We start from the raw sequence: 57671 nt of genomic DNA, 5'->3' as shown, positions 1-57671 counted from the left end.
TACCATGCATAGGAAGTTGTTTTTCAATCAGCTCTTTATAAATTTTCATTTGTCTGCTTACTAATTCTTTCGTAATTAAAGCTATTTGATTTAACTGCTCTTTTGGTGTTAATCCTGCTTTATTTTCAGGTTTATTGAATCCAGCTCTAACCTGATCCTGTAAACCTGCTACACGTACCATAAAAAATTCATCTAAATTGGAACTAAAAATAGCTAAAAATTTCAATCGTTCCAACAGGGGATTCGTTTCATCTTCAGCTTCCTCTAGTACTCGCTCATTAAATGCGAGCCAGCTTATTTCTCTATTATTATAATAGGCATAGTTGTTAAAAGGATGTTTTTGTACCGCTCCGTCATTCATTCCTGAATTTCCTCCATGTCTACAAACTTCAACTTAACTTCCATATCAACTATTTTTTCAAGATGTCTTTTTAATTTTTCCGCTTGGTATTGTTCTAACATGTATTTTTCAGAAACTAAAAATATAAATTCGATAGTATTTGCAGCAGTTTTTGTAAGGAATACATCTTTTATAGGAGATCTTCCTAGTACATTTATTCCTTTTATAAAGCGAATTAATGCTCCAACATCTCGAAGCTTTTTACTTTCCATAGTACTAATAATATGTTGATAGGGTTCAATATATTGTTTAAATGTACCCTTATTTTTATATGAGGCAATTAAGGCGATTTTTAAACGATCTTCATTAGATATACCATCTATTGTTAAGTTGGTTATAATATGAAAAGTTTGCTGACTATACGCATCTTGCTCAATTTCCTTACCAATATGAAATAGTTGGAATGCATGGAGATGTAACTTCTTATTGTCAAGTGGTGCTATATAACCCCACTGCATGAATTTATCATATATAGAAGAAAATATTCCAAACAAATGAAGTGATTCATTTTCATTCATATTAAACTTTCCTAACACATGACGGATAGCGTTCTTAGTCACATCATTTACTTTAAAATCATCAGGAGATTGATCAATAAGATGAGCTAAAATAATTCCTTCCCGTAAACCCTTTTTGCTATAAATAAAAGCTGAACTTTTTACTACCTCCATAAATATCCGAAAGGTTTCTAGTGCAGGCACAATAATATCCGCTCGATCTGAGGAAAGACCGTCTAATTTCTTGAAACGTTCGAAGGGAAATTGAGCAAATTCATAGCTAATCTCCTGTAAATCCGATGCACTTAACTCATATTGATGTATCCCATGTAGTGCAAAGTTCTTGCGTTGCTGATCCACCTGCGCTAAATTTCGTGCACTACCGCCGATAGCAACCACAGGTGCTTGTAAGTTATGTAACCAAGGTAATCCTTGAAATTGTTCCCACACATAAGCAATAAGATTTTCCTTTTCTTCCAATGTAATTGAACTACCCTGTATAAATTTCTTTTTTAAAGAGACAGCTCCGAAAGGAAAACTGTGTGAAAATTTTATCTTTTTGTTTTCAAAATATGTAACTTCCGTACTTCCTCCACCCATATCTATCGTTACACCTGTAGTTATATTAGTTGAATGAATAACAGCTAAATAACCATAATAAGCTTCCTGTTCTCCAGATAATAAAGAAATTTGAATCCCCGTCTGTTTCTCGGCCTCAAGTAAGACCATTTCACAATTGTTTGCTTCTCTAATAGCAGCCGTAGCAGCTGCAAACACGTTCGTCACAGAAATATCGTTTAATATGTCCTTAAATTTTAATAAATTTTCGATTAAAATATGTATACCTTCAGAACTTAAGTTTCCTTCTTCATCAATATGCATACTTAATCGTGCTACAGTTTTAATATTAAGTTGCTCTATTAAACCCTTGTCTCTAGTATAGCTAAATACCACTAAGCGGATGGAATTGGACCCAATGTCTATTATTGCTTTCTGCTCATTTTTAGTTTCCATATTTTCTACTCCTCCAAATATAGTTTATTCCTAATTTCACCCGTCGAATGTTAAAAGTATGTAAATTTTGATTGGAAGGTGACAATGTTCATGTAATTATTTTTAACTTTCTTTGTAAAATTTAGGTTATTTTTCTGAATTATTCTACTAAGCCTGTTTTGTTTGATGTACAATAATTTATAACAATGATTGGAGGGATGAATATATTGAAAAAATTCACAAAAGAAGAGAATAGTTGGTCTCTTTATGATTGGGGCTCTTCCGCCTATTCAATCATCATTACTACAGCTGTTTTCCCTATCTTTTATAAAGAATCTGCGACAGCAAGCGGGGTAAATGCAGCAGATTCCACAGCTTACCTTGGATATACGATTGCAATTTTCACTTTTATATTAGCCATGATAGGCCCAATTTTAGGTACAATCGCAGACTATCGTGGGATGAAAAAAAAGTTTTTTACTTTTTTCTTTGTATTAGGTGTTACGTTTACTACAATGCTAGCATTCGTACCTTTTGATAATTGGCTATTATTATTAATCTTTTATACACTTGCAGCACTTGGTGCAACAGGAGCGAATGTCTTCTACGATGGCTTTATCGTAGATGTAACTAATAATGAACGTATGCATAAAGTATCTTCACGTGGATATAGTTTTGGCTATATAGGGTCCACTATTCCCTTTTTACTTAGTATCATTATTATTTTGCTAGCCGGAAAGGAAATTATTCCTATTTCAACAACGAATGCTAGCCGACTAGCATTCGTTATAACAGCAGCTTGGTGGGTAATATTCTCTATTCCGATGTTCAAAAACGTGAAACAAATTCACTTTGTCGAAAAAGAAGGAAATATCATCTTAGAAAGTTTCAAACGATTAGGAAATACCTTTAAAGAAATACGTCAATACCGGGCTCTTTTTTTGTTTTTACTTGCTTACTTTTTTTATATTGATGGCGTAGGTACTATCATCTCCATGTCTACAGCATATGGTTCTGATTTAGGTTTGGAATCTACCAGTTTGCTTATAGTTTTATTTGCCACACAAGTTGTTGCTGCACCATTTGCTATACTATATGGAAAATTAGCTACTAAATTTTCTGAAAAGAAAATGCTTTATGTTGGAATAATAGTTTATATAATTATATGTACATATGCATTTTTCTTAGATACTATTGTAGATTTCTGGATTTTAGCAATGCTCGTAGCAACTTCTCAAGGCGGTATTCAAGCGCTAAGTAGGTCCTACTTTGGTAAATTAGTTCCAAAAGAGAATTCAAACGAGTTTTTTGGATTTTATAATATTTTCGGAAAGTTCGCCTCTATCATTGGACCATTATTAGTAGGAATCACTGCCCAGTTAACCGGAAACTCAGCATATGGGGTATTTAGTCTAGTAATCTTGTTCATCATCGGATTTATCATTTTAACAAAAGTTCCAGAACCGAAAGAAGCAGTTCCTATCGATCAAATTGTAAAAGCATGATTTTTTTAAGACATACTAGAATTTAGTATGTCTTTTATATTGAAACTATTTAACATTTAGCTCATTTGTTATAAGACGTCTCTTAGTCCATATCAAAGTAAATATCAAAAATAATTCAAATGCATTCGTCACTGCTCCACTTTCTACATCTATAGGTATTGCACTTCCAAAAGTCATAACTACGGCACCTACAAAGAAAACTGGCCATTTGGTTTTTTTCCACAAGATTGCACTTGCTACAATGAGAATGATAGTAACTAATAACACCATTACAGGGGGACCAGTTGATTCTTTAACATTTGAATAGCTTATTACCCCGTATTCTTTCACTACTTCAATGTCTAATCCAACAACCTCTTTAGAAAATTCTAATATCATTAAACCAATCGTATATATAATACCTGAAATAAATAACCACTTTTTCTTTGCCCATTTGATACCACTTTCCTGCAATGTCCCTAAAGAATACATAACAAGTAATGGTGTGATTAAAGCATGTAAGCAAAAACGAGAAAAGTTTAAGCTTTCCAATAACTCCCCTTCTCCAATCCACTTACCTGTAGCAAGTATTGCGTTATCATAGATCAATGGTAGGATCACTAAATAGATGACACTTGTCCATTTTGCTAAATCCTGCTTTCTTATGCCATATAACCCCCAAATTAATAGCGCAGTATATAAAACTACATAAAGAAAATATAATAATGTATCCATTAAAATCAACCTCCTATTCCTTTCATTCCCAAATTTTGAATGTTTTAATCTTAAGGATTAGCTTGATAATAAATAGAAAATCAAATGAAACGTACTTAATTTCGAACTATTTATTTCAATTTCATAATGAAGTGATTATCAGTAAATTACGTGCCCCATTTAAATAATTCAACTTTAAATAAACAATATTATGGCCGACCAACTATGGTACCGTTGAGCACATTGTTAGTCTAACTCCAACGACCACGGCACATCACAGACTGGCGCACTCTATACCAGGAGCACTCATGAGTGATTAATCCTACTCTGATTATGGCACCAGTCCAATCTCATTTTTATTATGTAATTTTATAGATCTTGAAAGCTTTTTAATTTTAACTCTGTTCCTCAAGATCTTCATAATTTACGACAAAAAAGCTAACACCATGTGCTAGCTTCCTCAATCGTATAATGTAAGTTACTTTGTCTTTAGGATAAATTAATTCATTGAACTTTCATCCATGAAAAAAAGCTCCCAAAGATGCCCGTCAATATCCTCAAAACTCCACCCATACATAAAACCATGGTCTTGTGGTTCCATTGAAGGTTTTCCACCTGCTTCTAAAGCCTTGTTTACAATCTCAACGACTTTTTCTTTACTATCAACAGATAATGCCAATATTGCTTCGTTACTTGTTGTAGAATCGGAGATTTCTTTTTTCGTAAAAGTCTTAAAATGTTCTTCAACTAACAACATAGCAAATATATTATCATTAATAATCATGCTTGCTGCAAGCTCATTGGTAAACTGAGCATTGAATTCAAACCCCAATTTAGAGAAAAACGCCTTAGACTTATTTAAATCTTTTACTGCTAAATTTACGAATATCTTATCAGCCTGAAACCCCATGATACTCACCTCTACTATAGTATTGTCATTCACTTTATAATTCTCTATTCCACAAATGAATTCCTTCCAAGAATAAAAATATTTTATAGAATCCGTAATGCGACATAAGTGGCTAGCTTTTCTTCTTCAATTAATCTGCTGTGCTTGTTAAAGTGAATATTTCAATACCACCTCACGGAAAATCAACACTTTCTTTTTAACATAGCCAAAATAAAAAAGAACCTGCTAATAAAAACAATTTGTTTATTAGCAGGTTCTATATAATTTATTGTTTCCCAAAAGATGCAGGCATTAGAACAGCGATCACTTCACCACGAGCGCAGAGAACTTCTCCTGCAAATACTTCTGTAGTAACTTTGAATTTTTTAGGATGAATTTCTTCTACCTGGCCAATTGCTTTTAGAACAATTTTCTGCGGAGTTGGTTTTAGGAAATCTACATGCAAGGAACCAGTAACAAAGCGAGGTGGTGTTTCTCCACTACCTGGTTCAAATCCATTCTTTCGATGTAGAGCAAGCGATGCAGAACCTGTACCATGACAGTCGACTAATGCCCCAATTAGCCCGCCATATACGAAACCAGGTATCGCTATATGCTCTTCCTTCGGTTCATAAATAGTTACTGTTTGCTCTCCATCCCATACTGTACGAAAGTGATGCCCTTCTTTGTTCATTCTCCCACAACCATAGCACCAAGCAAAATCCTCCGGGTACTCATCTTGAATCGCGCGAATTATTTCTACCATTTTAATTCCCCCTTTAGAAAACCATACAAAAAAGCTATCTGTACGTCAATACAGATAGCACTATATCTTTTAATATAGGTCCACTCTACGGTCTTTAAAAACCGGAATCCTTTTTCTTACTTCTTCCACATCATCCATGTTTACATCTACTAAACCTATTGTTTCTTCATCAGCTCCAACCCAAAGAACCTCGCCCCATGGTGCGATTACCATCGAATTTCCGTTAAATGAATTGTTAGGATCTTCTCCGACCCGGTTTACTGCAACGATGAAACATTGATTTTCAATCGCCCGAGCTTGTAATAATATTTTCCAATGATCAACTCTAGTAGCCGGCCATTGAGCAGGTACAAAAATAATTTTCGCTCCTGCCAATGAATGGGCACGGAACCACTCTGGAAAACGCAAATCATAACAGATAACGCCACCCATTTCGACATCATTCAGCGTGAAGATATTTTTGCTTGTTCCTGCCTCTAAGTATAGATGCTCATCCATTAATTTAAACAAATGCGCTTTATCATATTCAGCAATCAGCTCTCCAATATTATTTACTACGTACATCGTATTAAAGAAATGATTGTTTTTTTTTGTTGAAACGGAGCCTCCAATAATATGAATATGTAACTCACTAGCTAACCGAGTTAGGAGATTTTTAGTTTCTTCTCCGTTTATATCAGCTGTTACTTCAAGGTTTGTTAAGTCATAACCAGTATTCCACATTTCAGGCAGTACGACGATTTCTGCATTTAACATCGCTGCTTTCCGAATCTTTTCTTCTACTTTTCTAAAATTTTCTTTTGGGTTACCAAAAGCTATATTTAATTGGACACATGCAATTCTCATTTTTGACACCCCTATAGACATAATAATAAAAAGGTTATAAGATTTGACTAACAAATGCAACTTATTAGAAAACGAGGTTACGAACATGGAATTTTCAAACCGTTTAAAAAATCTACCTTCACAGTTTTTTGCTACACTAGTAAAAAAAGTTGGAGACGCAGTTTTAGAAGGTAGAGATGTGATTAATCTTGGACAAGGTAATCCTGATCAGCCTACTCCTGAGCATATTGTACAAGCACTGCAGGAAGCGGCAGCCAATCCATTAAACCACAAGTATAGTCCATTTCGTGGAACTGGAGAATTTAAAAAAGCGGCAGCCAATTTCTATAAACGAGAATATAATGTTGACATTGACCCTGAAACTGAAGTAGCGATATTATTTGGCACTAAAATTGGCTTAGTAGAGCTCCCGTTGGCACTGATGAATGAAAATGATTTAATGCTACTTCCTGACCCAGGCTATCCTGATTATTTATCTGGGGTAGGACTTGCTAATGTAGCGTTTGACACGATGCCATTACTCAAGGAAAATAATTTCCTTCCTGATTACAGTTCCTTAACAGAGGAGCAAAAACAAAAAGCTAAACTTATGTACTTAAATTATCCAAATAACCCCACTGGCGCTATCGCTAATTTAGACTTTTTCCAAGAAACTGTTTCGTTGGCAAAAGAAAAGGACATTGCCATTGTCCATGATTTTGCATATGGTGGAATAGGTTTTGATGGAGAGAAGCCAATTAGTTTCTTACAAGCTGATGGTGCAAAAGACGTAGGTATTGAAATGTACACATTGTCCAAAACGTATAATATGGCTGGCTGGAGAGTTGGTTTTGCTGTTGGGAACGCTAAAATTATTGAAGCTATAAATATAATTCAAGACCACTTATTTGTTAGTCTCTTCCCTGCCGTACAGGATGCTGCAACGGTTGCACTCAATAATAGTCAAGAATGTGTAAAGGAATTAGTGGATTTATATGAGAGCAGACGAAATGCTCTTATTGAATCTTGTAACAGTATTGGTTGGCAGGTGAATGCACCAAAAGGTTCCTTTTTCGCATGGTTACCTGTTCCCGATAATTTTACAAGTGAAGCTTTTGCTGATTTACTTTTGAACGAAGCCGATGTAGCAGTTGCTGCTGGTAATGGGTTTGGTGGATACGGCGAAGGGTATGTTCGCGTGGGTTTATTAGTGGATGAAGTTCGATTAAGAGAAGCAATTACACGCATTGGAAAGCTTAATTTATTTTAAAAAAGTGCAGCCCATTAATATAGGGCTGCAATTTTCATTTATGTAGATGATTAGGTTTTTCTTTATTCGTTTCTACAGGATAAAACTGATTAGCTCCTGTTTCTTCGTCAAACTGTCTCTTAAACTCCATATCAACAGTTTCTGCCAACACTAGGTCTACTGTAATAACAGGATTTTCACCTTTAATAAAATGACCACCAAAAATATTGCCATTTTGGTCACATATTGTACCGTGGAAATGCGTTTCAAATTGATCATCTCTTTGGCATACAACTCCTGTACCCTGCAAGAACTCAATTGGCCCCTCTTTCACAACAAGATTATTGTATCCTACACCTATAGGGGAATCTTCATTTGGTACTAAATACACAAATCCACATCTTTGAAAACTACCAAAACAACTAAGAATTGTAGCGGATTGAATTCCATTTACTTTACACAATTCCTCTATCCCTTCCAGCAGATCAGTTCCATAAACTAAACGTGCGCTCACTATCTTCCCTAGCTGCCCTACAGCATAATTTGCTCTAATTTTTGACAACGCTTACACACTCCCTATGTATAATTATTTATTGTTATTAAACATAAACTAATTCGAATGATATATGCAACTATAAAAAAAGTCTGTTGACTTTAATAATTTGATGTAGTAAATTATATTTTATGAACTGTTGGAAAACTTAATAGCTGATATCTCTTATCAAGAGTAGCTGAGGGACTGGCCCTATGAAGCTCGGCAACCATCCATATATTTTTTGTATATGGAAAGGTGCTAAATCCTGCAAAACATTTTGTTTTGATAGATAAGAGAGGACAAACGTATGTATGCGCCTCTCTTTCTACTGGAAGAGAGGCTTTTATATTTATACAACGTTCTTAATAATTATTCGGAGGAATGACAAATGAAAAAGATTGGTTTTTTATTATCAACGGTATTATTAACTGGAACTCTTGCAGCTTGTGGGTCTGACGCTGCGTCAGAAGCTAAAGCAATCAATGAAGACAAAATAGTAGTAGGAGTAACTGCCGGACCACATGAACAAATTGTAGAAGTAGCTGCAGAAGTGGCAGCTAAAGATGGTTTAGAAGTAGAACTTAAAGTATTCTCTGATTATATTCTACCTAACACTGCATTATCAGAAGGTGATTTAGATGCGAATAGCTATCAACACGAACCTTTCCTAGACACGTTTAACGAGGATCACAGTACTGACTTAGTACCAGTAGGAAAAACAATTTTAAATCCAATGGGTGTATATTCAGAAAAATATAAGTCAATTGATGATCTACCAGACGGTGCAACTTTTGGTTTGCCAAATGATCCAACGAATGGCGCGCGTGCACTATACATTTTAGAAGAACATGGCTACATCAAAATTAAAGAAGACAAAAGAGAAACAGCTAGTATTTATGACATTGAAGAAAATCCAAAAAACCTGGAATTTATTGAACTAGAAGCTGCTCAAATACCAAAACAATTAAGTGAAGTAGATGCAGCTGCCATTAATACGAACTTTGCACTTGAAGCAGGAATTAGCCCAAAAGAGGACTCTATATTATTAGAATCTTCTAACTCACCTTATGTAAACTTTGTGGTTGTTCGTGCGGAAAATAAAGATGATCCAACGATTCAAAAATTTGTAAAAGCATATCAATCGGAAGAAGTACGAAAGTTTATCGAAGAAGAGTTTAAAGGTTCTGTATTAGCTAGCTGGGACGAATAATGGACTTGAAAACGTTACCGACTTCGGTAGCGTTTTCTTTAGAAAGGAAGATAGTAAATGATTGAGTTAGAAAATGTATCGAAAGAATTTAAAAGCAAGAGTGGAATAGTAAAGGCAGTAAACCAAGTAAATATTCAGGTAAATAAAGGAGAAATTCATGGAGTCATTGGATATAGCGGTGCTGGTAAAAGTACACTGATTCGATGCGTAAATTTACTCGAACAGCCAACGGAAGGCAAAGTTTTTATTAACGGTGTTGAACTTACTTCCCTTCCCCTCCCTAAATTGCGTGAAACCCGCAATAAAATTGGCATGATATTTCAAGGATTTAATCTATTAAAAACAGCAACTGTTTATGATAATATCGCCATTCCACTTAAGCTACTTGGATATAATAAAGCGCAAGTAAAAAAACGAGTGGATCAATATTTAGAAATAGTTGGATTAACTGACAAGCATACAAACTATCCAAACCAGTTATCTGGTGGCCAAAAGCAGCGTGTTGCAATTGCCCGTGCACTAGCGCAGGAACCCGAAGTATTGCTTAGTGATGAAGCAACAAGCGCACTGGACCCAGAAACTACTGATTCCATATTAGATTTGCTTCTAAAGATAAATCGAGAATTAGGTATTACTATACTTTTAATCACGCATGAAATGAATGTCATTCAAAAAATTTGTGATCATGTATATGTCATGGAAAATGGAGAAATTGTTGAACAAAATACAGCTATTAATCTATTTACTAACCCTACACACCCTACAACTAAAAAGTTTTTAAATACAATAAGTCAGCGTAATTTATCCACTTCTTTAATTTCTCAGTTAAATGTTACGGGTGCAGTCACTCGCTTAACATTTGTCGGAGAAAGCACTGGAAAACCTTTATTAGCTGAAGTAAGTCAAAAATTTAATGTCCAACCGAACATATTAACTGCCAATATTATCGAACTTAAAAATGGCATTGTCGGAAATATAGTGGTCCATTTAATTGGCGACAAGGACCAGGTTAGAAATGCTATACACTATTTAGATTCTCAAGGTGTAGCAACGGAAGAACTGGAGGGACAGTCTCATGAGTAGAATCGATCAATTTATAGAACAATGGCTACCGATTATTGGTGAGTCTGTTGTACAAACATTTCAAATGGTGGGTATCTCCCTATTTTTCTCTGTATTAATCGGGATTCCATTAGGTATTTTAATCGTCCTGACTAGACCTGGCCAGGCATTAGAAAACAAATTTATATATCAAATTACTAATTTAATCATAAATATTGTACGTTCTGTTCCCTTTATCATTTTACTATTTTTCATAATTCCTTTTACAAGATTAATAGTTGGAACAACTATTGGAGTTCAAGGCGTTATCGTGCCATTAGTAATTTATACAGCACCATATATTGCTAGACTAATGGAATCTGCTCTTTTGGAAGTGGAAAATGGTGTCATTGAGGCTTATACCGCTATGGGTATTAGTACACGCGCAATCATTTGGAATGTCTTACTTCGAGAAGCTCGACCTTCTATCGTTTTAGGATTAACCATTTCAACGGTCAGCTTAATCGGTGCTACAGCAATGGCAGGTATGGTTGGTGCAGGTGGTTTAGGTGACTTGGCATATCGTTTCGGACATTTACGTTATGAAGTTGATGTAATGTATGCAACAGTAGTAATTTTAATCATCCTAGTACAAAGTATTCAATCTATCGGAAATCGTATTGCAGCAAATATTAAAAAAGACTAGCAGGAGGCGAACTTATGACGAATCTTTTATATGTGGAACGAAGTGGATCAATCGCAACACTTGTATTTAACCGAGTGGATAAGAAAAACTCATTCTCCCTTGCTATGTTCAAAAAGCTCGGTGAAACATTAAATGATTTAGAGAATGATCAGCAAGTTAAATTGTTAATCCTTAAAGGTGCAGATGAAACTGCTTTCTCCTCTGGTGCAGATATAACAGAGTTTCTAGAAAATCGCTTTTCTGCCCAAAAAGCAAAGGATTATAATGATGCAACACTTGAATCAATTGAAAAATTATATCGTTTCCCCAAACCTACTATTGCCCTTATTAAGACATTAGCAATTGGGGGTGGATTAGAACTTGCTAATTCCTGTGACTTCCGATTCGCATCTTCTGGTAGTAAGCTTGGTATAACCGCTGCAAACATCGGCATTATTTATAACCTTGTAAGTACAAAACGATTAGTTAACCTTATCGGAATTACAAAAACAAAGGAATTATTGTATACTGCAAAACTAATCACAGCAGAAGAAGGAAAAGAAATTGGCTTAGTTGACTATATTTATCCGATGGAAGAGATAGAGGAAAAGTGTCATGAGTTCGCTCATCAAATTATCCATAAGTCTTCCGTTGCAAATAACGGTATTAAACAAGTAATTCAAGCAATTATTGATGGTGATAATGAAGAAACAAAACAAATTGAAGAACTTATCTTAGATTCTTTCAGCTCCGATGACTATAAAGAAGGCATCCAAGCATTCTTAGAAAAAAGAAAACCAAATTTTACATAAGAGGTGTTTCATATGTCCACGAATGATCTATTATTAAAAAATATTGGAGCAAACTCCCATTATCCTATTAACTTTGCAGAATTAGAAGAAGGAGCAAAACAAATATTAGAACCCGGTCCATTCGGATACATTCGTTCCTCTGCTGGTGGTGAAGAAACATATAAAAAAAATACAGAATCTTTTTTTAAGTATTCTATCATCCCACGTTTTTTAACGGATGTATCTACTTTAAATACAGAAGTGACGATTCTAGGCCATACATATCCCCACCCCCTTCTCATTGCTCCCGTCGGGGTGAATAAAATTGCACATGAAGATGGCGAATTAGCGGTATCTAAAGCTGCAGCAAAATTCGGATTTTCTTATATTCAAAGTACGGTATCCAGCTATTCTATTGAAGAAATTGCAGCCGAAACAAAAGGTAGTTCTAAATGGTTCCAATTATATTGGTCTTCTCAAAATAAAGAAGTTTCCTTTAGTATGGTAAAAAGAGCAGAAGCAGCGGGCTATGAAGCAATTGTAATAACAATAGATACTACGATGCTTGGCTGGCGAGAGGAAGATATTCGCAATCAATACTCTCCATTGAAACGCGGATTCGGACAAGGAAATTATGCATCAGATCCAGTATTCATGGCTTCACTTAGCGATCATTCTCAAGAGACTATCGTAAATAATATTCTAGAAAATATCTACCACCCTACTTTAAATTGGATGAATATTTCTGAGTTACGCGAGCATACAACTCTACCAATCCTAATAAAAGGAATACTTCACCCAGAGGACGCTAAACTTGCTGTTGAAAAAGGGATGGATGGAATAATCGTCTCGAATCATGGAGGACGCCAATTAGATGGTGTTATTGCTAGCATTGATGCCCTACCAGAAGTCATCCGAGTAGTAAACGGGAGAATTCCTGTTTTATTTGATAGTGGAATTAGAAGAGGATCAGATGCAGTAAAAGCTTTAGCACTTGGAGCCACTGCAGTCTGTATTGGTCGCCCCGTCATATGGGGATTAGCTACTGGGGGCCAAATCGGTGTGGAACGTGTATTAGAGAACTTCCTACAGGAGTTTAGAGTTTCGATTTCGTTAAGTGGTGCTCGTAATTTAGAGGAAGTTAAAAATCTTCAGCTATTAAAAGATTAACGGAAAATATAAGGTGGTAGATATACGATGGAACAAGCATTAAAAGGTATGAAGGTACTTGATTTATCGCAGGTTCTCGCTGGACCCTATTGCACAATGGTTTTAGCGGATATGGGTGCTGAAGTTATTAAAGTGGAAAAATTTCCAAGTGGTGACGACACTAGAAGTATGGGACCATATATAAACGAAGAAAGCTATATGTATATGATGGTAAATCGTAACAAACGCGGGATATGTATTAATTTAAAAACAAAACAAGGACTAGAAGTATTATATAGACTTATTAAAAATGCGGATGTTTTTATCGAAAATTATCGACCTGGTGTTACGAAGAAACTTGGAATTGATTATGATACGCTGAAAGCTATAAACCCGGCGTTGATATATTGTTCTATTTCCGGCTATGGCCAAACAGGGCCTTATAAAGACAAAGGTGGCTATGATATTATGGCCCAAGGACTTTCAGGGCTGATCGATATGACTGGAGAAAAAGCTGGAAAACCTGTCAAAGTAGGCATTGCAATACACGACATTGCAGCTGCACAAACCGCCATCCAATCTATTTTATCCGCCTATATTTATCGGTTAAAAAAAGGTGCTGGACAATATATCGACGTCTCCCTAGTAGATTCTGGTCTCGCATGGACTGTGTGGGAAGCAGCAGCATATTTTGGCAAAGGTGAAGTACCACAAAGAAATGGTACAGCACATCGTGTTTCTGCTCCATATCAAGGCTATAAAACACAAGATGGATTTATACTTATTGGAGCAGGTAATCAGAAACTGTGGGAAAAATTTTGTTTACACGTCGTTCATAAACCGGAATGGCTCACGGACGAACGATTTTTAACAAATAGTATTCGAGCAAAAAATGCTAGCCAACTAGAAATAGAAATAGAGGAAGTTTTAAGCGAACACCACTCCTCCTACTGGCTAGATTTACTAGATTCAAGTGGCGTCCCTTCTGGACCTATCTATTCGTATGACCAAACATTGAATGATGAACATATTCTATCAAGAGAAATGATAGTAGATTATGTACATCCGATAGCAGGTCCAATGAAAACACTAGGTTTTCCAGCTAAATTTTCCGAGACACCAGGACAATTCAGAACTGCAGCTCCCCTACTTGGTCAGCATAACAAAGAAATACTTTTGGAGCTTGGATACACAGAAGATGAAGTAAGAACACTATTGTCCGATAAAGTTATGAATGAGTAATTGTTGTTATGGGGCATTGTATTGCTTTAATGGGCTATGCGCTATAGTTTAAGAGCTATTTCCAAATTTTAATGGGCTATTAGGACGTTCTCAAAATCTATAGAGACTTTTATGGGCTATCTCCAGCATTTTATGGGTTATATCAAAAGCGCAAGCGCCTATGTCAGCCCCGACAAGGGCTGGAAGAATAGCAATAAAGGCGTTCTTTGCCTTTATTCGCTAGTCTGAAGCGACTCGAGCGGCTATGCGCTGGAGTCTGGACAGAGATTCACTTGTAGAAAGTTATCTACATGTCAAAAATTCCATAATTTCCTAAAGTATAAAAAAAGACCGATTGCAATGTGCAATCGGTCTAAATAATTGGCTGCAATAGTGTCCAAATTACTTTTCCCTCTTCTGGACTATCGGGCGTGATAGCCATAGAATGTGGATAGGCTAAAGCGGGAGCTTTCAAACGATAATAATTTGCCACGTAAGCATTATCTTCGCTTGCCAAATCATACGCGTCCTGTGTTTCTTTAGAAAAAAAGCTTTTCTTTTTCTCCATTGCCCAACGGAACCAGCTAAAAAACGCATTATCTGAATCCTGGTAGTGACTCATTAAACTTTCCGCTTCCTCTAATCTATTTAAAGCGATTAGTGTCGCAACTGAAGGATAGCGAACCCCTTGATTGTCCGATGGATTTAATTGTAAAATTTTATTGAATAGATTAAAAGCTTCTTTGAACATCTTCTGCTCAAAACACCATAATCCGTATTTAAACAGGGCTCTCAAATATGGTCTGTTCGGTAAATATCCCCATACGGACTCAAAATTCGGATCAAACTGTTTTTCTCCAATGCTAATCGCTTCTTCAAAAAATACAGACCGTTCCAGTTCATTATCTACTTTTAACAAGATTGCATCAATATTTTGAGGGTCGAGCTCATAAGCAATTGAACCTAGTCGTTCCCGTTCAATCAAATCCATAGAGATATACGCCTCATATGCATACTTTTGTGAAGCTTCTTTATCATTTACAGGGTTAAATTCTTTATCTTTATAAATATCTATATATCTACTCATCTCTTTCTCATTTTTAATAGAAATCTTGCTAAGATGCATACCCATTTTCCAGTTTGAAAATTCTACTAGATTTGCATCTGTTCCTACTTCAAAGGCAAATACAGTATTCTGAGTTAGTTCTTCTTTTGAAATTTCATGCTCATAAAACTCCTTGAATAATTCTTCATATTTGTTAGCCGTAGTAGTTGAAACTTCTAAAAACGATGAGATTTCTTTCTTTGTCCAGATATAAGAAATGATAGAATTTAGCATACCAAACTGCAAGGCCCCTGCCACTAACGCAGTAGGTTTTTTAATCCCCTTAGGAATACCTTTTCTTTGAATATATTCGATAAAGATGTACATTAGCTTATCACTCTTGATATCCATTTCTACTAGACTACTATGTAAAATAGAAATTAGCTCCAGCTCTTCTTCACTAAATAGCTCCTCGATGGAAGTTTCTTTATCTCCTAAAATTACATAGCATTCAATAATATACTTATTATAAAAATCAAGTACTGATTCACTCTTGCTGTTGGTATATAAAGCCTTTACACGTTCAACAAGTGCTTCATCTTTCGCAGGGAATACGATTAAAGAATTTAATAATTTATAGTATCGTTCTTGTTGCCTGGAATCTAATAGAAAATGCCCAAAAATAAAATCTCCCACTCCTCCTTCGAATGGATTTGGAATTTCTATCATTACCTTTTCTTCAGAAAATACATCCACAACTTCCGCACTATTATTACTTATTTGCAAGATAGTTCCAAGGATTATATTAGGATTCATCCAACCTTCTAAAACAGTTTGAACTCTTGGTCTTTTCGATTTGGCTGATTCTCTTTCTAAATGCATTTGCCAAATATCTACACGATGATTGAAGTAATAACAATCTCCCATAATAGCACTCACTTTATCATTATCGAATCGATCTGATAAATATTCTTCTCTGTCACCAATCCACTCATAAATTTCGTTTGTTTCCTTTTTAGTCGGGTGAGCATGAAAAAAGTTTAGTAGCACTTGTTCTAAATCTTTATTTAGTTCTTCATCTATTGAAATAATATTTTCTTTCTTTAAACAACAAGCTTTATATTTTTTCCCACTATTACAGGGACAAGGGTCATTTCTACGAGTCATTTGTTAAACTCCTTTTCATCGAACCATACTTTCATATCGTTCCAATTTCTATTAGAATAAAAGACATTCTTCGTCTCTACTATGAATTTCGTTGACTGTTAGAAGTGCATAAAATCGTTGGATTACAGCCTCATTTAAACCGTGCTCGTTTCGAATTTCCTTAATGTCTTTAGAGATAATCCGGAGTAAATCATGATCTCTTTCAAGTTTTATAACAACATCTCTTAAAGCCGGATTCTCCTCCACTTTTTCTTGGTAGAATCCTGATTCCTCAGCATCTGCATGGCTAATAACTCTTGTTTCCCAGTAATCTAATAGGTCGTCCGCAGCAAAATTTGCTGCTTCTAGCTCACGTGATCTCAATAATTCTAAAAAGTTATTCGTTTTTTGTATGGCACCTGACAATCCTCCTTCATGTATAGCATGGTGTGAATGCAACTGTTTCAATGCTGGTCCGGGTTTAGTCATTTTCATGCTCCTTTCTTATCCACCAATATAAGACATATTTATTTTTGTACGGTTTTTAGCAGTTTCTTCTGTTCTTTCATCTGAATACCGATCCGTTCTAAGCTCCCACACATTCTTGATAGCATCTGATAACTCATCATTTGTTGCTCCATTTCGTATGAGTTCTCGTAAGTCAAATCCATTTGTAGCGAATAAGCATGTGTAAAACTTTCCATCAGATGATAGTCGTGCTCTCGTACAAGACGAGCAGAAAGATTCCGATACTGATGTGATAAAGCCTACTTGAGATTCAGTTCCTACATATCGATAACGTTCAGCAACTTCACCAAAATAATCTTTATCTACGGGCTCTAAATCAAATTCTTGTTGTAGCATCGTTAAAATTTGTTTTTTTGTTATTACTTTTTCAAAACTCCAGGCGTTATCATTTCCAACATCCATAAATTCAATAAAGCGAAGAGTAATTCCTTGTTCTTTAAAATACTTAGCCATTGGAATAATCTCTTGATCGTTCTCATTTTTTTGGACGACCATATTTACTTTAACTTCAAAGCCAAGATTCTGTGCAAATTGTATATTTTCTAAAATGAAAGAAGATTTAATCCCTCTTCCATTGAGATTTCCAAATAAGTTTTCATCTAATGCATCAAGACTTATATTGAGTCTTGTTAATCCAGCATCTTTCAATTTTTGACCATATTGCTTCAATAATACTCCATTTGTAGTTAGACCTACGTCTTTAATATTGTCCAAAGTGAGCAGTTTTTTAACCAGTTCATCTATATTTCTTCGCATTAACGGCTCTCCGCCAGTTAATCGAATTTTTCTAACACCAAAACTTTCAAAGATCTTTGCTAATCTTTCCATTTCTTCAAACGTTAATAGTTCCTCTCGAGGTAAAAACACATAATCATCACCGAAAATTTCTTTAGGCATGCAGTATGAACAACGGAAATTACAGCGATCGGTTACTGAAATTCGCAGATCTTTCATTGGTCTATATAATCGATCTTGCAATATATTCACCGACATACATTTCACTTCCTTTTCATAGTGGTTTATTTATATTTTGGAACACAGAAGCTGGATTATCACTAATCTGATCTGCAAGAATCCACATTGTACTTACAGTTGACATAAACTGCATTACACTAAAATTTTTGTTCATTAAACTTTGATATATTTTTTCTTTCAAACTTCCACTCCATATGCTTACAAGCGGATGAAATATTTCTCCTTGTTTTACGGCTTTAATGTCTCCAGTAGAACGATAAAGCATTAACCGTTTTAACTCTTCACTTGTTATAAATGGCATATCACACGGAAGAACTACAAATTGATCAGCTTTTATGTTGTTCATACCCGTAAAGATACCAGCTAATGGTCCATCCCCAGAAAACCTATGATCATCAATAAGTAGGGAAAGATCCTTTGGAAATAAAGGCAATAACTCTTCTCTAGTAATAATAATCACTTCATCACATACTTTATCTAATGCAGCATAAGACAAGTTATAAAAAAACTGATTGTTCCATGTTGCGAACGCTTTGGGAGAACCAAATCTCCTAGACATTCCCCCAGCAAGTAAAATCCCAACTGTTTTCATCAGCCACCACTAACCGGAGGAATCAATGCAATTATGTCTTTTTCTTCAATAATATCTTCTGGTAAAGCATATTCCTCATTGATAGCAACCTGGATTATTCCATCTGATAGTCCTTCATATTTACGTTGAAGTTCCTCTAATAATTGTTTTACAGTTTTTCCCGAAAATATAAACTCTTCTTTATCTAATCCAGTCTTTTCCTTCAAACCTGCAAAATACAATACAGTAATCATTTTAGCTCTCCTTCCACTATTGGCTTCTGTTTTTGTTCTCCTATCCATTCCTGACCATTTTCCCAAATTTCTTTCTTCCATATTGGTACAATTTCTTTTATGCGTTCAATTGCATATTCATTTGCCTCATAGGCGACCTTACGATGAGGAGATGAGACGGCGATAACAACTGCAATATCCGATATTTCCAATTTTCCAATTCGATGGGCTATAGCAACTTTAGTGTTGGGCCATTGTTCTTCAATTTCTTTCCCAATTTGAGCAAGTTTTTTTTCCGCCATCGGTATATATGCCTCATATGCCAAATAAATAGTTCTTATTCCCTTAGTCCATTCCCGAACATGACCCGTAAATACTGTTACTGCTCCAGCAGATGCATGTAGCACCGCTTTTCTATAAGGTTCTGGGTCAATCACTGTTTCTACGATTTCAAATAATTTCAAGCTTATCTCCACCAATCCAATCTATTAACCATTCTTTTAATAGAACTGTATTTTCAATATGTATCATTGGATAATTTTCTATTTTCAGGTCACCGTGTACAATTACACAAACGATATTCGTCAGATACTGAAGTGTCTCCCAATCCTTTGAATCTCTCAAAATAACTACTTTCTCATAATGTTCCTGTTTGTATCCTTCTATGAAGATAACCTCGGGTTCACTGATTTTTGCTATTTGTACTAATTGCTGAAGCGTCCAATTATTCTTTGCTTGATGCATTTGAATCGTTTGATCATCTACAGCAATCGAGCATGTGGCTCCAGAAAGGAAAAACTTCATACTATCTGTTTCGCTATTAGGAAGATTTAGACCATTTGCATGTCCATGGTGCTTGATAACGGAAACTACTTTATCAGTTGAAATAAGTTCTTTAACCCAATTATCTATTAAAGTAGTCTTTCTACTATTTTTATACCCTACAACTTGTAAAATACTCACGACATCCATGAAGAAACACCATTTTCATTTCCCAATAATAGAACATCTACTATGTCACCTGCTACAAAATTTCTGGTGCCACCTGGGAGCACCATCAACGCATTACCTCTTGCAATCGACGACACTGCGTTAGATTTGTTAAAACCTGCGGGAGTAATAATTGCTTCATTCCCCTCAAACCTATACACACTTCGAACAAATCGAGTGAATGGATTAGGCTTTAAAAAGTCCTCTGTCAATTTTGCCTTTATATGAGGAGTATAGGGACAATTATTTAGCATCATATTTTCAATAGCTGGTTTTACAAACAATTCATAGCCCGTAAAACAAGCGGATGGATTACCAGACAGTCCAAACAGTAACTTACCATCTGCAAATGCTGCAGTTGTCACACTACCAGGACGCATAGCTACTTTGTTAAATAGTACCTCAGCCTGAAGTCTACGATAGATTTCTGGTAAATGATCGAAATCACCTACTGAAACTCCACCAGTAGTTATGACACAGTCAGTCTCCTCCCACACTTTTTTTACAAGTTGGAAACAGCTTTCTAAATCATCCGAAAGAGTTCCATAGTAACGAGATTCAATACCCCTTCTCTTTAACTGTGCTTCTATCATTGGTCCATTGCTATTACGAATTTTTCCTGGTGCTAATTCATCTTCTACCTTTAAAAGCTCTGTCCCAGTGCAAAGAATACCGACAATTGGTTTTTTTCTAACCTTCACCTTTGCATATCCAAAAGTTGCTAAAAGCGCTATAGTTCCAGGATGGATAAAAGTACCTAATGGAATCAACATTTCTCCCTTTTTCGAATCTTCACCCTGTAAAGAAATGTTTTCAAGCTGTTTAAATGGCTTGCGAATAGTAAAAGTGTTTTCACTTTCTACTGTTTGCTCTAACATGACAACTGCATCTGCACCTTCTGGAATAGGAGCGCCAGTCATAATTCGTACTGCCTCATACCTTCCAAGAGCATGTTTAGAAACTTGTCCAGCACCTATATGATCTATCACTCTAAAATGAATTCGATTATCTCCACTGGCACCAATCGAATCCTCTGAACGGATCGCAAAACCATCATATGGCGAATTATTAAATGAAGGCACATCATGCATTGCAATAATTGGTTCTGCCAAAATGTATCCATAACTTTCTTCAAGAGTAATTTCTATTATTGGCAATGCATTCGCTTTGTCCATTACACGTTTTATAGCATCTCTTACCGCAATTGGTTTTCTGATTTCTACCATTTTTAACAACTCCTTCTACTACACATGCTATAATTTGTTTATCCCACTTGAAAGGATGTAAATGATGTCAGAACTTACACACTTTAATGAACAAGGTCGAGCGAAGATGGTAGATATTTCGGAAAAAAACGAAACTACTAGAACTGCCGTTGCCGTTTCCTCTATCACTGTAAATGATACTATTAAAAGCCAAATCACCGATGGAACTAACAAAAAAGGAGATGTATTTGCCGTTGCACAAGTTGCAGGTATAATGGCTGCAAAAAATACTTCTACTATAATACCTATGTGTCATCCAATTCTCTTATCAGGAATAAATATTACATTCGAATGGTCTAGTAATGAAGAAAATGTAATTAATATCCAATCCGAAGTGAAAACTATCGGTTCAACAGGTGTCGAAATGGAAGCCCTTGTAGCGGCATCTGCTGCTGCCCTAACTATTTACGATATGTGTAAAGCGGGTGGCAAAGATATGGTTATCGGATCTACTATGCTAGTATCCAAAACTGGTGGCAAAAATGGCGATTATCAACGGGAAACTAGTGTCTAGTTTCTCGTTTTTATTTTGTCAATTCGAATACAATATGTTCAAGCTCCGGAAGAATTAGCTTATTTACCGCTAACTTAATAGCTCCGACAGATCCTGGAAGAACAAACACAGCTTTATCATTTACTACTCCAGCAACCGCACGACTAAGCATTGCTTTCGTTCCAACATCCTCCGTAAAACTTAGAAAACGAAAAAGTTCTCCAAAACCAGTAATCTCTTTAGTAAAGCTTGGTAATATCGCTTCAATAGTACAATCTCTTTTTGCAATACCTGTCCCACCAGTTGTAATTATGGCATCTATATTGTCATTACTTGTCCAAATTTTGAGTATAGCCTGAATTTCATTTATTTCATCCTTACATATTAACTTCTCCACCACATGTACAGATGCCTGCTCCAATAATTGTGAAATTAGTAATCCACCTTTATCCGTTTTTTCTGTTCTAGTGTCGCTTACTGTTAATATTGCAACGTTTAAAGTACGATTTAATCCAAATTGAGTTGACAATTGAATAGTCCCCCATCATTTATCCGAAAATTTCTGTATATAGTCTTCTTCCTAGGTTTACATCTTTTATACCGTGTATTAGCAATCTTCCATCTGCGAATAGTACCATTCTATGTTGTTCTCGTTGGAATTCTACAAAGTAAGGGGTTCTTTTCTTGAATGCTTTAATACTTTTTGTTAATTTTTCTGCGTCTTGTAACGTAACTTTCCTACCTGGACTTGGTAAAATTTGAACCGCATCTCTTCCACATAACACAGCATATTGTGATTGCTGATCTCTATCTAGAGATGGATATGTAGCATGTTCACCACATGTTTCACAAGTTTCTTTTTTAAGCTTTGAAATACCAATATCTAAAAACGTGTTATTCCAACAGTCAAAATGATGCACCTTTGAACGAATAGCTCCATCATTTCCAGTCAATAGTTTAAGAGCTTCTGTACATTGTGTAGCTGCAGTAATTTGAACTGCAGGAGAGATTATTCCAACGGTATCACAGGTTTCGTTGACAGTTGGCAAGACTGGTAGCAGACATCTGAAACACGCTGTTTGTTTCGGTATAAAGGGAAATATAACACCAGAGCTACCAACGCACGCTCCATAAATCCAAGGTATATTATGTTTGTATGCTGCATCATTGATCAGCTGTCTTGTTTCAAAGTTATCGGTGGCGTCCATAATTACATCTACTCTAGCAGCTAAATACTCTATTTGCGTATAATCTACGTTTTGTAAGTAAGTGTGCAAAACTATATTGGAGTTAATCGATTTTAATCTTTTCTCAGCCGCAACTACTTTTGGAAGCATTTCCACAGCATCTTCCTCTGTAAAAAGTTGTTGTCTTTGAATATTTGATAACTCTACATAATCACGATCAACTATATAAATTGTACCAACTCCTGCTCTCACCAATGTTTCAGCAATTGCAGAACCAAGTGCTCCACAACCAATAACCGCCACTTTTGCATCACTTAATTGTTTTTGACCAGATGCTCCTATATGTTTAAATAATAGTTGTCTTGAATATCGCGATTCCATTAAAACACTTCCTTTTAAGAAAAGCGCAAGCGCCAATGTAAGCCCCGACTATCGCTGGAAGGACTTTACGTAAAGGCGTTCTTTGCCTTTTCTAAAATCCTAAAGCGACTCGATGGGCTAGGCGCTGGAGCTAGACATATACTGAGTAAAAAGCATATTTAAATTTAAAATAGGGGAAGGCCCCCTATCTTTACGATTGGTTGCCCTCGTTGGTCCGGTGTTCAGTTATATCAGTAAAGGTTCCAACATATCTAACATCTTCACCTGTTTCATCTTTAACTGCACTAATATTTAACCATTCCAAAAATACTTCCCCATTTTTTTTGGTATTCCAAATCTCACCTTGCCACATTCCATCTTTTTGAATACACTTCCACATTTCATCATAAAATGCTTTTTCTTGACGATTAGATTTCAAGATTCTAGGAGTTTTCCCAATAGCTTCTTCCTCGCTAAATCCTGTCAAATGTGTAAACGATGGGTTAACTGTAACAATTGTACCAGCTGTGTTTGTTACCATAATTCCTTGACCAGTTGATTTGAAAACTTCCTGAGCTAATTTTAATCTATCTTGATAATACATAAATACTACTAAAACTAAACTTGCCAAAGATACAGAAGATAGTAGCATAAATCCTATTGAGTACTGTCCAGTTATTGAGAAAATCGTCGCTAATAATAGTGGTGGGAAAAATCCACCTAAACCACCCATCATCGAAACAATACCATTGGCAATACCAGCTTGTTTATTGAAATAAAATGGTACTAATTTAAATATTACACCATTTCCTATTCCTGCACTAATTCCTATAACAATACATCCAATTGTATATAGCATTATAGATGGAGAGAAAGCTAATAATATTGCAGCTATTGTATAAACAGAGAATACCCCCATCAATAGGAATAGCGGTTGAAATTTATCACCTAACCACCCACCAACTGGTCTTAAAACTGTGGCTACTGCGATAAATCCAGCAGTTCTTAAACCTGCATCGACTTTATCTAATTCAAAGTTACTCACTAGGAAATTCGGTAGATAAACAGTAAATGCCACAAACGAACCAAAAGTTATGAAATAGAATAAAGAGAAAAACCAAAGCTTATCATTTTTCCAAACACCTTTAATCTGTTCGATTATAGGTGTTTTTACTTTCACCTCATGTTTATCTCCAAGAAAAATATTAATAACTATAAATACTAATAGTAATATTAAATATAATTTAACTGTCAAAGACCAACCAATTTGAGTCGCAATCATTGGAGCTGCAAAAGTAGAAATAGCAGTACCTATATTTCCTGCTCCGTAAATACCATTTACAAAACCATGTTTTTCTTTCGGAAAGTATTTAGGTAATGATGTAACACCTACAGAGAAAACTGCTCCCCCAACCCCTAAAAATAGACCCCCGATTATTAAATCTATATAACTTGAAGCTTCACTTATATAAAACACGGGGAACATTAGTAGTACAAAGCTAATAAGAAATACAAGTCTTGCACCAATTACATTTGCATAATAACCAAGCGGTATACGTAATATAGATCCCAGTACTACAGGTATAGCAGTCAATATTGCTATTTTATCAGCTGGTATATCAATATCTTCCTTAATAAATGGAAGTAATGAAGAAATGATTACCCAAATCATAAAGCCTAAAACTAAGTTCATTGTCTGTAACGGCAATTGGACTTTCTTTATCATTCATATCACCTTTTCTAATTTGGTATTGAATGATTCACGTATTGATTCCCTACTATTATTTTAACTAAAATATGAAAAGTTTCTAATAGGGGACTCCCCTTAACGGCCAAGGGTATTCCCTAAAAAGATTATATTAATGTAGTTTCTTGATTTTACGGTAATTACTGAATGCTCATTCTTTGAAAATGACTCCTGTTTTAAAGTTTAAAGTATGTATTCATACGATTGTTTGTTTACTTAACACCATCATTTTAACAATAGTAACCAGGAAAAATGAGGTCGGTCCATTAAGTTCAAAACCTGTTTCTAGCGTTTTCAATATCATTGGCAGGAACTAAAAAGTAATTCGCATCCACACTCAGTAATTATTTTCTTATATTTTAAGAATAATTGAATCATATTTTATCTTTACTTGCTCTCATCTTTTAATTACTTACTCCCATCTGTGGATTACTTGCGGTCGTATAGAATTTACTTGCTCAAAGCCTATATTTACTTGCGGACTATTACCTTTTACTTGCGGAATGGATAATTTCACCAAATTACTTTCCCATTTCACAGACTGAATGTGTAGAATTGAATTACTTTTGTTTTGTTCTCTATTCACGTGGGAGAATGCAAAGGATAGTGTTTACTTGTATTTCATCGTGTTTACCATTAAGCACAAGGGATTGAACCCGTGTCCATGGAAATCGATGTGTATTTTAGTTCTCATCACTCTGTAGTGAAATTAATACAAATAGAAAAAATAACCCATAGAGTGAAATGAGTTATTTTAAACAATTAAAGTATTCAGTTGTTCTAACAATTTATCTTGGTCCACTGCTTTCATCACTCGATCAGTCATAGGAAACAATACAGATTCTTCTTTTACAAAATGAACCATTAACACTTCGAAGGCTTCACCTGCGTCCTTCGCTATTCGTTTCATATCATCTAGGCTTAAATGATCTATACCTGCTCTAGTATGATGTAAAAAATGACCTATATATGCATCTATTTCTTCATGCTCTGCTTCGATAGTTACTATTGGACCTTGTTCTGTTCCAATATAATGCCCTAATAACGGGAAAAAGAACTTTTCTTCTTTATCAGTATGATTTTTAAGAGGCTCTAAGAAATCGATTAACAGCTTACGTAGCACCGAGAACTCTGTACGAGCTTCAATTTCCTCATATGCATCGTTTTCAAAGTTTAAAACGATCGCATGCCATTCATTCATTAAGTGCATTAAATATTGATGTTCGTTTTCTAATATTCTCATAGCTGGAACGGGACTTTGGAAATTAGCATTAGCCATTATTAAAGACCTCACTTTTTAAAATTCTAATAATTTCTTTTTCAGTGCATACTCAACTAGCTCTGGACGACTTTTTAAATCTAATTTTTCCATTATTTTTGCTTTGTGTGCTTCTACCGTTTTTACAGATATAAATAGTTTTGCAGCAATATCTTTATTGCCATAGCCTTTTGCAACTAACGGTAGAATCTCTATTTCTCTTTTGGAAAGTACTCTAAATGGATCGTCGTCTACTATATTTTGATCTTTTTTTATGAATTCTTTTACGAGAGAAGTTGCCATTTTGGGATGTATATATGTTCCCCCTTTATAAACCATGCGTATAGCGCTCAAAAGTTCCTCATCTGGTGCATTCTTTAATATGTATCCCGAAGCACCATTTTTCAATACATGGAACATATACTCCTGATCGTCATACATTGTTAAAATAAGAATTTTTGTATCCGGAAAGTCTTCACTAATTTTCCCAGTCGCTATTAACCCACTCTCTCCAGGTGGCATACTCAAGTCTAGGAGAAGAATGTCGGGTTGATGCTTTGCGACCATCAAATGTGCTTCTATTCCGTCGGCAGCAGTTGCAACAACTTCCATATCCTCTTGATAGTTTAGTATCATTGAAAATCCACTTCGTACAACTGCATGGTCATCTGCAATAACAATTTTCATTCGTTTAGCGCTCCTTTAGTGGGATGTATAGTAGAACTTCAGTCCCTTTACCCATAGATGACATAATAGACAATTTACCACCTACTAGTTCAGCTCTTTCCTTCATACCAAACAATCCTAGGCCAGTACCCTTAAACACTCTCTGTGAAGTATCAAAGCCAATACCGTCATCAACAATCTTCAATATTAAATTATCATCTTTCTCATATAGTTCGACGTTAACCTCGTCCACATCAGCATATTTTAGTGCATTTAGAATTGATTCCTGGCATATTCGATAGACAACCGTTTCCATTTCATTAAGGAAACGTTTCCCTTTGATTTCAGATGTATAATGGACAACTAATCCATAGTTTTTTTCAATCCATTTAAAATGTGATCTTAGTGCTGCTTCAATGCCTAGATCATCTAATGACGAAGGTCGTAATTCTACAGACATATTCCTTATTTCATCTAGCAGTCTTGTTAAAGATGCTTCCATATGCTGAACTTTCTGGGAGACTTCCTCAGGACTTTTCAAATATTTCATAAGTCTTAAATCTACTAATGAACTCAATATTTCCTGTGCTACACTATCATGAAGTTCTCTTGAAATTCTTTTGCGTTCGTCTTCTTGTGCTTTAATTATTTGCTTAATCGTTGTATTTTTAAATAGTAATTCTCTTGTTTCAAGTAACTTTGTTAAATTTCTTAAGATAAGTACTTTTGTTCCATTTTCACTATCAATAGTGTGAAAACTTGCTACATAGGGAAGAACCCCTTTATCTTTCGTATCTAGATATACTTGAAATGAACTGAAATCTTGTTTTGGATCGGAGAAATAACAGTTTTCACAGGAAATTAACTCTGTTGTATTCGTATAGCCTTTACATGTTTGACAAATAGACCTTTCTTGACCTTCCAACATAGCATCTAATGCATCTGTATCTACTATTTCTCTCGCAATCGGATTCAAATGTAATAATTTATTATCTTTATTAAAAAAGAAAAAGGCTTCAGAACTGTTTTCGTACATTCCTATTAAGCTATCAACTAACTCTGAATGTGCATTATTTGTCAATTCTTAGCCATCTCCTTACCGTAATATTTTGGAAAATCAATATGGATATTATAAATTATTTTTTCAAATAATTCATACGTCATCTTATCCTCTTCCCTATATCCCAACAATAATACTCCTTGAACTTTATTTTTTTTATAAAGTGGCAGAGCACAAAAGCTTTTAATCTTTTCAGAAACAATTATTGGGTAATTAAACAAATCTCTATCAGGATACTCAGTCACGACATTTGGTACATGCATAGGCTTTCCAGATTTAAAAACTTGACCTGCAATACCTTTGCCGGATTGTAGAACAATTCTTTTCAAACGATTATTAATATTTCCAATAGCGTACTGCCATGTTAGCACATATTCAAGCTGTGCTGGTTGGATAAAGGCTAATGCCACTAAATCTACTTCATACTTGTCTTTAAAAGCGGTTATCACTTTTTGAAAATCAATATCATTTTTCATATAAATACCCCTTATGGATAAAAAAGAAGACCGAAGTCTCCTTTTTCTTTATTCTGATCGATTCTTTCTATATAAGATATAGCTTCTACCTACGTAGTTTAATGGTACACTCCATACGTGAACTAATCTAGTAAATGGCCATAATGCAAATATTAAAAACCCTGTTACTACATGGATTTTAAAAGACATAGGCACATTTAACATATAGGATGCATCTGGCTGTAAGATAAATAAGTTTCTAAACCAGACCGAAATGGAGGTTCTATAGTCAAAATCAGGTTGAACTGCATTTGTAACCAGCGTTGCATACATCCCCATAAAAACGATAAATAATAAAATCACATTTACTATTAAATCTGACGTACTACTCAATTTACGAACAGTTGACTTTGTGAATCTACGAGATGTCAAAATGATCATCCCTGCCAATGTCACAAATCCAAAGAATCCACCAATGTAAATTGCTCCAATATGGTATAAGTGATCATTTACACCAACTGCATGAAGCCATGATTTCGGTATTGCTAGCCCAGATACATGCCCCATTATTACCGGAATAATACCAATATGGAACAGTAAGCTTCCAATCATTAATTGTTTTTTCTCTATAAATTCACTCGATTTTGCCGTCCAGCTAAATTGATCTGTTCTATATCGAAAAATATGACCTACAATAAAAACTGCTATACAAATATACGGAAATATAACCCATAAAAACTGATCAATCATGTTCATGATTTACAGCCTCCCTTTCTATACAGGCTTTGAAGGTTTCTCGTAAGCCTCTGACAAGCCGGAGATATGGGCTATTAAACTTTTCCAATGCTTCAATTAAATTATATGTCCCATCTTCCAGTACAGCAAATAGAATATTAAAACTATCTTTTGCTCTAGAATCACCTATCCATTCTGCGGCGTATAAAAATTCACAGATAAGTGGTAGAAAATCGGAAAGCTCCTCTGCTGGCATATCTAAACCAAACATCTCATACATTACTTTTAACTTCGCAAGCATTTGACCTCTCTCTTTTGCATCCTCAAATTTAAAATAAGTCATATATAATGTTGCACTTTTTTGAAAGTCAAATGTCTGAACATATAGTTCCTGTATATCATCCAAACTATACGTATGAATTTCATCCCAGTACGCTTTCACTAATTCGTACGCAGGATCATTTGGTGAAAATGATTCTTCGATTAGGGTAGGGTGAAAGGTTAGTTTTTCTGGATAAGTTAATTGCTGCGCAAAAAAGCCGAAAGCCGGTTTATGTTTATATAGCTTTTCTAAATCAATCACGCCAAATCCCTCCGTAGAAGTTCTCTTCATAAATTTCCTTACCCGTTTTAGTTGCTGTTGGGTTAGGAGAAGCTGGTCCACATCCGTCGCAGCCCATATCATAACCCATTGATCCTTGTGCACGATAAGGATCCATATATCCTTCTCGATGAGAAGTAGGAACGACGAAACGATCTTCGTATTTAGCAATTGCCAATAATCTATACATTTGTTGTGTTTGATGTGCTGTTAATCCTACACGTTCTAAACGACTTTCATCAAATTCTTTACCAGAAGAAATTGCACGCATATAAGAGCGCATCATGGCCATTCGTTGAAGAGCACCTTTTACCGCTGGTGCATCACCTGCTGTTAACATATTTGCTAAATATTGAATTGGTGTACGCATCTCTTCAATTGCAGGGAAAATCATATCCGGATTTTTGATGGAATCTTTCCCTTCAAAATAGTTCATGATAGGGCTTAAAGGTGGAACATACCATACCATTGGTAATGTTCTATATTCCGGATGTAATGGGAATGCTAACTGGTATTCTATTGCTAGTTTATAAACCGGAGAGTTTTGTGCACCTTCAATCCACTCTTCTGCTATTCCATCTTTCCTTGCCTGTTCAATGACTTCAGGATCATTTGGATTTAAGAAAATTCCACACTGTGCTTTATACAAATCTTTCTCATCTGGGGTTGAGGCTACTTCTAGTACACGGTCTGCATCATATAATAGTACCCCTAAATAACGAATACGCCCTGTACAAGTTTCAGAACAAACCGTCGGAAGTCCTGATTCAATACGAGGATAACAGAACGTACATTTCTCTGCTTTGTTTGTTTTCCAGTTAAAGTATACTTTTTTATACGGACAACCAGTCATACAATAGCGCCAACCACGACATGCTTCCTGGTCAACTAGAACGATCCCATCTTCTTCGCGTTTATACATAGCTCCTGATGGACAAGATGCTACACAACTTGGATTTAAGCAGTGTTCACACAATCTTGGTAGATACATCATAAATGACTGTTCAAAATTGAACTTAATCTCTTCCTCAATTTTTTGGATGTTTGGATCAGTAGGTCCCGTAATATGAGCCCCTGCCAAATCATCCTCCCAGTTTGGTCCCCATTCTAAATCCATATATTCACCAGTAACTACTGATTTTGGACGAGCAACAGGGGAATGCTTCACCTCAGGTGAATTTGTTAACATTTCATAGTCATATGTCCAAGGTTCATAGTAATCTTTCATTTCTGGCATATCGGGATTGTAGAAAATTTTTCCTAATGCTATTTTAGAAAGCTTTGAACCGGATTTCAGTTCCAACTTTCCATTTCGCATTTGCCATCCACCTTTGTATACTTCTTGGTCTTCCCAGCGTTTAGGATAACCAATACCAGGTTTAGTTTCTACGTTGTTAAACCACATGTATTCGGCACCCTCACGATTTGTCCAAGTACTTTTGCAGGTAACACTACATGTATGACACCCTATACACTTATCAAGGTTCATCACCATTGCTATTTGCGCTTTAATCTTCAAGCCAATTTACCTCCTTCATCTTACGAACAGCTACGTATCCATCTCTTTGGTTTCCTATTGGACCATAATAGTTAAATCCATAGCTTAATTGTGCGTAACCACCGACCATTTGAGTTGGTTTAACATGAATTTTAGTAGGTGCGTTATGACTTCCCCCACGTTCTTCTGTTATTTCAGAACCAGGTACATTAATATGCTTATCCTGTGCATGGTACATGAACATAGTTCCTTTTGGCATACGATGACTAACAACTGCTCTAGCTGTAACTACACCATTTCGGTTATAAACTTCTAACCAAGCGTTATCCTCAATGTCATGCTCCGCTGCATCGTCATTATTAATCCAAACAACTGGTCCACCTCTAAATAATGTGAGCATATGCAAATTATCCTGATAAGTACTATGAATATTCCATTTTCCATGTGGTGTTAAATAACGTAAAACTAGTGCATCTTTCCCACCGACAATAGGTTTATCCTTAGTACCAAAGACCATTGGCGGCAATGTTGGTTTGTAAACTGGTAGCGATTCACCATATTGCAAGAATATTTCATGATCAATATAGAAATGTTGGCGACCCGTTAATGTTCTAAAAGGAACTAATCGTTCTATATTTGTTGTAAATGGTGAATATCGTCGACCTAATTTATTCGAACCACTAAACACAGGTGTTGGAATTACTTCTCTTGGTTGAACAGTTATATTTTGGAACGTAATTTTTTCAGCTGCACGATCTGCAGAAATATCCTTCAGCTGCACACCTGTATCTTTTTCTGCTGATTCAAATGCTTTTTGAGATACCTTACCATTTGTTGCTGATGATAAGTGAAGTACAGCGTTTACTGCCTGTCTTGCTGAGTGAATCATTGGAAGACCGTTTTTAATAGTGTCATCAAAATGAGTCCCGTTTATTTTTTTCATATCCTCGTATTCTTCTGCTACAGAGAAACTTACACCATGAGCTCCGATTTTTCCTTTTTCAGTTAAAGGCCCAAGCGAAACAAACTTATCATAAACCTTTGTATAATCTCTTTCCACGACTATAAAGTTAGGCATAGTTTTACCAATGACTGGTTCAACCTCACCTTTTTTCCAATCCTTCACTAATCCCATTGGTTGAGAAATTTCACTCTTCGAATCATGTGCTAGCGGAGATGTAACTACGTCTTTATAAACTCCTGGTAAATGTGATTCCGCCATTTTAGAAAATGTTTGAGCTAATGAGCGGTATACATCCCAGTCGGAACGTGATTCCCATAGTGGGTCTACTGCCGGATTGAACGGATGAACAAATGGATGCATATCAGTAGATGAAATATCTGTTTTCTCATACCAAGTTGCAGCAGGTAATACAATATCTGAGTACAATGGAGTAGTTGTCATTCTAAAATCAATAGAAACTAACAGATCCAACTTACCTTCTACATCGTCTCTCCACTTTATTTCTTCAGGTTTTTCATCTTCATTTGGAGTCGCTAATAATCCATCACTTGCACCTAGTAAATGCTTCATAAAATATTCTTGTCCTTTGGCAGAACTAGAAATTAAGTTTGATCTCCAAACAAATAAGGATTTTGGGAAGTTTTCAGGTGAGTCTGGATCTTCGATTGCACCTTTTACTTCGCCTGAAACGATTTGGTCATATGCCGTTTTTATTATTTCTTCATTTGTTGTTTTCCCTTTTGCCGCTGCTTCTTCAGCAAAAAGTAAACTATTTTTGTTAAACTGTGGATAAGATGGCAACCAACCAAGTCTTGCAGCTAATACATTATAATCTGCAGGATGTTGGTACTTAAGCTCTCCAGCTAGAGGAGATTTTAGTGAGTCATTACCCATTTCTTCATACTTCCATTGGTCCGTAGCAAAGTAGAAGAAGGAAGTAGCATTTTGAAGCCGCGGTTGTGCTTGCCAGTCTTTAGCAAATGCAATAGTGCTCCAGCCTTCAATAGGACGAACTTTCTCTTGACCAACATAATGGGCCCATCCTCCACCGTTAACTCCTTGAGACGCTGTCAGTATAACTAGGTTTAAAATAGAACGATAAATTGTATCACTATTGAACCAATGGTTAATACCCGCTCCCATAATAATCATTGATCTACCTTCTGTATCAATAGCATTTTGAGCAAATTCTCTAGCTACTTGTACAACTACCGATGCTTTTACGCCAGTGACTTTTTCTTGCCAAGCTGGTGTGTAAAATGATTCGGCATCATCATATCCTTTTGCGTTAAATTCACTTTCCCCACGATTGATACCATACTGACTTAGCATTAAATCATATACAGTAACTGCTAGACGAGTACTTCCATCAGCCAAAGTAACTTGTTTAGCTGGGATATGTCTATTAAATGTTCCATTTGCAACATTATCAAAGAACGGGAAAACTATTTCTGTTTGACTTGATTCATAATTTTCAACACTCATTGCCGGCTCAATTCTAGTTCCATCTTCATTTTCTAAAATAAGATTCCAGTTTTTATCTTGTTCCCAGCGTTGCCCCATTGTCCCATTAGGTACAATTATTTTAGATGTAATTTCATCAATAATTACAGGTTTCCACTCAGAATTCTCAGTTGTATCTCCAAAGTCACTTGCGCGTAAGAAACGTCCAGCTTTGTGAATACCTTCATGTTCATCCAATAAAATTAAAAATGGCATATCTGTATACTGTTTTGCATAGTTAATGAACATTTCTTCTTTACGTTGTACGTAAAACTCATCCAAAATAACATGTGTCATCGCTTGAGCAACAGCAGCATCTGTTCCAGGATGTGGAGCTAGCCAGTTATCTGCAAATTTCACGTTTTCTGCATGGTCAGGAGCAACCGAAACAACTTTTGTTCCTTTATAACGAACCTCAGTCATAAAGTGGGCATCTGGTGTACGAGTTAATGGGACATTTGAGCCCCACATGATTAAATAACCCGAATTGTACCAATCAGATGATTCCGGTACATCTGTTTGCTCTCCCCAAATTTGTGGTGAAGCTGGTGGTAAATCAGCATACCAATCATAGAAACTTAACATTTCCCCACCAAGTAAACTGATAAATCTCGAACCAGCAGCATAGCTGATCATTGACATTGCCGGAATTGGTGTAAATCCAGCTATTCTATCAGGACCATACTTACGAATCGTATAGATCAATTGTGCACATATCAATTCCATTGCATCCTGCCAGGAAACTCGGACATGTCCACCCTTACCTCTGGCTCTTTTATAAGTAAATGCTTTCTCTGGATCTTCAACAATACTTCCCCAAGCATCCACTGGATTTGTATGTTCATGTAAAGCAGTTTTCCAAAGTCTCCATAGTCGACCTCGCATATATGGATATTTCACACGTAATGGGCTATATTCATACCATGAAAATGATGCTCCACGAGGACATCCTCTAGGTTCAAATTCTGGCATTTCAGGACCACATGATGGATAATCTATTTGCTGATTTTCCCATGTAATAATTCCGTTTTTCACAAATACTTTCCAACTACAAGAACCAGTACAGTTAACTCCGTGTGTTGTCCGAACTACTTTGTCATGTGACCAACGTTCACGGTACATATTTTCCCAGTCTCGGTTTTTTTGCTCAAGAATCGACCAGCTTCCTGAATATTTTTCTGTAGGCTTAAAATACTTCAATCCAAATTTTCGTTTCATTAGTATCGATCACCCTTCCTATTCGAATGACTAGCATGACGGGAATCAATTACTTGCTCATTCTTATACTATTATTATGAAAGACTATGACAATATTCGACATTAGGGAAAGTCCTAAACACTACCGGGTTTTCCCTAGAGCACAAAATTCTAAGTAGAGAACACAGAAAATGAGAGCATATTCCAGACTATATTTGATAATTTATGGGTTTTATCCCCGTCTGCTTGACTATGGGCTACATTCGTAGCATCCTTTTTGGCGACTTTAAGTCGTTAATGGGTCATTTACACAGAGTATTGGCTATATTAGTATCCTTATGAGCTATGATCTCAGAACGGAAATCAATAATATTTTTATTCAAAAAAAGACTTAAGCAATTAAGCTTAAGTCTCAAATAGTATTCAATAATTCTGGTTACGCTGTATAATCATCAACATGATAAAGGATATAAATATAATAGAAGTAACCCAGAGCCAAGCTAATTCCATATTTCCAGAATCTATCGCAGTATAAATTGCTGTAGGTAGAGTTTGGGTTTGACCTGGTATATTACCTGCAAACATTAATGTGGCACCAAATTCACCAAGCGCGCGTGCAAAACTTAAAATTGCCCCTGACATAAGTGATTTAGATGCAAGCGGTATAGACAAGTAATACAAAATCTTCCACTCACTAGCGCCATCAACTCTAGCAGCCTCTTCAATGTTAGTATCTATTGCTTGAAATCCGGACTTTGCAGATTGATACATTAGAGGGAAAGCTACTACTACCGAAGCGATCACCGCCGCCCACCAGGTGAAGATTATCGGCTGGTTGAACAACCTTTCGATCACTTGCCCAAAAATACTATTTCGACCAAATATAACAATTAACAAAAATCCGACAACAGTAGGGGAAAGCACCAATGGTAGTAATAGCAATGTTTCCACTATCGATTTTCCCTTGAAAGAATTTCTCGCTAGAAGTCTTCCTACTAATATTCCTGAAATAATCACAATAACGCTGGCTATGACAGTAATTTTTAGGGATAACCAAATAGGATTAAAAAACTCGTTTAATGTAATGTTAGTTAATAGTAAATCCATAATCTTCAAAAACCTTTAAACCTTTCTCACTCTGAAGATAATCATAAAAATCTTTCGCTTCTTCATAGTGTTTGGTATCTTTTATGATCCCAAGTGGGTAAATAATTGGTGTGTGCATTTGCTCTTCCACTGAAGCAATTACCCTAATTTTTTTAGAAGAAATTACATCTGTTTTATAGACGATTCCAGCTACAACATTCCCCGTCTCAACATATGATAGTACCTGTCTAACATCTTTAGCAAACACTATTTTAAAATCTATATCATTCCAAATCCCTAAATTTTGTAACGACTCTTTTGCATATTTCCCAGCAGGTACTGTTTCTGGCATTCCAATGGAAACTTTTTCTACTTCTTGCTTATTTAAATCTTGAAAGCTATTTAAAGTTGTTTTCCTACCATTTTGAACGATTAATACTAACTCATTTCCTAATAAATCAGTAACATCATTTTTATCCATTAAGCCCTCTTTCACTAATAAATCAAGTTTGTCCTCCGCAGCAGAGAAAAAAAGATCTACTGGAGCACCCTGAGAAATTTGTTGCTGGAGGGAACCGGAAGCCCCAAAGTTAAATCGTAATTTAATATGAGGGTTTTCTTCTTCATATGTATGCTGTATATCCTCCATCGCTTCCTTTAGACTAGAAGCGGTTGAAATGACTAATTCGGTTTTTGCTTCTTCTCCAGCTGTATTTGAACAGGCTACTAAAAATGGGACGAATAATAAGAAAGCTATGATTATTTTGATAAATTTGTTCATAATATCCTCTCCTACCTTACCTACATATTTATAATTATAGCTTCTATACATCTAAATAAAAATAGTCGCTATATTTGTCAATGTATCTTCGACTAAATAGCGACCTTTCTATTAAATTGCTGTCCTTACATTTTCAAACAATATATTATTCTCCAAATGAATATGTTCAAATGTATCTTTTTCGAGTTGTTCCAGACGTTGGTATACCAATCTAAAAGTACCGCAAGCACTTTCTGGTGGTGTGAAATTATCGGTAATTACTCGGAGTTCTTTCAGTAAATTACCTGCATTTTCGTGTTCTTCTTCCAATTCTAGTACATGTGGTTGTAATTGTTTTGCGTGTTCTTCCGTTGGGTTTTCTATAAATTGATTTATAAGCGGAAAAACAACATGATCTTCATCGTCGGTATGATCGATTAACTCACGTTTTAAAACGGTGAAAATCTCTTTAACTCTCATAAGATGAGGATGATTTTCCCCATGCACTTTTGATACTTTAGTTATATACGGTGTTAAAGAAGGTAATTCTTCACGTAAATATGCATGATGTTTTGTTTGTATATGTTCGATCAACGCTTTCTCGTCTAAAGAAGTTGGTAGCAATTGTTTATATTCTGTTTGTTTCGATTGAATGCTTTTCACTTTTTCAAAAACCTCATCTGGATCTAAATGTTGATCTATTGCGGCAGTTCTAAGAGGTATTTTCCCTCCACAACAAAAATCTATACGTAGTTTTCTAAACAAATCACCGGTCTGTGGTACTTCTTTTACAATCTCTGAAACATTTGTTTCTACGGATAACTCAGTCATTTTACTTCATTCCCTTCTTAGTTAGCTACAAGCTAATTGTAAATTGTTAAAGAAAAATAAATATTAGGGAGTTCCCTCTTCCTACAAAAATTTTCTCTATCGTTTTAAAGTCATACGAGATAAGATTTTATATGGGTAAAGGAACATGCTATGATAAGTAGGGTGATATAATGATTAAAAGACTGTTAATAACAGGTTATAAAGCACATGAATTAGGCATATTTAATGATTCTCATAAAGGAATTCCTATTATTAAAAGAGCTATAGAAAATCAACTACGTGTTTTATTGGACGAAGGATTAGAATGGATTATATTAGGTGGCGTCCAAGGTGTGGAAACTTGGAGTGCTGAACTAATTCTAGAACTAAAAGCCGAATACCCAGATGTGAAATTCGCCATTATTACCCCTTTTTTAGAGCAAGAGAAAAATTGGAATGAACAAAAGAAAGAAAAGTATGAACGCCTATTAATGCAAGCTGATTATCATACTAGTGTGACTAAGAAACCGTATGAAGCTCCCTGGCAGTTTATCGAGAGAAATAAGTTCGTTGTCCGAAATTCGGATGGCATGTTACTAGTTTATGATGAAGAAAATGAAGGATCACCGAAGTTCATTAAAAAATTAGCTGAGCAATATGCTGAAAAAAATGATTATCGAATAATCGTTATAGATGCATACGACCTTCAAGTAATGTCAGAAGAAATAGCAGAAGAAGAGAGGAATCAATTTCTATGATTAAAAATAAACTCACTAAAAAAATTGAAGAAACAACAGACCAGGAATTAATACTGACGGAGGAGGAAAAAGATTTTGCAGAGAAAAATCAATTACTTCCTGCAGGATTAAATGTTATCCAACAAAACTTATTTAGCGAGGCAATTATTGAACGATACAACAAAGAAACAGATGAACTGATATCTAAAGAATCAATAGCATTTTTACAATCACCTATTTCATATTTTAAAGACAATATTCAAGAGTATACTTTTTTAGAAACTAAAGTATTGGACATTGTTAGTGTTGATGCAATTGCAGTTGAATACGATGAAGTATTTGAAGTATATACTGCAATGTTCGGGCTATATATTCAAAAAAAATATTCAGCTGAAATAAGAGCTTTTCTAGATGAGCATTATAATTCAGAGAAAATGCAATATAGTATGATGTTTGCAGCTAATGAAGGTTTATGGGAAATAAATTTACCTATCAATTATTTAAATGGATTCAATGACTCCTCTTCAATCGAAGAAATGTATCAATTCTTATATTCCCTAATATTTAAGTTAGCCGCGACTATCGAATAGTTTATCCCAATGATTAGACAATTAAAGATTTTTAGTCACATAGACAAATCCACATGTGACGCTTTACGTCTAAGTACTTGGCTGGGTTTACGTACCACTTATTCTTTTTTACTTTGTCCAAGGTGTAATACTACTCGTTCATGCGAGCTAAATTCAAATCGACAGACAATCCCAAAGAAACTTAGGTGGGATTGTCTTTTTATTTTTTTTGCCCTGCATATTATGTATCATTTTGTTCAATCTATAAAGGATGTTTCATCACATTTTCTAAAAGGAGGAAAAATTGGAATGACACAAAACCCATTTGGACAAGGTCAAGGGCAAACTCATCAAAATATGCAAACAGGTAGCATACCGCAAAATATGAATCATGGTGGTCATGAGGTTTTTGACGTTCATGAAGTACTTTCAACAGCTATTTCTGGTTTGAATTTAAAAACGCTTTTACGTCCACATGTCAAAGACCAAGAATTGCTCAATATTTTAGATCGACAATACGCATTCGCAGTAGATGAGTATAATATTACTGTAGAATGTTTTAAAACCGGTAAAGATCCGTCACATCCCACAACTAGCTATAAAATGCAAACAGGAAACGATTTTATATATGGCATCAAACCTTCACAGCCAAAAAAACCAATCCAATCTGCAAATGAGCTTTCGGATGAGATAATTTCAGGTTATCTTCTTGATGCTGCTAAAGCCTCTGCCACTGCTAAAACTACCGCAGCATTAGAAACAACCAATCCAGTTGTCCGCCGTGTACTTGCAGACTCAATTCCAAACTGTATTGAAATGGCTTATGAGCTTTCCATTTATCAAAATAAACATCATTATTATCAAGTCCCACAACTAGACGAACAAAGTATGCAGGCAATCTTGAACGCTTATGCACCAGCACAAGGCAAAATGATGAGCTAAATTATAAATCTCGCCCCGTTAGTTTGGGGCGATTTTTTAATTATTCATGTGAGTCAATTCATAATTACTTACGTAATATCGCAATTTGGGAATAGTGAGAGCTAAAAGCCCCCTAGAAACGTAGTAATGAGGAGATTGAAACCGTGCCCGCGGAAAGCGCCCTTCCAGAGCAAAAATCATCGTTGTTCGGATCTCACTATTTTATATCCTTTTATGAAATTGATTCATGTATAATAATTATATAAATTATTACTTGAGAAAAGGGTGGAATTTATGCGAGTAGCTATATTTGATTTTGATGGAACTCTCTACGAAGAAGAAACATTTACAATACTAATGAAACATCTAAAAGAACACCCTATCTATCAATCTTCATATAAAAGCTTTTATCGTGCAATTGTTCCGCCATACATAGCAAATAAACTTAAACTATATCCAGCTAGCAGGATGAAAAGACGTTCTATGCAATTATATTTAGAAGCTTTCGAAGGTCTTTCAAAACAGGAAATGGATGCATATTTCGAGGAAATCAAAGGTGTCATGCAACAGGATTTTAACCAAAAAGTGTTGGATAGACTAAAACTTCATCAAGAAGAGAATCTTCACATATTACTAGTATCTGGAGCTTACACACAATTTTTAGAGCGGGTGACAGACGGACTTGTGTTCAATCGGATAATAGGAACTGATATTTTGTATAAGGATGAAAAAGTTTATACCAAAAATATTATTAACCATATAAATGGCGAACAAAAAACATTGAAGGTCCATGAAGTATTGAGTGGTCATCAGATAGACTGGGAAAATAGTTATGCATATGGCGATAGTTTTTCAGACTTGCCTGTTTTAAAGTTAGTGGGTAATCCTGTAGCAGTTAAACCTGAGGAGAAACTACGGAAACTGGCTACTGAACGTGGATGGGAGATAATCGAATAAGATAGCCTTCAGAATCTGCTGGTCTTATTGATCGATTCTTAAACCTATACTAGTGATTCTTTCAAACATTCGAGCGATTCTTAAACACATTCTAGTGATTCTCCCAAACATTCTAGCGATTCTCATACACATTCTAGTGATTCTCCCAAACATTCGAGTGATTCTCTCAAACATTCGAGCGATTCTCAAACACATTCTAGTGGTTCTCCCAAACATTCTAGCGATTCAACATTTCCCCACCAACATTCATCTAAAAATTCAAGCCAGAAGAAATGACTTAGTCTCAGTAAAGACTAAGTCATTTCTTCTATTAAGTAAGTCGTACATTCACATTTTTAGTTTGCAAATAAGATTTGATCTCTCCAATTGTATAATCACCGTAATGAATCATAGATGCAACTAAAGCCGCATCTGCTTTCCCCTCAGAGAAGACTTCCTCAATATGTTCGATTTTTCCTGCTCCACCTGAAGCGATTATTGGGATATTTACTTTTTCAGATAATAACTTTATTAGTTCTACATCATAGCCGTTTTTCATGCCGTCTTTGTGGATACTCGTACAAATTATTTCTCCAGCACCTAAGTCAGCGGCTTGCTGTGCCCACTCAACAACATCCAATCCGGTTTTCTCATGGCCAGAATGAGTGTAAACTTCCCACCTAACAATCTCCCCTTCATCATTATAAATTGGCATGGCATCTAAGCCTAATACGACACATTGTTTGCCGTAAATATCTGCTGCTTCTTTAAGTAACTCAGGACGCATTACTGCAGCTGAGTTTACCCCTACCTTATCTGCCCCAGCTCGTAGTAAATTTTTGAAATCTTCTACCGTACGCACACCACCGATTACGGAAAATGGAATATTTACTTGTTCAGCGACACGCTGTATCCATTCCAGTTTTAAATCTTGGTTTTTCAAGGATGCCGTAGTATCGAGATAGATTAATTCATCAGCACCATCTTCGGTATATTTTTTTCCAAGCTCTGCGGGATCACCTATAATAGTAGGGTTTCTAAACTGTACATACTTGACTGCTTGATCATTTAATACATCAATGGCTGGTACAATTCGTTTTCTAAGCATATTATTTACCTCCTTGCTTGCAGAAATTATCTAAAAGCTGAATACCATACTTACCACTTTTTTCAGGATGAAATTGTACACCCATCACTTGTGAATTACCAATAACCGAAGCAAAATTAATACCATAATTTGTTTCACCTAATATTTCTTCCTGTAACTCTGGTTTCGCAAAATAGGAATGAACAAAGTAAAAGTCCGTTTCATCTGGAATATTTTCAAATAGAAAATGACTTTGAATATCTTTCACTTGATTCCAACCCATATGTGGAATTTTCTCCGATTCATCGGTAAATTCAGGTACAGCTCCTTTGAGTAATCCTAGACAAGGAACATTCCCTTCTTCGCTCGTTTCTAATAAAAGTTGCATACCAAGACAAATACCCAATAATGGAACCCCTTTAGAAACCCTCACTTTAAGATAATCACTTAGGCCTGTACTATTTAAAACATCCATAGCCACTTTTGCGTTTCCAACACCAGGGAGTATAATCTTTGAAATCTCATCAGTATGATCACTGTCTCCCGTTATGAGTTTCGTTTCATATCCAAGTTGTTTAATTGCTTTTAATACACTATGTAAATTTCCTGCACCATAATCTATAATACCAATCATGTTATTGCCTCCATATTCGTTATGTAACTATTATGACATCTTATGGGCAAAAACGGAACAAAAACTTTAGTTCGCTAGCACAGTAAAAACCGGTCATGAGACTATGACCGGTTTTTTACTAACATATTCATCTACTCGTTTAGCTACTTCTTGGCCTTCTTTAATAGCCCAAACAATTAGGCTTTGTCCTCTTCTTGCATCACCAGCTGTAAAGACTCCCTCAACGTTTGTTAAGTAGTCTTTTGAAGATGCAGCAATCTTTTTATTGGTAATTCGTACACCTAATTGGTCTGCTAAAGTAGTTTCTGCTCCTTCAAAGCCAATAGCGATAAATACATACTGAGCAGGCCATACTTTTTCTGTACCTGGCACTTCTTTAAAAAAGTAGAACCCATCTTCACCAAGAATTTTTTCCATTTGAATGGTATGCAATTCTTTTAAATTGCCATTTGCATCCGCGATGATTTTCTTCGTTTGAATTAAATACTCTCTTGGATCTTTTCCAAACTTTGCATCAGCTTCTTCGTAAGCATATTCTAGTTTAAAAATAGTTGGGTCAGTTGGCCATTGATTATCTTCCGCACGTGTTAATGGAAGTTGTGGATGCTTACCAAATTGAACTACACTACGGCACTTTTGTCGAAGGGCCGTCGCCACACAATCGGCACCCGTATCTCCTCCACCAATAACTATGACATCTTTACCTTTTGTATTGATAAACTGGTCATCCTTAAAATTTGAATCTAACAAACTTTTAGTAGTCGTAGTAAGATAATCCATCGCAAGATGTATTCCTTTAGATTCGTTACCCTCCATGTGAAGAACACGTTGTTTTTGAGCTCCAATACACAAGATTACTGCATCGTACTGTTCCTTTAAATAGTCGGCTGAGATATCCACCCCAACTTCTGTATTAAGTACAAAATCAATTCCTTCTTGCTGGAGCAATTGAATTCGACGTTCAACAATATCTTTTTCCAGTTTCATATTTGGAATCCCATACATGAGAAGTCCCCCCGCTCGGTCTGCACGTTCGAAAACTGTAACAGAATGACCTGCCTGATTGAGGTCATCTGCACTTGCAAGACCAGCAGGGCCAGAGCCGATAATAGCAATCTTCTTACCAGTTCTCGATATAGGAATTCTAGGGGCTATCCATCCATTCTCAAATCCTTTATCGATAATAGTGCGCTCAATATTTTTTATGGAAACTGCTGGATCTGAAATAGCCAAAGTACACGAACCTTCGCATGGTGCAGGACAGACTCTTCCAGTAAACTCCGGAAAATTATTTGTCATTTGTAAACGCTCAAGCGCTTCTCTCCATTGTCCTTTGTATACTAAATCATTCCATTCGGGAATCAAGTTATTAATAGGACAACCTGAAGTCGCACCCCTTACCTCTATTCCCATATGACAAAACGGAGTCCCGCAGTCCATACATCTTGCGCCTTGCTTTTGTAGAGACTCATCAGTTAATTTAGCTGAGTATTCCTTCCAGTTATTAATACGTTTGAGAGGGGCCACCTCTTTACCTTTTTCACGCTTATATTCCATAAATCCTGTAGGTTTTCCCATTAGTATCTCCCCTCTCCTTATTTTTTTGCTAGAACTTTCGTTTCTTGTTTCGTCACATTTGAAGTTGCCAAAAATGCTTGCATGGCAGCAGCATCATCTGTTAAGCCTTGAATTTTAAATGACTGAATCCTATCCACCATTTTTTTATAGTCATTTGGTACAACCTTCACAAATTTACTAGCTGCATCATCCCAGTTATCTAATAAATTCATCGCTTTTGTACTCTTCGTGTAATAATAATGATCCATTATTAATTGTCGTAAAGCATGTAGTTCATCTGTTGTTTGAATTTGTTCAAATCCAATCATTTCTGTATTACATTTTTCTTTAAACCCGCTCACATCATCGACAAGAACATATGCTATTCCTCCAGACATTCCTGCTCCGAAATTCTTCCCTACATCACCTAAAATGACAGCACGGCCACCTGTCATGTATTCACATCCGTGGTCACCAATACCCTCCACGACTACATCTACTCCACTATTTCGAACTGCAAAGCGCTCCCCAGCACGTCCATTTATAAATACAGTTCCGCTTGTTGCCCCGTAAAGCGCGACATTTCCAGCAATTACATTTTGTTCAGCCTTACCTTGTATAGGTGCTGTAACAATTAGTTTTCCACCTGATAATCCTTTTCCAAAATAGTCATTTACATCGCCTGTAATATACATCGACATTCCTTTTGGTATAAATGCACCAAAGCTTTGCCCTGCCGCTCCGGTAAATCTTAAAACGATCGAATCATCCGGTAACCCTTGTGCACCGTATTTTTTAGAAATTTCACTTCCAATTACTGTTCCTACAACACGCTCTCTGTTAGTTATAGGGAAATATAGCTCCGCCTTCGATTGAGTTTCTATTACTTTTTTCAATTTCGGCAGTAAAACTCTCATGTCAAATGATTCATCAATTTTATGATCTTGCTGTGACTTCCAAGTTCTCGTACCTTCTGGTTGGAATAATAGGGCATCTAAATTTAGTTGTTTTGCTTTCCAGTGCGATTTGGCACGCTCACTAATCTCTAATACATCTGTTCGACCTACCATTTCTTCCACTGTTCTAAATCCTAATAATGCCATGTATTCTCTAACTTCTTCCGCTACAAATTTCATAAAGTTTACTACATATTCTGCTGTTCCTGTAAATTTATCACGTAACTCTGGATTTTGTGTGGCTATCCCAACTGGACAAGTATCTAAATGACATGCACGCATCATAATACAACCCATTACAATAAGAGGTGCTGTTGCGAATCCATACTCTTCTGCACCAAGTAGAGCTGCCATTACAACATCTTTACCGGTCATTAATTTCCCGTCAGTTTCTAACACTACACGATCGCGTAAACCATTTAACATTAACGTTTGATGTGCTTCAGCAAGTCCTAGTTCCCAAGGAAGCCCGGTATGCTTAATGCTTGTTTTAGGTGATGCACCTGTTCCACCATCATACCCACTAATTACAATTACATCAGCCGCTCCTTTTGCTACACCAGCAGCGATTGTGCCTACTCCCGATTTTGCTACAAGTTTCACACTAATCCTTGCTGCCCTATTTGAATTTTTTAAATCATGGATAAGTTGGGCCATATCTTCAATGGAATAAATATCATGATGTGGCGGTGGAGAGATTAAGCCAACCCCAGTTGTAGAACCACGGACATCTGCAACCCAAGGATATACTTTGTTGCCTGGTAATTGACCACCTTCTCCTGGTTTTGCACCTTGTGCCATTTTAATCTGTAATTCATTTGCTTGAACAAGATAATGACTTTTCACACCAAATCGTCCTGATGCAATTTGTTTAATAGCGCTTCTTCGGCTATCACCATTAGCATCTAGCTCATAACGGCTCGGATGCTCTCCACCTTCTCCACTATTGCTTTTCCCACCGATTCGATTCATCGCAATAGCCAATGTTTCGTGTGCCTCTTGACTTAATGATCCATAAGACATGGCACCTGTTTTAAAGCGTTTAACTATATTATCAACAGATTCCACTTCCTCAAGAGGGATACTTTTAATTCCTTTATCGAAAGTGAAAAGATTTCTTAAAAATCCAATTCGTTCCTCATTTGCCATCTCTGCATATTGTCTATATAATCCATAATCTCCTCTTCTAGTTGCCCATTGAAGTGTATGAATTGTTTTAGGATTGAATGCATGATGTTCTCCAGTACTTCTCCACTGAAAATCACTACCTGATTCTAAAGATTTATCTGAAGCAATAACTGCTTGTTCATGCCTATTAACAGTTTCCATTGCAATAGTTGATAAATCGATTCCACCAAGTTGTGATACTGTACCTGTAAAATAACGCTCAATAACGTCTTTACTTATACCAACAGCTTCAAATATTTGTGCGCCTCGATAACTTTGGACAGTAGAAATCCCCATTTTGGACATGACCTTAACTACACCATCTGCAATTCCTTTACTATATTTAGCGACAGCCTCTGAATAACTACTCGTTATATGTCCATCTTGGATAGCCTCTCCAATCGTCGCATAAGCAAGATAAGGATTGATAGCATCTACACCAAATCCGATAAGTGCAGCAAACTGATGTACCTCTCGCACTTCCCCAGATTCCACAATAATACTTATTTTCGTACGATTTCCATTACGCAATAAATGTTGGTGTACATGACTTGCTGCTAATAATACAGGAATTGTTTGCTGCTGTTTGGAGATCGATCTATCCGAAAGTATAAATAGGCAGGATCCTTCTTCTACCAATTCATCCACTTTTTTTGTTAGAAGATCTAAATCTAATTCTAAATCTTCTGACATATCAAGTGAAAGAACAGCACTTGTAAATGTTTTTATTTTACTCTCTTTTAATTGTGCTAATTGACTATTTGTTAATATAGGTGTATCTAAGAAAATTCGTTTCGCATTAGTTGCGTTCGGATGTAATAAATCCCCTTCCGCTCCAAGCAGTGTCATCGTTGAAGTTACAATATGTTCTCTAATAGAGTCAATTGGAGGATTAGTAACCTGGGCAAAAAGCTGTTTAAAATAATTGAACAATGACTGAGGTCGATCAGATAATACCGCTAATGGTGTGTCATTCCCCATCGACCCGATTGGATCCTTACCATCCATTGCAATAGGAATTATATACTTATGCACATCTTCAAATGTATAACCAAATGCTTTTTGTCGAAATAACAAATCATCTATTTGTTCAACTTTTTCCTTAGTTACTGGAAGCTTATACATATTTTCTGTTAACCATTGTTGATAAGGCTGAGCTTGCGCCATCTCTGTTTTTATTTGTTCGTCAGAAATTATCCTACCTTCTTCCAGATCAACTAACAGCATTCTACCAGGGCTTAGACGTTCTTTATATAGAATTTTTTCTTCATCTATGTCCACTACTCCAACTTCAGAAGAGAACACAATATAATCATCTTTCGTAACTAGGTAACGAGCAGGTCGCAATCCATTACGATCTAAAATAGCTCCTATTTGTTTTCCGTTAGTGAAGGAAATTGCTGTTGGACCATCCCACGGTTCCATTAAACTGCTATGATATGCATAGAAAGCTTTTTTTTCCTCTGTAATATGCGGATTCTCAGTCCAAGGCTCTGGAATAAGCATCATAGCAGTATGGGCTGGTGTTCTGCCAGCTAAAACAAATAATTCAAATGCATTGTCTAGCATGGAAGAATCACTCCCATTTGTATCAATAATGGGTAGTAATTTTGCTAGATCATCACCAAATGCTTTTGATACAAATTGTTTTTCTCGAGCTTTCATCCAGTTGATATTTCCACGTAATGTGTTGATTTCACCGTTGTGGACAATATATCGATTAGGATGTGCACGCTCCCAGCTTGGAAACGTATTAGTACTATAGCGAGAATGCACAAGTGAAAATGCAGAAGTGAATAATTCGTCCTGCAAATCGATATAAAATAAATCGACTTCTTCTGGAGTAAGCAGTCCTTTATATACGATCGTTTGACTAGAAAGACTCGCACAATAGAATTTTAGGCCATGACGTTCTGCCCAATGTTCAGCTTGTTTACGAATAATATATAATTTGCGTTCAAAAGCTAAAGATTCCATTTCGTCATTCGATTGTATAAAAACTTGTCGAATAAAGGGTGCCGTTTCCTTCGATTTATCACTTAACTCACTTGTATCAATTGGTACAGTTCTCCAACCAATGAGAACTTGCCCTTCCGCAACTATCAATTCGTTTATTTTTTGTTCTATTAATTTGCGTTCATCAGAATCGTTTGTGAAAAATAACATACCTACTCCGTACTTCCCTTTTTCGGGTAAGACCCATTCGTTACAAACAACCCGAAAGAAAATATCAGGTATTTGAACCATTAATCCAGCTCCGTCACCTGTTTTACCATCGCCACCTCTCCCAGCGCGATGCTCTAAACGACATAACATCTCAAGTCCTTTTTTTACGATATCGTGTGTTGCATTACCTTTTATATTTGCGTATAAACCTATCCCACATGCGTCATGTTCAAAAGACGGGTCATACATACCTTGTGCTTGTGGTAGTTGGTGAAATGTCATGTTTATACCTCCCTTTAAACTGAAAAAGTGTCTTAGGAATATTGTATGTTTTCAAAATAATATAAACAATATATAATTTGGATATAAATCATCTAATATTGAGATAGATAAGGAGAATACGATGGAACTACGCCAATTGAGATACTTTATAGAAGTTGCAGAAAGAGAACATATATCGGAGGCAGCGATCCATTTACATGTTGCACAGTCTGCTGTCAGTAGACAGATAGCTAATTTAGAAGATGAACTAGGGGTCCAATTATTTGAGCGAATTGGTAGAAATGTAAAATTAACACCAATCGGTAAGATTTTCTTGGAGCATAGTGTCTCTGCAATTAAGGCAATTGACTTTGCAAAGAAACAAATTGATGAATACTTAGACCCAGAAAAAGGTACTATTAAAATAGGTTTTCCTACTAGTTTAGCTGGTCACTTATTGCCAACAGTAATTTCTGCTTTCAAAAGTGAGCATCCAAATGTGGCTTTTCATTTGCGCCAAGGATCATACACTTACTTAATAGAAGCAGTTAAGAATCGAGAGATTAACTTGGCGTTTTTAGGTCCTCTACCTCCTAAAGATAGTATTTTGAATAACACGATTCTATTTACCGAGAACTTCTCTGTTCTTTTGAATGCAAACCATCCATTTGCTAAAAAAGATAAGATTCCTCTCATTGATTTACGAAACGAGGATTTTGTACTATTCCCTGAGGGATACATTATGCAGAAGTTAGTTGTCGAGGCATGTAATTCTGTTGGTTTCACACCAAAAGTTTCTTCTGAAGGTGAAGATATGGATGCAATCAAAGGATTAGTTGCGGCAGGAATAGGACTAACACTACTACCTGAAAGTACCTTCTATGACTCTACACCTAGATTCACAAAAAAAATACCAATTGAATTGCCTAATATACGAAGAACAGTAGGAATTATTAGCCCAGCTACACGGAATCTCTCCCCCTCTGAAAAGGTTTTTCATGATTTTGTAGTACAATTTTTCTCGCTTCTGGGCCAATATCAATAGATTATCAATTCTTTTAACTAATAGCACAACCTGTTCCTACGATAAACGAAAAGAGCGATGCCTTTTAAAGCATCGCAACTAATCTTGATAAATATAGGACTGGACGTTACAGAAGGCTAACAATCATAATTCAATGGTATTCCATTCACGAAAGTTTACATGTTCTCTACATTTGAGGATTCTGCCACCTTGGTTAAATAATATTTTTCTTCTCTTGCCATATGGTCTGCCATTGAAACGGTAAAAGTCCCAAGTACTTCTGCACTAAGTTCCATTTCTTCTAGTTCATTTAAAAAAGTTAAAAATAAATCCATTTCTACTTCTACATTATCATTAAATCTACTTAATGCTGGAAACTTGTTGATATTTGTGCGTAGGTAACCAGTCAATTCAACCGCTTTTATATAAAACTGATCAAAATGCTTGGCAAAGGTTCGACTTTTTTCCTTTAGTCTTTTTTCTACATCATCCATTCGAGCATCGATTGCTCCAGCATGACCGGAAGCGTCCATGAGCCAAATTAAATGATGGTGCAATTCGTGAAAAATTGGTGGTACTTCACCTTTTTCCAGGTAGCTTAATACCAGTTGATACTCTTCTAATTCATTAACCATATGACTCAAGAAAGTAGGCGTGAGGTGGATACCCATGTCCCCTAGTAAATGTCTTTTAATAATAGATAGTTTAAATGATTTTAGTTGTTCCACATACTCTGCGGCAATACTCGCGAAGGAAATGGCATTTGCTTCATTCAAAGAATTTACTTGAGGAAGAAGTTGATCGAACTGCTGGATAAAATAAGTTGCCTTTGCGATGTCCTCCTTCTGTGAAGGATAAAGAGAATCATGAATAAAGCGAGAATGGTCTCCTAGCACCCGAAGCCAAAACTGATGTTCAAAGACAGCACTTTTCAAATAATTTTCCAATCCGAATACATCTCCTTTAATTTTACCTCTACTACACTTTATTCATATCAAATAGTATTATTAATGAAATTATGTGTAACCCAAAATGTCCTTTAGCCTCTATAAAATAAATTTGCATAAAGAGGCGGGGACAGAAGTAGAAATTTTATTGGATATGGAGAAACCTTTACTAAATAATGGATATTTAATCAAATTGATTGGAATGGAGGGGCGACTCCTACGGGAATAGCGTGATGCTTGAGACTACAGGCTCAGGCCACGCCCGTGGAAAGCGTCCCTGTAATGGAAATCAGTTTTGTGCATAGCAAAAAAACAGCATTTTTCTCAGAGAGAAAAATGCTGTTTTGGGGGTTCTGTCCCAGCCTCTTAACATACTTATTTAACTTTGTTATAGAATTCCACAAAATTATTAACGACTTGATCTAAGAAATCACTTGTCGCTTGGTCTGTGATTTCATTTTGTTCATTTATCTTTGTATGAATAGCTCCAATATATACTTCATTGCCTGGCAGTAATTTTGGTTGAAGAGTCGGGTTGGAGATAATTTCTCTTAAATGCATTTGCGCACGTACACTACCTAGTACACCCATAGAAGATCCTACGATAAAAGTTGGTTTGTCTTTAAGGTCATGTCCACTGCGTGACATCCAGTCAATCGCATTTTTCAATGCGCCCGGAATAGAGAAGTTATACTCTGGAACTGCAAATAGTACAGCTTCTGAATTACGAACTTTCATCTTAAATTCCATTGCTCCTTTTGGAGGATTCTCTTCTATATCTGCACTAAACATTTCTACATCATTAATGGATACTATTTGAATATCCAATTGCTCGGAATAACGTTTTTTTATGTACTCCACTAGTTTTAAATTGTATGAACCTTTTCTATTACTTCCTATAATAGCCGCTACTTTAATTGTCATTTGAACATCTCCTCTTTCTCAGTTGTTTAAGGAATTGGTAATGTTTACTTACGGTTGTTAGTATATCACTATAATTCAAAATTATGCTGAGATTTACTCATTCACATCCATAAAAAATAAGATCGCTAATATTTTAGCGATCTTATTCCAATAGTAATATTTTTAACCCACGATAGCATTAGCGGTTACTAACATGATTAATGCAGTTAACCAAGCTAACGTTGTAGGAACCGACCAAACTAAAACCTGTTCCTTCAATTTAGTAATACCAAGCATACGGTTAACAACCCAGAACATGGAATCGTTAAAGTATGAGAATAGCATTGCACCTAATGCGGCTGCTTGAGCAGCAAGAGCTAAGTTGACATCTAAATTCGCTAAAATTGGCGCCGATATTGAAGCTGCAGTAATCATTGCAACTGTCCCACTACCTTGTATTAATCGTACAATAGAAGCAATGAAGAATGGAATTAATATTGCTGGAAGCGGCAATCCTGCAATAATTTCCGCAAGATAGTCACCAGTACCACTATCACGTAAAACAGTACCTAAAGCACCACCGGCACCAGTAACTAGTAAGATAATACCTGCTGTTGTCATACCTTCTTCCATTCTGTCCAACGCTTCTTCACGCTTCATATAATTAGCCAAGCCGTAAATAGCTGCTACTAATCCTAGAGCTAAAGCGATAATTGGTTGACCTAAGAACAATACGTAATCCCAAGCTCCACCTGTAAATTCCAAAGCAGACAAAGTTGTGTTTAAGAATATTAAAATAATTGGTAATAAAATTGGGAAAAACGATTTAAATAAACCAGGAAGTTCTTTCTCACGATCATGCGATGCTGCTAAGAAATCATGATACACTACTTCAGATGAATCTTTACGAACAAATCCTTCTCCATCTTCTTCTGGTAATTGATAGATTCGTTTCCCAAGCCACTTTGCATATAATACTCCTACAATGATAATAGGCACTGCAAAAATGAGACCCCAAAATATCATTTCCCCAATATCTACACCAAAAATACCCGCAACTCCTAATGGTCCTGGAGTTGGTGGAACTGCATGGTGAGTTGCCACCAATCCAATTGCAAGTGCAACTCCAAGTGTAACTACTGATTTACCAGTTTTACGCGATAAAGATTTAACTAAAGGATTTAAAATAACAAACGCTGAATCTACAAAAATTGGAATCGAAACGATATAACCAGCAATTGCCATTGCCCATTCTTCTTTTTTCTTACCAACTAGTCGTATTAATGAATATGCAAGTTTTTCTGCTGCACCAGTAACTTCTAAAATACGGCCCATCATTACCCCTAAACCTACTACTATACCAATAGAGGCTAACGTATTTCCAAAACCAGAGGTAATTGAGTTTACGACTTTAAGCGGCTCCATTCCTCCTATTAATCCGGTAATTGACGCAGCAATTATTAAGGCTAAGAAAGCATGAATTTTAGTTTTTAAAACAAGTAAAATAAGAACTGTAATACCAATTGCTAAACCAAGTAACATTTGCATTTCTAAAGTCATTCCCATGTAACCCCTTTCAAAACTCTATTTTTAAAATAGAAGGAAAGTAAATTACTTTCCTTCTATTATATTACTTACAATGATTCACGAGTAAATTTCGGCGCATACTCTGCAGCAAGTTTGATACACTCGTACATACTTACTTCAGAAGCAATGTTTTTCCAAGCAATATCAAATGCTGTACCATGATCAACAGATGTACGCAGGAAAGGAAGCCCATTTGTAATAGATATCGTACGGTGGAAATCCGTCATCTTCGCAGCTATATGACCTTGATCGTGATATAGAGAAAGAACCGCATCATATTTACCATGAAGTGCTTGGAAGAAAACTGAATCTGCTGGTACCGGACCATAGGCATCGATTCCATCTGCTTTCGCAAGCTCAACTCCCGGTTTAATTTCTTCTACTTCTTCCATTCCAAATAGACCGCCTTCACCTGCATGAGGATTTAATCCTGCAACTGCAAGCTTACGATTTTCAACTCCAAGACGTTGCAGAGCTTTGTCACATCTATTTAAATAGTCACGAACTCTTTCTTTTGTCATTTGTGTGATTGCTTCTGCTACTGACACATGACGAGTTAAGAAGAAAATTCGCATTCCATTTACTTGGAACATTGTTAGTGGATCAGGTGCACCACCTAAATCTTCTAACATTTCTGTATGGCCGATATAAGGAACTTTTGCTGCTTTTAATGATTCTTTATTGATCGGTGTAGTTGCAATTGCTTTAACTTCTCCAGCCATTGCAAGTTCTACTGAGCGTTTGATAAATTCAAATGCTGCTTGACCGTTTTGTGCCGAAACTTGCCCAGGCTCGAATTGTTCCATATTAATATTAGCTAAATCCATTACATCAATTGTTCCATATTCATAAGAACCTTCAGAAGGAGATGTAACAACACTAACACTTAACTTTACTCCTGTTACCTCGATTGCTTTACGAAGTATGTTCGCATCCCCAACTACTAATGGTTTACACATAGTATAAAGTTCTTCTTTTGCTAAAGATTTCACTGTTATTTCAGGACCAATACCGGCCGCATCTCCCATAGGAATCGCAATAATTTCTCTTACTGTAGTCATTTCCTAAACACTTCCTTCTTCTTTTTTGTTTGTTAAAAATCTTACACATTTATAAATAGAGTATTTATCCCCTACCATGCCACCTTTAGTGATTACAGGAATGCCATCAAAAACTCCTCCTATAAAATGACCATACGCCGCTAAAGGAAGTACTTCATCCTGCAAACCGATAGCCTGCGCTTCGCTAACAGAACATAAAGCTGCTGTTACATCTCCACCACTGGAAAACATTCCATCAATTGTGTGCTCTGTTTGGTCAATAACACTATGAGTAACCCTTGCCAAGCCTTCTGTTAAACGTTTAGCAAGTATTTCTTCCGTTACCCCTTCCCTAACGGCAATTTCTTTTAAGTTTAATTTCCCCGCACCAGGTGCATAAGTAGTGATGATTAGAACTTCTTGCTCTTCAAGTTTAATAATCGCTTCCTTCATTGCGCGCTCAATTTCATCTTCCCACGTACTACTGGTAGAAGCTAAGGCCGCCGTATTTACGTAAACCGGATCAGCGTTTTTCTTTTCAATTAAGTAATTAAGCTGTCTTCCAGTTAAAGGAGTTATACTACCAACTGTCACAATGAATTTGTTAGTCAAGACATGTTGATGCGCTTTCAAACGACTATAAGATGCGGATAATGGACCTGGATCCACTGGTACGAAAATCACACCCTCAATTGCAGCCATCGATTCCGCTATATGATCGATTTCCTCATTGGTTACAGCATCTACAACAATAATCCGATTACCAGCCTCTATTTGTCTCATCATTTCTAGATGTATACTATTTTTCCCTTTTAAAACTCTTCCTAATCCTATATGAGAAACCGGATACTGACTTTGCTCACTCATAATAGTTGGCACATGGGATATCGTAATTGGATTCATAGGATCTTTTGCAACATCAGTAGACTCCACAGGTACGCCATCTACTAATAGATAACCTCCAGATAAGATACGTCCCGAATCTGGATAAGAAGTAACTACTACTGCCACACTGTTTTCTCCTAATGCATCTAATAATGTGTCTGTTTCTACTCCAAGGTTTCCACGTACAGTACTGTCGATGCGCTTACAAAACACACTTGCTCCCCATGTTGAAAGCTGTTCGTACGCTTTTAAAACTCTTGTTTGTGCAGAACCCGGCGCGCAGTATCTGCTATCTGTATCTACACTAATGGAGGTAAATCCACCAATTGTTGGTACCTCTCCTCCAAATACTACGGAAGCGCTATTAAATCCGTTTTTAGATAACAACACCCCTGTCGCATTAGCACCAGTTAAATCGTCTGCAATAATTCCAACTTTCATTTTCTCACACCCTTTATAAAGGTAGTCATTTCGCTGTATATTTCTTCTACTTCTTCTGGTAGTGATTGATCTGTTATTATAGCCGTCACAGAATCAATACTTGCTATTTTAGCAAACGCTTTCTTTCCAAACTTCTGTGCATCTACTACTAAATAAACAACTTCACTACTGTTAATCATCTCTCTTTTAATAGAAGCCTTTTCCAACGTGGCAGACGTAATTCCTAATGTAGAATGAACTGCATGTGCACCTAAAAATAGTATGTCTACATGGATTTCTTTTAACATTTTTTCTGCATATGTTCCAAAAACGGCACCAACACCATTTTGTATTTTTCCACCAAGCATAATGACATCCACTTTACTATCCATTAATTCTGCCGCAATTTTGATATCATTTGTAACAATTGTGAGATTTTCTCTCCGTTTTAGACGTTTAGCAATCTCAAAGTTTGTTGTCCCAGAATCTAGGAATACTTTCATGCCATCTTGTACTAGCGTAGTTGCTATTTCAGCAATTTCCATTTTCTGAGGGTGTGCCTCTGAAATTTTTTGTAGATAACTCTGTTCAGCAATAATAGCCTCGGGTATTGCAGCTCCACCATGAGTTCTTATCAGTTTTTTCTGCTTTTCTAATTCATCTAAGTCTCGGCGAATTGTCATAGCAGATACATCAAGCAAATTCACTAAATCTAAAATATCTACTTTACCTTTGACGGAGAGTTCTTCAATAATGCGTTTCTTTCTTAATAATGGAGTCGTCATACAATTCTCCTTTTTATAAAAACATTTACTATGAACATATTATGTTCGTTTTCATCGATAAAGTCAACATTTTTTGTTAATTTCTCATTTTTAATGTGAATAATGAACATTAAATCGCATTTAATTGTTTAATAATTTAGAATTTTATATAAAACGCTGTTGATTTAACGATGTAGTGTGTTAAAATATAGTAATCTTTATCAATAACACCTATGCGCCATTACAGCAGTCATCTCCGCATTTAGAAGTAGGAGGCTTATTCAGACGCAAGTTAAATATAAAAATGGAGGTACCGTTCCTATTATGCAATTAACAGATACGAAATCTATACAAGTCGAGAATGTTCTTATTGCACATCAGTTTTTAAAAGATGTTGTCTACCATACTCCCCTACAAAAAAATGAATATTTATCCGAAAAGTATGGAGCATCTATTTACTTTAAACGCGAAGATTTACAACATGTCCGCTCATTTAAATTACGTGGAGCATACTATAAGATTAAAACTATTGAGGTAGAGGCAAAGGAAAAAGGGGTTGTCTGTGCCAGCGCAGGTAATCATGCACAGGGAGTCGCATATGCTTGTGCACAATTAGGAATCATTGCGAAAATTTTTATGCCATTAACCACTCCCTCACAAAAAATTGAGCAAGTGAGAATGTTTGGACGTGAGTTTGTTGAAATCATTCTTGCTGGGGATACTTTTGACGACTCTGCAGACAGTGCAACTGCTTATGCAGAATTAGAGGATAGAATTTTCATCCACCCATTTGATGATGCTGAAATCATTGCGGGTCAGGCTACTGTCGCGGTAGAAATTATGAATGACATCGATGTTCCTCTAGATTTTCTGTTTGGTAGTATAGGAGGTGGCGGATTAATATCTGGTCTTTCTACATATATAAAAAACGTCTCACCTCATACTAAAGTGATTGGCGTTGAGCCTGCAGGAGCTGCTAGTATGAAGGCTGCCTTTAATAACGAAGGCCCAGTCATGTTAGATTCAATTGATAAGTTTGTGGACGGCGCGGCAGTAAAATGTGTCGGAAATCTTTCTTATAATCTTTGCAAAAAATACGTAGATGATATTATCCTTGTACCTGAAGGAAAAGTTTGCACAACGATTTTAGATTTATATAACAAACATGCCATTATCGCAGAACCTGCTGGAGCCTTATCAGTTGCGGCATTGGATTTATACAGTGAAGAGATCAAGGGGAAATCGGTAGTTTGCGTTATCAGCGGAGGGAATAATGATATTGGTCGTATGCAAGAGATTAAAGAGAAATCATTAATCTACGAAGGATTACTCTATTATTTCATTGTAAAATTCCCTCAAAGAGCTGGAGCATTACGACAATTTCTTGATAAAGTTCTTGGACCAGATGATGATATTACGACTTTTGAGTATACAAAGAAAAACAATAAAGAAAGTGGACCGGCTCTTGTAGGTATTGAATTAAAAAATAGAAATGACTATTCTGGCATACTTTCTCGTATGAATGAGA

Annotated in this window: 54 protein-coding genes and 1 riboswitch (2 of these 55 cut by a window edge); of the genes, 15 read left to right on the top strand and 39 right to left on the bottom strand. The window is 36.0% G+C overall.

The window, feature by feature from the left end:
- Positions 1 to 361, bottom strand: partial view of an RNA degradosome polyphosphate kinase gene (locus tag MKY29_RS08790; protein WP_241600317.1) — the 5' portion only. Its footprint begins 1742 nt before the window's first position; the window shows 361 of its 2103 coding nt (coding positions 1-361); the start codon lies at positions 359 to 361; its stop codon lies off the left edge, out of view.
- The gene (locus MKY29_RS08785; protein ID WP_340879544.1) at positions 358 to 1911 is read right to left on the bottom strand and encodes a Ppx/GppA family phosphatase; all 1554 of its coding nucleotides are present in this window, start codon (positions 1909 to 1911) and stop codon (positions 358 to 360) included. The genes MKY29_RS08790 and MKY29_RS08785 overlap by 4 nt, the downstream gene beginning before the upstream one ends.
- A 203-nt stretch (positions 1912 to 2114) precedes the next feature.
- Here MKY29_RS08785 and MKY29_RS08780 point away from each other — a divergent pair, with 203 nt between their 5' ends.
- Positions 2115 to 3395, top strand: coding sequence for an MFS transporter (locus tag MKY29_RS08780; RefSeq protein WP_340880834.1), 1281 nt, complete (start codon positions 2115 to 2117; stop codon positions 3393 to 3395).
- A gap of 45 nt (positions 3396 to 3440) precedes the next feature.
- Here the strand turns inward: MKY29_RS08780 and MKY29_RS08775 are convergent, their stop codons facing one another.
- The 4 genes from MKY29_RS08775 to MKY29_RS08760 form a co-directional block, all read right to left on the bottom strand.
- Positions 3441 to 4109 (bottom strand): phospholipid phosphatase, encoded by a 669-nt coding sequence (locus tag MKY29_RS08775; protein ID WP_340879543.1) that lies wholly within the window; start codon positions 4107 to 4109, stop codon positions 3441 to 3443.
- Between the two features lie 478 nt (positions 4110 to 4587).
- Positions 4588 to 4998, bottom strand: a complete 411-nt coding sequence (locus MKY29_RS08770) for a VOC family protein (RefSeq protein ID WP_090561552.1) — start codon at positions 4996 to 4998, stop codon at positions 4588 to 4590.
- A 265-nt stretch (positions 4999 to 5263) separates the two neighbouring features.
- A complete protein-coding gene (locus tag MKY29_RS08765) occupies positions 5264 to 5743 on the bottom strand; it encodes a PaaI family thioesterase (RefSeq protein WP_093494736.1) in 480 nt (159 codons plus the stop codon).
- Between the two features lie 69 nt (positions 5744 to 5812).
- Positions 5813 to 6589, bottom strand: a complete 777-nt coding sequence (locus tag MKY29_RS08760; protein ID WP_340879542.1) for a carbon-nitrogen family hydrolase — start codon at positions 6587 to 6589, stop codon at positions 5813 to 5815.
- Between the two features lie 85 nt (positions 6590 to 6674).
- On the opposite strand from MKY29_RS08760, the gene MKY29_RS08755 reads away from it, so the two are divergent.
- Entirely contained in the window at positions 6675 to 7838 is a 1164-nt protein-coding gene (locus MKY29_RS08755; protein WP_340879541.1) for a pyridoxal phosphate-dependent aminotransferase, read from the top strand.
- 34 nt (positions 7839 to 7872) lie between these two features.
- Here MKY29_RS08755 and MKY29_RS08750 read toward each other — a convergent pair whose 3' ends face one another.
- Positions 7873 to 8379: a PPC domain-containing DNA-binding protein gene (locus MKY29_RS08750; protein WP_269915707.1), complete on the bottom strand. Its 507-nt coding sequence runs from the start codon at positions 8377 to 8379 to the stop codon at positions 7873 to 7875.
- 153 nt (positions 8380 to 8532) lie between these two features.
- Positions 8533 to 8648, top strand: a riboswitch (SAM riboswitch).
- Positions 8649 to 8740: 92 nt separating this feature from the next.
- Here MKY29_RS08750 and MKY29_RS08745 point away from each other — a divergent pair.
- From MKY29_RS08745 to MKY29_RS08720, 6 genes are read left to right on the top strand one after another with little or no spacing between them, the layout of a single operon-like run.
- Positions 8741 to 9562 carry a MetQ/NlpA family ABC transporter substrate-binding protein gene (locus MKY29_RS08745; RefSeq protein ID WP_241600306.1) on the top strand — a complete coding sequence of 274 codons (822 nt, stop codon included), beginning with the start codon at positions 8741 to 8743 and terminating at the stop codon, positions 9560 to 9562.
- A gap of 57 nt (positions 9563 to 9619) precedes the next feature.
- Complete coding sequence (locus tag MKY29_RS08740; RefSeq protein WP_340879540.1) at positions 9620 to 10645, top strand: methionine ABC transporter ATP-binding protein; 1026 nt, start codon at positions 9620 to 9622, stop codon at positions 10643 to 10645.
- Positions 10638 to 11309 carry a methionine ABC transporter permease gene (locus tag MKY29_RS08735; RefSeq protein WP_093494733.1) on the top strand — a complete coding sequence of 224 codons (672 nt, stop codon included), beginning with the start codon at positions 10638 to 10640 and terminating at the stop codon, positions 11307 to 11309. The genes MKY29_RS08740 and MKY29_RS08735 overlap by 8 nt, the downstream gene beginning before the upstream one ends.
- A 14-nt stretch (positions 11310 to 11323) precedes the next feature.
- The gene (locus tag MKY29_RS08730; protein WP_340879539.1) at positions 11324 to 12100 is read left to right on the top strand and encodes an enoyl-CoA hydratase/isomerase family protein; all 777 of its coding nucleotides are present in this window, start codon (positions 11324 to 11326) and stop codon (positions 12098 to 12100) included.
- A 12-nt stretch (positions 12101 to 12112) separates the two neighbouring features.
- Positions 12113 to 13249, top strand: a complete 1137-nt coding sequence (locus tag MKY29_RS08725) for an alpha-hydroxy-acid oxidizing protein (RefSeq protein ID WP_340879538.1) — start codon at positions 12113 to 12115, stop codon at positions 13247 to 13249.
- Positions 13250 to 13276: 27 nt separating this feature from the next.
- Entirely contained in the window at positions 13277 to 14470 is a 1194-nt protein-coding gene (locus MKY29_RS08720; RefSeq protein ID WP_093494730.1) for a CaiB/BaiF CoA transferase family protein, read from the top strand.
- Positions 14471 to 14822: 352 nt separating this feature from the next.
- Here the strand turns inward: MKY29_RS08720 and MKY29_RS08715 are convergent, their stop codons facing one another.
- From MKY29_RS08715 to MKY29_RS08680, 8 genes are read right to left on the bottom strand one after another with little or no spacing between them, the layout of a single operon-like run.
- Complete coding sequence (locus tag MKY29_RS08715; protein ID WP_241600295.1) at positions 14823 to 16661, bottom strand: SEC-C metal-binding domain-containing protein; 1839 nt, start codon at positions 16659 to 16661, stop codon at positions 14823 to 14825.
- A gap of 51 nt (positions 16662 to 16712) precedes the next feature.
- Complete coding sequence (locus tag MKY29_RS08710) at positions 16713 to 17129, bottom strand: hypothetical protein (RefSeq protein WP_340879537.1); 417 nt, start codon at positions 17127 to 17129, stop codon at positions 16713 to 16715.
- Positions 17130 to 17144: 15 nt separating this feature from the next.
- Positions 17145 to 18161: a GTP 3',8-cyclase MoaA gene (moaA, locus tag MKY29_RS08705; protein ID WP_340879536.1), complete on the bottom strand. Its 1017-nt coding sequence runs from the start codon at positions 18159 to 18161 to the stop codon at positions 17145 to 17147.
- Between the two features lie 16 nt (positions 18162 to 18177).
- Positions 18178 to 18735, bottom strand: a complete 558-nt coding sequence (locus MKY29_RS08700) for a molybdenum cofactor guanylyltransferase (protein ID WP_241600290.1) — start codon at positions 18733 to 18735, stop codon at positions 18178 to 18180.
- The gene (moaD, locus tag MKY29_RS08695) at positions 18735 to 18968 is read right to left on the bottom strand and encodes a molybdopterin converting factor subunit 1 (protein WP_241600288.1); all 234 of its coding nucleotides are present in this window, start codon (positions 18966 to 18968) and stop codon (positions 18735 to 18737) included. Before moaD ends, MKY29_RS08700 begins: the two co-directional genes overlap by 1 nt.
- Positions 18965 to 19411 (bottom strand): molybdenum cofactor biosynthesis protein MoaE, encoded by a 447-nt coding sequence (locus MKY29_RS08690; RefSeq protein ID WP_090561584.1) that lies wholly within the window; start codon positions 19409 to 19411, stop codon positions 18965 to 18967. Before MKY29_RS08690 ends, moaD begins: the two co-directional genes overlap by 4 nt.
- A complete protein-coding gene (gene mobB / locus MKY29_RS08685) occupies positions 19398 to 19910 on the bottom strand; it encodes a molybdopterin-guanine dinucleotide biosynthesis protein B (RefSeq protein WP_241600286.1) in 513 nt (170 codons plus the stop codon). The genes MKY29_RS08690 and mobB overlap by 14 nt, the downstream gene beginning before the upstream one ends.
- Positions 19907 to 21163, bottom strand: coding sequence for a molybdopterin molybdotransferase MoeA (locus MKY29_RS08680; RefSeq protein WP_241600284.1), 1257 nt, complete (start codon positions 21161 to 21163; stop codon positions 19907 to 19909). Before MKY29_RS08680 ends, mobB begins: the two co-directional genes overlap by 4 nt.
- A 64-nt stretch (positions 21164 to 21227) precedes the next feature.
- On the opposite strand from MKY29_RS08680, the gene moaC reads away from it, so the two are divergent.
- Positions 21228 to 21716 carry a cyclic pyranopterin monophosphate synthase MoaC gene (gene moaC / locus MKY29_RS08675; protein WP_090561589.1) on the top strand — a complete coding sequence of 163 codons (489 nt, stop codon included), beginning with the start codon at positions 21228 to 21230 and terminating at the stop codon, positions 21714 to 21716.
- A 10-nt stretch (positions 21717 to 21726) separates the two neighbouring features.
- Here the strand turns inward: moaC and MKY29_RS08670 are convergent, their stop codons facing one another.
- The 14 genes from MKY29_RS08670 to ric all read right to left on the bottom strand — a co-directional run bounded on the left by MKY29_RS08670 (position 21727) and on the right by ric (position 37603).
- Positions 21727 to 22224 (bottom strand): MogA/MoaB family molybdenum cofactor biosynthesis protein, encoded by a 498-nt coding sequence (locus tag MKY29_RS08670; RefSeq protein WP_340879535.1) that lies wholly within the window; start codon positions 22222 to 22224, stop codon positions 21727 to 21729.
- Between the two features lie 19 nt (positions 22225 to 22243).
- A complete protein-coding gene (locus MKY29_RS08665) occupies positions 22244 to 23263 on the bottom strand; it encodes a ThiF family adenylyltransferase (protein ID WP_340879534.1) in 1020 nt (339 codons plus the stop codon).
- Between the two features lie 190 nt (positions 23264 to 23453).
- Complete coding sequence (locus MKY29_RS08660; protein WP_340879533.1) at positions 23454 to 24968, bottom strand: nitrate/nitrite transporter; 1515 nt, start codon at positions 24966 to 24968, stop codon at positions 23454 to 23456.
- Positions 24969 to 25743: 775 nt separating this feature from the next.
- Positions 25744 to 26268: a hemerythrin domain-containing protein gene (locus MKY29_RS08655; RefSeq protein WP_340879532.1), complete on the bottom strand. Its 525-nt coding sequence runs from the start codon at positions 26266 to 26268 to the stop codon at positions 25744 to 25746.
- An 18-nt stretch (positions 26269 to 26286) separates the two neighbouring features.
- Positions 26287 to 26934, bottom strand: coding sequence for a response regulator (locus tag MKY29_RS08650; protein ID WP_090561599.1), 648 nt, complete (start codon positions 26932 to 26934; stop codon positions 26287 to 26289).
- A 4-nt stretch (positions 26935 to 26938) separates the two neighbouring features.
- Positions 26939 to 27949, bottom strand: a complete 1011-nt coding sequence (locus MKY29_RS08645) for a sensor histidine kinase (protein ID WP_445677891.1) — start codon at positions 27947 to 27949, stop codon at positions 26939 to 26941.
- Between the two features lie 41 nt (positions 27950 to 27990).
- The gene (locus MKY29_RS08640) at positions 27991 to 28449 is read right to left on the bottom strand and encodes a GAF domain-containing protein (protein WP_340879530.1); all 459 of its coding nucleotides are present in this window, start codon (positions 28447 to 28449) and stop codon (positions 27991 to 27993) included.
- 48 nt (positions 28450 to 28497) lie between these two features.
- Positions 28498 to 29184, bottom strand: a complete 687-nt coding sequence (gene narI, locus MKY29_RS08635; RefSeq protein WP_090561603.1) for a respiratory nitrate reductase subunit gamma — start codon at positions 29182 to 29184, stop codon at positions 28498 to 28500.
- Complete coding sequence (narJ, locus tag MKY29_RS08630; protein ID WP_340879529.1) at positions 29171 to 29746, bottom strand: nitrate reductase molybdenum cofactor assembly chaperone; 576 nt, start codon at positions 29744 to 29746, stop codon at positions 29171 to 29173. The genes narI and narJ overlap by 14 nt, the downstream gene beginning before the upstream one ends.
- On the bottom strand, positions 29739 to 31283 hold the full coding sequence (gene narH / locus MKY29_RS08625) for a nitrate reductase subunit beta (protein ID WP_340879528.1): 1545 nt from the start codon (positions 31281 to 31283) through the stop codon (positions 29739 to 29741). Before narH ends, narJ begins: the two co-directional genes overlap by 8 nt.
- A complete protein-coding gene (locus MKY29_RS08620; protein ID WP_241600270.1) occupies positions 31273 to 34947 on the bottom strand; it encodes a nitrate reductase subunit alpha in 3675 nt (1224 codons plus the stop codon). The genes narH and MKY29_RS08620 overlap by 11 nt, the downstream gene beginning before the upstream one ends.
- Before the next feature lie 402 nt (positions 34948 to 35349).
- Positions 35350 to 36033: a molybdate ABC transporter permease subunit gene (modB, locus tag MKY29_RS08615; RefSeq protein ID WP_093494714.1), complete on the bottom strand. Its 684-nt coding sequence runs from the start codon at positions 36031 to 36033 to the stop codon at positions 35350 to 35352.
- Positions 36014 to 36793: a molybdate ABC transporter substrate-binding protein gene (gene modA / locus MKY29_RS08610; RefSeq protein WP_093494713.1), complete on the bottom strand. Its 780-nt coding sequence runs from the start codon at positions 36791 to 36793 to the stop codon at positions 36014 to 36016. The genes modB and modA overlap by 20 nt, the downstream gene beginning before the upstream one ends.
- A gap of 111 nt (positions 36794 to 36904) precedes the next feature.
- Positions 36905 to 37603 (bottom strand): iron-sulfur cluster repair di-iron protein, encoded by a 699-nt coding sequence (gene ric / locus MKY29_RS08605; protein WP_340879527.1) that lies wholly within the window; start codon positions 37601 to 37603, stop codon positions 36905 to 36907.
- A gap of 170 nt (positions 37604 to 37773) precedes the next feature.
- On the opposite strand from ric, the gene MKY29_RS08600 reads away from it, so the two are divergent.
- The 4 genes from MKY29_RS08600 to MKY29_RS08585 all read left to right on the top strand — a co-directional run bounded on the left by MKY29_RS08600 (position 37774) and on the right by MKY29_RS08585 (position 40766).
- Positions 37774 to 38340 carry a DUF1273 domain-containing protein gene (locus MKY29_RS08600; RefSeq protein WP_340879526.1) on the top strand — a complete coding sequence of 189 codons (567 nt, stop codon included), beginning with the start codon at positions 37774 to 37776 and terminating at the stop codon, positions 38338 to 38340.
- Positions 38337 to 38909, top strand: coding sequence for a hypothetical protein (locus MKY29_RS08595; protein WP_340879525.1), 573 nt, complete (start codon positions 38337 to 38339; stop codon positions 38907 to 38909). The genes MKY29_RS08600 and MKY29_RS08595 overlap by 4 nt, the downstream gene beginning before the upstream one ends.
- Before the next feature lie 288 nt (positions 38910 to 39197).
- Positions 39198 to 39830 carry a spore coat protein gene (locus MKY29_RS08590; protein ID WP_090563504.1) on the top strand — a complete coding sequence of 211 codons (633 nt, stop codon included), beginning with the start codon at positions 39198 to 39200 and terminating at the stop codon, positions 39828 to 39830.
- Between the two features lie 273 nt (positions 39831 to 40103).
- A complete protein-coding gene (locus MKY29_RS08585) occupies positions 40104 to 40766 on the top strand; it encodes an HAD family hydrolase (protein WP_093494708.1) in 663 nt (220 codons plus the stop codon).
- A gap of 310 nt (positions 40767 to 41076) precedes the next feature.
- Here the strand turns inward: MKY29_RS08585 and hisF are convergent, their stop codons facing one another.
- The 4 genes from hisF to gltB form a co-directional block, all read right to left on the bottom strand.
- Complete coding sequence (gene hisF, locus MKY29_RS08580) at positions 41077 to 41853, bottom strand: imidazole glycerol phosphate synthase subunit HisF (protein ID WP_340879524.1); 777 nt, start codon at positions 41851 to 41853, stop codon at positions 41077 to 41079.
- Position 41854: 1 nt separating this feature from the next.
- Entirely contained in the window at positions 41855 to 42466 is a 612-nt protein-coding gene (gene hisH, locus MKY29_RS08575; protein ID WP_340879523.1) for an imidazole glycerol phosphate synthase subunit HisH, read from the bottom strand.
- Between the two features lie 93 nt (positions 42467 to 42559).
- Positions 42560 to 44044, bottom strand: coding sequence for a glutamate synthase small subunit (gene gltD, locus MKY29_RS08570; RefSeq protein ID WP_340879522.1), 1485 nt, complete (start codon positions 44042 to 44044; stop codon positions 42560 to 42562).
- A 17-nt stretch (positions 44045 to 44061) separates the two neighbouring features.
- A complete protein-coding gene (gene gltB / locus MKY29_RS08565; protein ID WP_090561631.1) occupies positions 44062 to 48594 on the bottom strand; it encodes a glutamate synthase large subunit in 4533 nt (1510 codons plus the stop codon).
- A 121-nt stretch (positions 48595 to 48715) separates the two neighbouring features.
- Here gltB and MKY29_RS08560 point away from each other — a divergent pair, with 121 nt between their 5' ends.
- Entirely contained in the window at positions 48716 to 49618 is a 903-nt protein-coding gene (locus tag MKY29_RS08560) for a LysR family transcriptional regulator (RefSeq protein WP_090561633.1), read from the top strand.
- Between the two features lie 155 nt (positions 49619 to 49773).
- Here MKY29_RS08560 and MKY29_RS08555 read toward each other — a convergent pair whose 3' ends face one another.
- The 6 genes from MKY29_RS08555 to MKY29_RS08530 form a co-directional block, all read right to left on the bottom strand.
- The gene (locus tag MKY29_RS08555; RefSeq protein ID WP_090561635.1) at positions 49774 to 50544 is read right to left on the bottom strand and encodes a DUF2935 domain-containing protein; all 771 of its coding nucleotides are present in this window, start codon (positions 50542 to 50544) and stop codon (positions 49774 to 49776) included.
- A gap of 375 nt (positions 50545 to 50919) precedes the next feature.
- A complete protein-coding gene (locus MKY29_RS08550) occupies positions 50920 to 51468 on the bottom strand; it encodes an NADPH-dependent FMN reductase (RefSeq protein ID WP_090561637.1) in 549 nt (182 codons plus the stop codon).
- 162 nt (positions 51469 to 51630) lie between these two features.
- Positions 51631 to 53007, bottom strand: a complete 1377-nt coding sequence (locus tag MKY29_RS08545; protein ID WP_090561639.1) for a GntT/GntP/DsdX family permease — start codon at positions 53005 to 53007, stop codon at positions 51631 to 51633.
- A gap of 74 nt (positions 53008 to 53081) precedes the next feature.
- The gene (gene pdxA / locus MKY29_RS08540; protein WP_090561641.1) at positions 53082 to 54095 is read right to left on the bottom strand and encodes a 4-hydroxythreonine-4-phosphate dehydrogenase PdxA; all 1014 of its coding nucleotides are present in this window, start codon (positions 54093 to 54095) and stop codon (positions 53082 to 53084) included.
- A 3-nt stretch (positions 54096 to 54098) separates the two neighbouring features.
- Positions 54099 to 55400 (bottom strand): four-carbon acid sugar kinase family protein, encoded by a 1302-nt coding sequence (locus tag MKY29_RS08535; RefSeq protein ID WP_340879521.1) that lies wholly within the window; start codon positions 55398 to 55400, stop codon positions 54099 to 54101.
- A complete protein-coding gene (locus tag MKY29_RS08530) occupies positions 55397 to 56164 on the bottom strand; it encodes a DeoR/GlpR family DNA-binding transcription regulator (RefSeq protein ID WP_090561646.1) in 768 nt (255 codons plus the stop codon). Before MKY29_RS08530 ends, MKY29_RS08535 begins: the two co-directional genes overlap by 4 nt.
- A gap of 303 nt (positions 56165 to 56467) precedes the next feature.
- On the opposite strand from MKY29_RS08530, the gene ilvA reads away from it, so the two are divergent.
- On the top strand, positions 56468 to 57671 hold the 5' portion of the coding sequence (ilvA, locus tag MKY29_RS08525) for a threonine ammonia-lyase IlvA (RefSeq protein ID WP_340879520.1). Its footprint extends 59 nt past the window's final position; 1204 of the gene's 1263 nt are visible here — the first part of the coding sequence; its start codon is at positions 56468 to 56470; its stop codon lies off the right edge, out of view.

It is taken from the genome of Psychrobacillus sp. FSL K6-2365 (assembly GCF_038003165.1).
Classification (GTDB): domain Bacteria; phylum Bacillota; class Bacilli; order Bacillales_A; family Planococcaceae; genus Psychrobacillus; species Psychrobacillus psychrodurans.
Note: the sequence above shows the minus strand (reverse complement) of the source record. Positions and strands in the feature narration are given on the sequence as shown.

Coding starts and splice junctions, on each gene's coding strand:
- MKY29_RS08785 (WP_340879544.1), bottom strand. CDS start 1,911: ATGGAAACTAAAAATGAGCAGAAAGCAATAATAGACATTGGGTCCAAT.
- MKY29_RS08775 (WP_340879543.1), bottom strand. CDS start 4,109: ATGGATACATTATTATATTTTCTTTATGTAGTTTTATATACTGCGCTA.
- MKY29_RS08770 (WP_090561552.1), bottom strand. CDS start 4,998: ATGGGGTTTCAGGCTGATAAGATATTCGTAAATTTAGCAGTAAAAGAT.
- MKY29_RS08765 (WP_093494736.1), bottom strand. CDS start 5,743: ATGGTAGAAATAATTCGCGCGATTCAAGATGAGTACCCGGAGGATTTT.
- MKY29_RS08760 (WP_340879542.1), bottom strand. CDS start 6,589: ATGAGAATTGCATGTGTCCAATTAAATATAGCTTTTGGTAACCCAAAA.
- MKY29_RS08755 (WP_340879541.1), top strand. CDS start 6,675: ATGGAATTTTCAAACCGTTTAAAAAATCTACCTTCACAGTTTTTTGCT.
- MKY29_RS08745 (WP_241600306.1), top strand. CDS start 8,741: ATGAAAAAGATTGGTTTTTTATTATCAACGGTATTATTAACTGGAACT.
- MKY29_RS08740 (WP_340879540.1), top strand. CDS start 9,620: ATGATTGAGTTAGAAAATGTATCGAAAGAATTTAAAAGCAAGAGTGGA.
- MKY29_RS08735 (WP_093494733.1), top strand. CDS start 10,638: ATGAGTAGAATCGATCAATTTATAGAACAATGGCTACCGATTATTGGT.
- MKY29_RS08730 (WP_340879539.1), top strand. CDS start 11,324: ATGACGAATCTTTTATATGTGGAACGAAGTGGATCAATCGCAACACTT.
- MKY29_RS08725 (WP_340879538.1), top strand. CDS start 12,113: ATGTCCACGAATGATCTATTATTAAAAAATATTGGAGCAAACTCCCAT.
- MKY29_RS08720 (WP_093494730.1), top strand. CDS start 13,277: ATGGAACAAGCATTAAAAGGTATGAAGGTACTTGATTTATCGCAGGTT.
- MKY29_RS08715 (WP_241600295.1), bottom strand. CDS start 16,661: ATGACTCGTAGAAATGACCCTTGTCCCTGTAATAGTGGGAAAAAATAT.
- MKY29_RS08710 (WP_340879537.1), bottom strand. CDS start 17,129: ATGACTAAACCCGGACCAGCATTGAAACAGTTGCATTCACACCATGCT.
- moaA (WP_340879536.1), bottom strand. CDS start 18,161: ATGTCGGTGAATATATTGCAAGATCGATTATATAGACCAATGAAAGAT.
- MKY29_RS08700 (WP_241600290.1), bottom strand. CDS start 18,735: ATGAAAACAGTTGGGATTTTACTTGCTGGGGGAATGTCTAGGAGATTT.
- moaD (WP_241600288.1), bottom strand. CDS start 18,968: ATGATTACTGTATTGTATTTTGCAGGTTTGAAGGAAAAGACTGGATTA.
- MKY29_RS08680 (WP_241600284.1), bottom strand. CDS start 21,163: ATGGTAGAAATCAGAAAACCAATTGCGGTAAGAGATGCTATAAAACGT.
- moaC (WP_090561589.1), top strand. CDS start 21,228: ATGTCAGAACTTACACACTTTAATGAACAAGGTCGAGCGAAGATGGTA.
- MKY29_RS08665 (WP_340879534.1), bottom strand. CDS start 23,263: ATGGAATCGCGATATTCAAGACAACTATTATTTAAACATATAGGAGCA.
- MKY29_RS08660 (WP_340879533.1), bottom strand. CDS start 24,968: ATGATAAAGAAAGTCCAATTGCCGTTACAGACAATGAACTTAGTTTTA.
- MKY29_RS08655 (WP_340879532.1), bottom strand. CDS start 26,268: ATGGCTAATGCTAATTTCCAAAGTCCCGTTCCAGCTATGAGAATATTA.
- MKY29_RS08650 (WP_090561599.1), bottom strand. CDS start 26,934: ATGAAAATTGTTATTGCAGATGACCATGCAGTTGTACGAAGTGGATTT.
- MKY29_RS08645 (WP_445677891.1), bottom strand. CDS start 27,949: ATGTACGAAAACAGTTCTGAAGCCTTTTTCTTTTTTAATAAAGATAAT.
- MKY29_RS08640 (WP_340879530.1), bottom strand. CDS start 28,449: ATGAAAAATGATATTGATTTTCAAAAAGTGATAACCGCTTTTAAAGAC.
- narI (WP_090561603.1), bottom strand. CDS start 29,184: ATGAACATGATTGATCAGTTTTTATGGGTTATATTTCCGTATATTTGT.
- MKY29_RS08620 (WP_241600270.1), bottom strand. CDS start 34,947: ATGAAACGAAAATTTGGATTGAAGTATTTTAAGCCTACAGAAAAATAT.
- modB (WP_093494714.1), bottom strand. CDS start 36,033: ATGGATTTACTATTAACTAACATTACATTAAACGAGTTTTTTAATCCT.
- modA (WP_093494713.1), bottom strand. CDS start 36,793: ATGAACAAATTTATCAAAATAATCATAGCTTTCTTATTATTCGTCCCA.
- ric (WP_340879527.1), bottom strand. CDS start 37,603: ATGACTGAGTTATCCGTAGAAACAAATGTTTCAGAGATTGTAAAAGAA.
- MKY29_RS08600 (WP_340879526.1), top strand. CDS start 37,774: ATGATTAAAAGACTGTTAATAACAGGTTATAAAGCACATGAATTAGGC.
- MKY29_RS08595 (WP_340879525.1), top strand. CDS start 38,337: ATGATTAAAAATAAACTCACTAAAAAAATTGAAGAAACAACAGACCAG.
- MKY29_RS08590 (WP_090563504.1), top strand. CDS start 39,198: ATGACACAAAACCCATTTGGACAAGGTCAAGGGCAAACTCATCAAAAT.
- MKY29_RS08585 (WP_093494708.1), top strand. CDS start 40,104: ATGCGAGTAGCTATATTTGATTTTGATGGAACTCTCTACGAAGAAGAA.
- hisF (WP_340879524.1), bottom strand. CDS start 41,853: ATGCTTAGAAAACGAATTGTACCAGCCATTGATGTATTAAATGATCAA.
- hisH (WP_340879523.1), bottom strand. CDS start 42,466: ATGATTGGTATTATAGATTATGGTGCAGGAAATTTACATAGTGTATTA.
- gltD (WP_340879522.1), bottom strand. CDS start 44,044: ATGGGAAAACCTACAGGATTTATGGAATATAAGCGTGAAAAAGGTAAA.
- gltB (WP_090561631.1), bottom strand. CDS start 48,594: ATGACATTTCACCAACTACCACAAGCACAAGGTATGTATGACCCGTCT.
- MKY29_RS08560 (WP_090561633.1), top strand. CDS start 48,716: ATGGAACTACGCCAATTGAGATACTTTATAGAAGTTGCAGAAAGAGAA.
- MKY29_RS08550 (WP_090561637.1), bottom strand. CDS start 51,468: ATGACAATTAAAGTAGCGGCTATTATAGGAAGTAATAGAAAAGGTTCA.
- MKY29_RS08545 (WP_090561639.1), bottom strand. CDS start 53,007: ATGACTTTAGAAATGCAAATGTTACTTGGTTTAGCAATTGGTATTACA.
- pdxA (WP_090561641.1), bottom strand. CDS start 54,095: ATGACTACAGTAAGAGAAATTATTGCGATTCCTATGGGAGATGCGGCC.
- MKY29_RS08535 (WP_340879521.1), bottom strand. CDS start 55,400: ATGAAAGTTGGAATTATTGCAGACGATTTAACTGGTGCTAATGCGACA.
- MKY29_RS08530 (WP_090561646.1), bottom strand. CDS start 56,164: ATGACGACTCCATTATTAAGAAAGAAACGCATTATTGAAGAACTCTCC.